This window comes from Streptomyces sp. NPDC057565 (assembly GCF_042801455.1).
GTDB lineage: Bacteria > Actinomycetota > Actinomycetes > Streptomycetales > Streptomycetaceae > Streptomyces > Streptomyces yanii.
Window position 1 is genome coordinate 61522 of the sequence record NZ_JBHVFU010000016.1, and the last position, 57671, is coordinate 119192.

Sequence of the window (57671 nt, forward strand, 5' to 3'; positions counted from 1 at the left end):
AACGGTGGTGCGGCCGACAACGGTGGTGCTGCTGACAACGGTGGCGGCAACGGCAACGGTGGCGCCGCTGACAACGGTGGTGCGGCCGACAACGGTGGTGGCAACGGCAACGGTGGTGCGGCTGACAACGGTGGTGCGGCCGACAACGGTGGTGCTGCTGACAACGGTGGCGGCAACGGCAACGGTGGCGCCGCTGACAACGGTGGTGCGGCCGACAACGGCGGTGCCGCTGACAACGGTGGTGCGGCCGACAACGGTGGTGCGGCCGACAACGGCGGCGGCAACGGCAACAGCGGCGGCAACGGCAACGGTGGCTCCGGCGGCGACGATTCCACCGGTGGCGACGTCGGCACCTGCACCGTCGACCTCGACGGCGCCGAGTGTGCGGACAACACCGACACCGACTCGGTCGGCAACCAGCCGGTCGAGCAGGGCAAGGGCAAGGACGAGCTCGCCGAGACCGGTGCGGCCGAGACCACGTTCCTGCTGGTCGGCGCCGCGACGATGATCGCCGGTGGCATCGGCTTCCGGATCCTGCCGCGTCTGGTGAACGGTCGTACGGTCGCCTAAGGCCTGTGGCCGCCAGGTAAGCCTACGTACACAGAAGGGCCCGGGACATGGCGTCCCGGGCCCTTCCACGTGCTCTCACTCCCGTCGCACGGGCGGCTACGGACAGCTACACGGTCTGGTGTGCCAGCAGCGCCAGCGCGCCCACCAGCACCACCAGCAGGGCGACCAGCATCGCCGGGCTCAGCCCCGCGAACGGTCCCTGACCCTGCTGCTGCAGCCGTGCGCGGCTGGCCCGGCATACGGGGCATCGGCCCTCGTTGACAGGCGCCGCGCAGTTTGCGCACACCAGTCGGTCATAGGTCATGCGCTTTCCTCCTCCCGCGCGGCGGAGCCGCATACGCCTTCTCTCCGCACAACGCTCATGGAAACGCATCCGTTCCCCCTCCACTGTGCCAGGTCGCGCGGAATTCGGCGCGGCCCGCCGGAGAACACCCGGTCCGTTCCGGTTCCGGTCGCGCTCCCACCCGGTTCCGTTCCGCCATAAATCACCCATCACGGGACGCGCGCCTGCACGGCTGAGCCCGGTTCGCGTATGGTCACGCACACCTACCCCCGGCCGACCGTGGTGCATCCGTGATCCGATTCGACAACGTCTCCAAGACCTACCCGAAGCAGAGCCGTCCCGCTCTACGGGATGTGTCTCTCGATATCGAGAAGGGTGAGTTCGTCTTCCTGGTGGGCTCTTCCGGCTCCGGCAAGTCCACCTTCATGCGACTCATCCTCCGTGAGGAGCGCGCCAGTCAGGGCATGGTTCACGTCCTCGGCAAGGACCTCGCGCGCATGTCCAACTGGAAGGTGCCGCACATGCGCCGCCAGCTGGGCACCGTCTTCCAGGACTTCCGCCTGCTCCCCAACAAGACCGTCGCGGAGAACGTGGCGTTCGCCCAGGAAGTCATCGGCAAGCCGCGCGGCGAGATCCGCAAGGCGGTTCCCCAGGTCCTCGACCTCGTCGGGCTCGGCGGCAAGGAGGACCGGATGCCCGGTGAGCTCTCCGGTGGTGAGCAGCAGCGCGTGGCGATCGCGCGGGCGTTCGTGAACCGTCCCATGCTGCTGATCGCGGACGAGCCGACCGGCAACCTCGACCCGCAGACCTCCGTGGGCATCATGAAGCTCCTGGACCGGATCAACCGGACCGGGACCACCGTCATCATGGCGACCCACGACCAGAACATCGTCGACCAGATGCGCAAGCGCGTCATCGAGCTGGAGCAGGGCCGTCTTGTACGCGACCAGGCCCGCGGCGTCTACGGCTATCAGCACTGAGCGGTCCCGGCCGAGCCGGAACCGCTGAGCAACGAGTACTGAAAGGACGCCATGCGCGCCCAGTTCGTCCTGTCGGAGATCGGCGTCGGTCTCCGTCGCAACCTCACGATGACCTTCGCCGTCGTCGTCTCCGTCGCCCTCTCGCTCGCCCTGTTCGGCGGCGCGCTGCTGATGCGTGAACAGGTCAGCACGATGAAGGACTACTGGTACGACAAGGTCAATGTCTCGATCTTCCTCTGCAGCAAGAGCGACGCGGAGTCGGTGCCGAAGTGCGCCAAGGGTGCCGTCACCAAGGAGCAGAAGGAACAGATCGAGGGCGACCTCAAGAAGATGGAGGCCGTCCAGACGGTCACCTACGAGTCGGCCGACCAGGCGTACAAGCACTACCAGGACCAGTTCGGCGATTCGCCGATGGCCGGCAACATCACGCCGGACCAGATGCAGGAGTCGTTCCGGGTCAAGCTCCACGACCCGAAGAAGTACAAGGTCGTCGCCACCGCCTTCGCCGGACGTGACGGGGTGCAGTCCGTCCAGGACCAGAGAGGGATCCTGGACAACCTCTTCGGCCTGATGAACGGCATGAATGTGGCCGCGCTCTTCGTGATGGCGCTGATGCTGGTCATTGCGCTGATGCTGATCGTGAACACCGTCCGGGTCTCGGCGTTCAGCCGGCGCCGCGAGACGGGCATCATGCGGCTCGTCGGCGCCTCCGGCTTCTACATCCAGATGCCGTTCATCATGGAGGCCGCGTTCGCCGGTCTCATCGGCGGCGTCCTCGCCTGCGTCATGCTGCTGGCCGGGCGGTACTTCCTGATCGACGGCGGACTGGCGCTCCAGTCGAAGCTCAACCTGATCGACTTCATCGGCTGGGACGCGGTCTTCACCAAGCTGCCCCTGGTCCTCGCGATCGGTCTGCTGATGCCGGCCGTGGCCGCGCTCTTCGCGCTCCGCAAGTACCTCAAGGTGTGACATGCGCCCCGTGGGGCGTGCGGCCAACCGGCCGTGCGCCCTCGGGGCGTTGGCCTAGACTCATCGCCATGTCGGGCCCTACGCATCGTCGCCGGCCCCGCGGCTTCGGCCGCGGGGCGGCCCTGACATTGGTCTTCGCGAGCGTCCTCGCCACGGCGGCGGCCACCGGGTCGCTGCCGAAGGGTGACGAGAGGGCTGCGGCGATAAAGGCCCGTTCCGTCGCCTCCACCGTCGACCGCGACGAGATCGCCGCCGCAGCGGCCGAGGCGGTGGCCGACGGCAAGTCGAGCACGGAGGCGGCCGAGAAGGTCGTCAGCCGCAGCGGGGACCGCTGGGGTGCGGTGTACGACGAGCGGGAGTACGAGGAGTTCGAGCAGGCCCTCGACGGCTCCTACACGGGCGTCGGTCTGGCCGCGAAGCGCTCCGCCGCCGGACTGGTCGCGGTGGCCCGGGTCCAGCCCGGCGGCCCCGCCTACCTGGCCGGCATCGAGCCCGGTGATCTGCTCCTTACGGTCGACGGCCGCCGGATCGACCGGCGCCCCGTCTCCGAGGTGGTCGCCCTGCTGCGCGGGGACCGTACGAGCGCCGGCGTGGGCACCACCGTCGTGTTGACGGTCCGGCGCGGCGTCACCGGCCCGGCCAGGACACTGACGCTGACCCGGGCCCGGCTCACCACCGAGGCCGTCACGGTCCGCAGGATCGGGGCGAAGCAGCTCGGATCGGACCGCTCCGATTCCTCCGGAGCTGTGCTGATCAAGGTCGACTCGTTCCCCAAGGGCTCGGGGGCCAGGATCCGCGACGCGGTCCGGGACGCACCGGCGGGCGCCGGGGTGCTGCTCGATCTCCGGGGCAACTCCGGAGGGCTGGTCACCGAGGCGGCGGTCGCCGCCTCCGGATTCCTCGACGGCGGACTGGTCGCCACGTATGACGTGCACGGCGCGCAGCGCGCCCTCTACGCCACGCGGGGCGGTGACACGGTCCGCCCGGTCGTCGTCCTCGTCGACGGCGGCACCATGAGTGCGGCCGAGCTGCTGACCGGAGCCCTCCAGGACCGGGGCCGCGCCGTCACCGTCGGTTCGCGCACCTTCGGCAAGGGGTCCGTGCAGATGCCCAGCAAGCTCCCGGGCGGCTCGGTGGCCGAGCTGACCGTCGGCCACTACCGCACGCCGGCGGGCCGCAGCGTCGACGGCCGCGGCATCACTCCGGACCTCGTGGTCTCCTCGCGGGCCCTCCAGAGGGCAGAGACAGTATTGAGTGGCCTCGGGGGCGGGTCGTAGTGCGAAAATGGCTGCACTATGGCTAAGGAAAAGGACACAGGGCGCAAGCTCATCGCGCAGAACAAGAAGGCGCGGCACGACTATCACATCCTCGACACCTACGAGTGCGGCCTCGTACTGATGGGCACCGAGGTCAAGTCGCTGCGGCTGGGCCGGGCCTCGCTGGTGGACGGCTTCGTCCAGATCGACCGGAACGAGGCGTGGCTGCACAACGTGCACGTCCCCGAGTATGTGCAGGGGACCTGGACCAACCACTCCGCCAAGCGCAAGCGCAAGCTGCTGATGCACCGGGCCGAGATCGACAAGCTGGAGTCGAAGTCGCAGGAGACGGGGCACACCATCGTGCCGCTCGCGCTGTACTTCAAGGACGGCCGGGTCAAGGTCGAGATCGCGCTCGCCAAGGGCAAGAAGGAGTTCGACAAGCGGCAGACGCTGCGCGAGAAGCAGGACCTGCGCGAGACGAACCGTGCGATCTCGGCAGCCCGGCGGCGGCAGCGGAGCGCCTGAGCGGGGCCCGCCGGGAATAGGCTGGCATCGTCGCACGTTGGTCACGTACGATGGCACTGCACTCCACAGCGGGTGCGCGCATTTGAAAAAACAACATGGGGATGATCGGTTTCGACAGCGGATGTCGAAGCAGGGGAAGCGTGTCGAGGAAGCGGCAATGATCTCGTAAACCATATGTCGCAACCAATAATCGCCAACACCAAGCGCGATTCCTTCGCCCTCGCTGCCTAAGTAGCGACTTGCGAAGTGTCAGCCCGGGGGTGATCCCGACCCGGATCCTGGCATCATCAAGGGATCTAAACTTCTAGGCCCGGTCACGGGGCCTGGAAGGAAATCAAACAGTGGCTGAGCCCGTCGGAGACTTGTTCGCGTGATTTCCGGGGCTGAGAAAAGCGCAGCGAACTGCACACGGAGAAGCCCTGGTTCTGCACCGTTGGACGCGGGTTCGATTCCCGCCATCTCCACAATTCCCATGTGAACGAGGACCCCGTTGCCCACCGGCAGCGGGGTCCTCGTTCTGTGTGCGGGTTCGGCGTCCTCGCGCCGGTGCGGGGTCACGCGCCGTTGCCGCGCACACGGATCCCGGCCGCCGCCACCGCGAGCGCCAGCCCCGCCGCGCACCCCGGCACCACGTACGCCGTGACCGTCCCGGCGTGCTCCACCATCCAGCCGCCGGTCGCCGAACCGGCCGCTATTCCGCCCAGCAGCGCGGTGACGGAGAGCGTCATGCCCTCGTTCAACTGGCCCTCGGGGGTCAGCCGTTGCACCAGCGTCATCCCGGTGACCATCGTCGGCGCCGTCGCCGCGCCGGCCAGCAGCAGACTGCCGGCCAGCACGAGCAGCGAATCGGTCGACGAGGCGGCGAGCAGCGGCAGGGACATCAGCGCCGCCATCCCCGCCAGGCACCACAGGAGCCGCCGCCGGATGTCCACGGCCGGGCGCAGCGACCCGTACAGCAGTCCCGCCACGCATGAGCCGCCTGCCTGGAGTGCCAGGATCGCGCCCCCGGCGTGCGCGATCGTGACGACCTCCATGGCGCCGAAGACCGCGCCGGTGGCGAGGAAGACGGCGAGCAGTACGGGCATGCCCCGGCTGCGCAGCGGGGAGCCCGCCCGTGTGACGGGCGCCACCGGGGGTTCGGTGGCGCGCTGAGCGGCGAAGATCAGCACGCCCGTCATCAGCAGCACCGCACCGATGAGCGTTCCGGCCTCCGGGAAGAGCGCTGCGCACAGGAACGCGGCGAGGGCGGGGCCGAGCATGAAGCACAGCTCGTCCGCGGCCTGTTCGAAGGAGTTCGCGGTGTGCAGGGCGGCCGGGTCGCCGCGGTGCAGATGGGCCCACCGGGCACGGGACATGCCGCCGGTGTTGGGAGTGGTGGCAGTTGCGGCGTAGGCGGCGAAGAGCGTCCAGTCCGGGGCGTCGTAGTGCACACACAGCAGCAGCGCGAGCGAGCCGAAAACGGCGATCGCGGTGGCGGGCACGGCGATCCGGGCCTGGCCGTACCGGTCGACGAGCCGGGCCGTCCAGGGTGCGACCACGGCGGTCGCGGCGAGCCCGGTCGCGGTGACCGCCCCGGCCAGGGCGTACGAACCGCGCGACCCGGCGATCATGATGACCGCGCTGACGCTGAACATGCCCATCGGCAGCCGGGCGATCAGATTGCCCACCGTGAAGGCGCGGGCGCCGGGGGTGGCGAGCAGCCGGCGGTACGGGTTGGTGGAGGTGCGGCGGACGGGAGCGCCGGTCCGCGGGGCGATCACCAGCATGTCTCCGGAGACTGCATGCAGGGGTGCGGTGGGAGTGTCGTACGGCATGGCTCAACCCTCGCGGTGGCCGGCCCGTGCGGTCCAACACCTGCTCCGCGCTCATTCACGCACCTGTGTTGTAAATTCGGGCCCGTGACCTCCTCCGATATCGATCCGCGGTTGCTGCGCGCCTTCGTCGCCGTCGCCGAGGAGTTGCACTTCACCCGTGCCGCCGCCCGGCTCTACCTGGCCCAGCAGGCGCTCAGCCGGGACATCCGTCGGCTGGAGCGCGAGCTCGGTGCCGAGCTGTTCGTACGGAGCACCCGCCAGGTCTCCCTCTCACCCGACGGCGAACGGCTGCTGCCGCACGCCCGCCGGGTGATCGCCGCCCACGACGATCTCCGCGCCGCCTGGGCGGTGCAGACGCGCCCGCTGCTGGTCGACGTCAGCGTCCCGATCGGGACGGGTCACCGGCTGCTCGGGCTGGCCCGCGACGAGGCGCCGGGAGTGGAGTTCGTGGCGCGCTATCTGAGCGGGCTGACGGGGGCGGCGGCGGAGATCCTGGCCGGGCGGCTCGATGTCTCCTTCGGCCGGGTCGCGGGGCTGGATCCGGCAGTACGGGCGGGGCTGTCGCATCAGCCGGTCTGCTTCGAACGGCTGACCGTCCTGCTGCGCGACGACCATCCGCTGGCCTCGCTCGACCGGGTCCCGATGGGTGCGCTGACGGGGGAGCGGCTGTACGCGGCGGCGGGCAACCCGGCCACGGCGGAGTGGACCGACCTCGCGGAGCGGCTCTTCGCGGGGCGGGGGATCGAACTGGTGGCCCCCTTCCCGGAGATCGTGGGGGAGGAGGAGTTCGTCCGGGTGGTGCGGAAGCAGGGCTGGTCGGTGCTGGCGAGCACCGAGTTCATCGAGGTGCCGGGGATGGTCGTACGGCCGTTGGTCGACCCCGTACCGCTGTCACCGGTGTCGCTGGTGTGGCGCAAGGGGCTGAAACACCCGGGGGTGGACGCGCTGCGGCGGGTCGCGGCGGGAGTGACGGCGGCGGAACGCGGGCTGGAGGTACCCGCCGGGAGCTGGCTTCCCGAGGGTGATCTGGCGCTGATGTCGCAGGCGTGAAGGGGTGGCCGGAGACGGCTCAGCGGGCCGGGCGGCCCGGACGGCCGCCGGAGAGCGCGAGGCCGGCCAGTCCGGCGACGAGCACCACGAACGGGACCGCGGACACCACCGATCCCGCCTCCGTGATGCGCTCACGCAGCGAGGGGACCTGGGCCAGGGCGAAGAGGCCGATGCCGACCATGCCGATCCCCCAGGCCCGGGGGCGTGCCACGCAACCGGAAAGCCACGGGGGGAGCCATCCGAGGGCAGCCGCGGCGCAGCCGGACAAGGTGGCCGCGAGGCCGACTGCGATGAGGGCGACCGCCATGCCGTTCTCGATTCTTGTGAGGTGCACACACGATAGGAACATTCGTCCGGGAGAAGGGGCCGATTGGCTGATTGTTGGCCAACGATCCATCAACTCCGGACCGGACAAATGTGGATCAGACGTGCGGTTACGGTCCTGCCACCCGGCCGCAGGTCGTGTGAAACCGGTGTATCCGGCAGCTTGAGTATCACTCGTTCAGGGCTATTTTCGTCAGCTTTGTGCGTTAGATTCATTCTCCGGGTGCAAGGTGCTGAGGGGCGCGCGGACTGGGTGGGGGCCCGGTCTGCCGGTACGAGACCAGCTCAAACGCGTGCACCCGTCTGTCCGAGTGGGGGATGTGCCTACACCTGTGGAAAATTGGCGTGAAGGTGCCCGGTCCGGGCACACGCACGAGTGGAACGACGTCACTGTCCAGCTCGACGGTCTCGGACGTCAGCTCTCCGAGCTCCCGGCCGAACCGGGAGCCCCCGAGGGCTCCGACGGGCCGGTCTTCGTCGATGAGAGCGGCCGGCGCAGCAAGACGTTCAGGCGTCTGGGCTGGGTCCTTGCCGCGGTCTGCGCCTGTTACGCGGTGACGCTGGTCGTCGCCCTGCTCGGCGGTAATTCCACTGCGCCGTGGCTGCCGCTCTCCGGCCAGAAACAGCACAAGAAGGCGAACGAGGTCCGGACGCCACCCACTCCGTCGGGCAGCGCGGACACGGTCGTGCCGGTGGGGGCGGCACCGGGAGCCACGGCGGCGCATCCGGCGGCCGACATCCGCGCGAAGCCTTCGGGCAGCGCCGGATCCGGTGCCCCGTCCGCGTCCGCCTCCGGCAAGGCCCCGTCGAAGCCCACCGCCGGCGCCACCCACACGGGTGACACCACCGGCGGCGGCACGAAGCCCACCCCGGCGACGTCGGCCTCCGAGCCGCCCGCAGCCACCACGACGCCGCCCGTCGATCCCGGTCCCACGCAGACGCCCACCCGGCCCGTCGAGTCCCCGGATCCGCCCGCGCAAGAGCAAGAAGGCACTCACTAAATGACCACCCCCGCCTCGCGGGGCAGGCACAACCGACAGAAGCGGAACCGGCGGCGCAGGCTTCCCATGCGCTATCTGCTGCCGTCCGTGTTACTCGTTGCCCTGCTCGCCATGCTGATGCTGCGCGGTTACGTGCACAGCGAAATCCTCGCCGACCACCGTATTCAGGCCCCTGCGGCGACGGACCGCGTGCCCGACAAGATCCTCGACGGCGGTCCGGTCATCGACGCCCGGAGCACCGCCGGGCCCGCCAAGTCGCTGAGCGTCCCCGATCACCGGATCGTGCTGACCTTCGACGACGGCCCCGACCCGGTGTGGACCCCGCGGGTCCTCGACGAGCTGAAGAAGTACGACGCGCACGGCGTCTTCTTCGTCACCGGAACCATGGCATCGCGCTACCCCGGACTCGTCCGCCGCATGGTCGAGGAGGGGCACGAGGTCGGGCTGCACACCTTCAACCACCCCGATCTCTCCTACCAGTCCCACTCACGTATCGACTGGGAGCTGTCCCAGAACCAGCTGGTGCTGGCGGGTGCGGCAGGTATCCGTACGTCCCTGTTCCGGCCGCCGTACTCGTCGTTCGCCGACGCGATGGACGACAAGTCCTGGCCGGTCACCCAGTACGTCGGCACGCGCGGCTATCTCACCGTCGTCAACAACACCGACAGCGAGGACTGGAAGCGCCCCGGCGTCCCCGCGATCATCGAACGGGCCACGCCCAAGGGCGGCAAGGGCGCCGTCATCCTGATGCACGACTCCGGCGGCGACCGGTCCCAGACCGTGGCCGCGCTCGGCGAGTTCCTCCCGCGGATGCAGCAGCAGGGCTACACGTTCACCAACCTCACCACCGCTCTCGGCGCCCCCAGCGCGCACACCCCCGTGACCGGGTTCGCGCTGTGGAGGGGCAAGGCGTTCGTGTACGCCGTCGGCCTCTCGGAGAACCTCACCGACGTGCTGGTGGCCGGACTCGCCGTCATCGGGGTGCTCGTCCTCGCCCGCTTCGGCCTGATGCTGCTGCTGTCCTTCCTGCACGCCCGGAAGGTCCGAGGGCGGGACTTCGGCCGGGGACCCGCTTTCACCCGCCCCGTCTCGGTGCTGGTGCCCGCGTACAACGAACGCGAGTGCATCGCCAACACCGTGCGCTCCCTGGTGGCGAGCGACCACCCCATCGAGATCATCGTCATCGACGACGGCTGCACGGACGGCACGGCGGACATCGTCGATGCGCTGCGGCTGCCGAACGTCCGCGTCATCCGTCAGCGCAACGCCGGAAAGTCCGCCGCCCTCAACAACGGCATCGCACACGCCCGTCACGACATCGTCGTGATGATGGACGCCGACACGGTCTTCGAACCCGCCACCGTCCGCGAACTCGTCCAGCCGTTCGCCGACCCGAAGGTGGGCGCCGTCGCCGGGAACGCCAAGGTCGGCAACCGCGACTCGTTGATCGGCGCCTGGCAGCACATCGAGTACGTGATGGGCTTCAACCTCGACCGCCGGATGTACGACATGCTGCGCTGCATGCCGACCATCCCCGGCGCGGTCGGCGCCTTCCGCCGTGACGCGCTGGACCGGATCGGCGGCATGAGCGAGGACACCCTCGCCGAGGACACCGACGTCACGATGGCGCTGCACCGCGACGGCTGGCAGGTGGTCTACGCGGAAGACGCCCGCGCCTGGACCGAGGCGCCGGAGACCGTGCAGCAGCTGTGGTCGCAGCGGTACCGGTGGTCGTACGGCACCATGCAGGCGATCTGGAAGCACCGCCGTGCCGTCATCGAACGCGGACCGTCCGGCCGCTTCGGGCGCGTCGGCCTGCCGTTCGTCGCCCTGTTCATGGTCGTCGCCCCGCTGCTCGCGCCCCTCATCGACGTCTTCCTGCTGTACGGGTTGGTCTTCGGCCCCACCCAGAAGACCGTCGTCGCCTGGCTCGGCGTCCTCACGGTGCAGGCCGTCTGCGCCGCGTACGCCTTCCGGCTCGACCGGGAACGCATCTCGCATCTGATCTCGCTGCCCCTCCAGCAGATCCTCTACCGGCAGCTCATGTATGTGGTGCTGCTCCAGTCCTGGATCACCGCACTCACCGGCGGCCGGCTGCGCTGGCAGAAGCTGCGCCGCACGGGAGTGGTGGAGGCACCCGGCGCGGTGGTGAGGCAGGGCAGGCGTGCCAACGATCGGAGGCCCGTCGCATGACGAGCAGCTACACCCCGGCGGTCCCCCCGCCCCATCCGGTCCCGGCACCTGTGCCGGGACAGTCCGCCGCACCGTCGTCGGAGACCGCCGCCCCGCCGGCCCCGAAGAGGCCGGGCCGCGACCGCTATCTCGACCTGCTGCGCGCCGTCGCCCTCGTCCGTGTCGTCGTCTTCCACATCTTCGGCTGGGCCTGGCTGACGGTCGTGTTCCCCTCCATGGGCGTCATGTTCGCCCTCGCGGGTTCGCTGATGGCACGCTCGCTGGACCGCCCCGCCCCGGCTGTCGTCCGCGCCCGGCTCCGTCGTCTGCTGCCCCCGATGTGGGCGTTCGCCGCGGTCGTCGTCCCGGTCATGTTCGCCCTCGGCTGGAAGCCCCTGAAGGAGGAGGGCATCTGGTGGTTCATCAAGCTGGGCTGCTATCTCCTTCCGGTCGGCGCCCCGCCGTATCCCTGGGAGAGCGGATCGAAGAGCGGCTTCCTGGAGGTGTCCTGGGCGGACCAGGCCGTCGGCCCGCTCTGGTACATCCGGGCCTACCTCTGGTTCGTGCTCGCCTCGCCGCTGCTGCTGAAGGCCTTCCGCAGGATGCCCTGGCCGACTCTGCTCGCCCCGCTCGGCCTCACCGCCGTGTTCGGTACCGGACTGGTCACCGTCCCCGGGGAGACCGGCGAGGGGCTCGTCGACTTCGCGGTGTTCGGCTCCTGCTGGATTCTCGGCTTCGCCCATCACGACGGGCTGCTGAAGAAGGTCCCGCGCTATCTGGCGGTCTCGCTCGCCGCCTTCGTGATGGCGTTCGGACTGTGGTGGGCCTCGGCGCATCTGACGGAGGAGGGCTGGAATCTCGACGAGATCCCGCTGGCCCAGGCGACCTGGTCGCTCGGCTTCTGCGTGATCCTGCTCCAGTACGCACCGTCCTGGCAGCAATTCCCCGGCAGGCTGGCCCGCCTGGACAGCGTGATCACCCTCGCCAACAACCGCGCGGTGACGATCTACCTCTGGCACAACGTGCTGATCATGGCGACCTCGCCGCTCATCGACCAGTTGTGGACCGTCCCCTGGGTCGGTGACCACCTCGGTACGTACATCAGCTCCTCGTACGCGGAACTGATGCTGGTCCTGGTCTGGCCGCTGCTGGCGCTGATGATCCTCGCGGTCGGCTGGGTCGAGGACGTCGCGGCGAGGCGCAGCCCCCGGCTGTGGCCGACAGGTGCGTCCAGGAGGCCGAGGAACGCACCGGCCCCGCGGTGACCGTCCCCGTCCTCACCGGGCCGCCGCCGGTCCGGTGAGAGCAAGGTTGCCCACCGGTCACCTCGCGGCACCGCACCGAAACGCACGCTCCCTAGCGTCGAGTCGGACGACCCGACACCCGTGGAACGTGGACCGTGGAGGCGTGATGGCCGGCAGGTGGATCGAGCAGTGGGAGCCGGAGGACGAGATCTTCTGGCAGGAGAAGGGCGAGCGGATCGCCCGCCGGAATCTGTGGTTCTCCGTGCTCTCCGAGCACATCGGGTTCTCGATCTGGAGCCTGTGGTCGGTGATGGTCCTGTTCATGGGGCCGGAGTACGGGGTCGACCCGGCCGGGAAGTTCTTCCTGATCTCGACGGCGACCCTGGTCGGGGCCGTGGTCCGGGTGCCGTACACGTTCGCCGTCGCCAGGTTCGGGGGGCGGAACTGGACGGTGTTCAGCGCCCTGACCCTTCTGGTGCCGACCGTCGCCGCGTTCGTCGCGATGAAGCCCGGGACCTCGTACACCACCTTCCTCCTGGTGGCCGCGCTCGCCGGTATCGGCGGCGGGAACTTCGCCTCCTCCATGACGAACATCAACGCGTTCTTCCCGCTCCGCAAGAAGGGCTGGGCGCTCGGGCTCAACGCGGGCGGCGGCAACATCGGCGTCCCCGTCGTGCAGCTCGTCGGGCTGCTGGTGATCGGCACGGCCGGCGCCACCCACCCGCGGATCGTGCTCGCCGTGTACGTCCCGCTGATCGTCGTCGCCGCCCTGTGCGCCGCGTCCTTCATGGACAACCTGACCCCCGTGCAGAACGACACCGGGGCGGCCAAGGACGCCGTCCGCGACCCGCACACCTGGATCATGTCGATGCTCTACATCGGCACCTTCGGCTCCTTCATCGGCTACAGCTTCGCCTTCGGACTCGTCCTGCAGACCCAGTTCGGCCGGACCCCGCTGCAGGCCGCTTCGCTCACCTTCATCGGGCCGCTCCTCGGCTCGCTGATCCGGCCCGCGGGAGGGTGGCTCGCCGACCGGTACGGCGGCGCCCGGATCACTCTGTGGAACTTCGCCGCGATGGCCGCCGCGACCGGCGTCGTCGTGTACGCCTCCGGCATCGCGTCGCTCACCGTGTTCCTCGTCGGGTTCATCGCCCTGTTCGTCCTCACCGGGCTGGGCAACGGATCGACATACAAGATGATCCCCGGCATCTTCCACGCCAAGGCGATCGCCCAGGGTCTGCGCGGCGAGGAGGCCGCCGCCTACGGGCGACGGCTCTCCGGAGCGGCCATGGGGCTCATCGGGGCGGTCGGCGCGCTCGGCGGGCTCGCCATCAACCTCGCGTTCCGGCAGTCCTTCCAGACCGCGGGCACAGGTACGGCGGCGTTCTGGTCCTTCCTCGTCTTCTACGGGCTGTGCTTCACGGTCACGTGGGCGGTATACCTTCGCCGCACCGCCGCAGTCCCCGCGACGCCGCAGCTCAGCTACGCGGAGGTGTGATCGTGACCGTTCGGCGTCGTGTGACGTAACGGGCGGGAAATATGGGGGAACCGAGCCTGTCACGCATCGTTGGCAGGCTCGGTTCTCCGCATCATGGAGCAGCAGCGGGACGAGAGCCGGGTAGACCACATGCGCGACGACGAACAGCACGGGCCCCTCGCGGGGTTCACGGTCGGGGTGACCGCCGCACGGCGGGCGGAGGAACTGGGCACCCTGTTGGAGCGGCGGGGAGCCACCGTCCTGCACGCGCCCGCCCTGCGGATCGTGCCGCTCGCCGACGACAGCGAACTCCTCGCCGCCACCCAGGAACTCATCGACCAGGTCCCCGACGTCGTCGTCGCCACCACGGCGATCGGCTTCCGGGGCTGGATCGAGGCCGCCGACGGCTGGGGCATCGGCGATCGGCTGCTGGACCGGCTGCGCGGCGTCGAACTGCTGGCCCGCGGACCGAAGGTCAAGGGCGCCGTCCGGGCCGTCGGGCTCACCGAGGCCTGGTCGCCCGGGTCCGAGTCCATGGCCGAAGTCCTGGACAGGCTCCTCGACGAGGGCGTCGAGGGCCGCCGCATCGCCCTGCAACTGCACGGCGAACCGCTGCCCGGCTTTGTCGAGTCGCTCCGGGCGGGCGGCGCCGAAGTCGTCGGCGTACCCGTCTACCGCTGGATGGAACCCGAGGATCTCACCCCGCTCGACCGGCTGCTCGACGTCACCGCCGCCCGCGGCCTGGACGCTCTCACGTTCACCAGCGCCCCCGCCGCCGCCTCGTTCCTGAGCCGGGCCGAGAAGCGCGGGCTGCTTCCGGAGATCCTGAGCGCCCTGCAGGGCGACGTCGTCTCGGCCTGCGTGGGCCCGGTCACCGCACTTCCGCTGCAGGCCCGCGGCATCGAAACCATCCAGCCCGAACGCTTCCGGCTGGGCCCGCTCGTCCAGCTGCTCTGCCGTGAACTGCCGGGTGGAGCACGCACGTTGCCGATCGCCGGCCACCGGGTCGAGATCCGCGGTCACGCCGTCCTCGTCGACGACGAACTGCGCCCGGTGCCGCCCGCCGGAATGGCCCTGCTGCACACCCTGGCCCGCAGGCCCGGCTGGGTGGTGGCCCGCGCGGACCTGCTGCGCGCCCTGCCCGGCAGCGGTACGGACGAGCACGCCGTGGAGACGGCGATGGCCCGGCTGCGTACGGCACTCGGCGTGCCGCGGCTGATCCAGACGGTCGTCAAGCGCGGCTACCGGCTGGCGCTGGACCCGGCGGCGGACGCCAAGTACGCGGACTCCTGAGGACGCCGACGGGCCGCCAGGAACGAGGCGCGCAGGAGCAGGGCGAGCGCGCCGGTGCACGGGACGGCCCGTACGGCGTGCCAGGCGATCCACGCGTCCTCGAACCGTTCCCGCACGGCGGCGGGACCGGCGATACGCGCCGGACTCCCCGCGTCCGCGAGGGCGTTGTCGAGGGGTACGGCGCTTCTCTGAGCAGGAAGGCAACGGCGTACACCGCGAGCGCGGCGAGGATGCACCGGCGCGGGCCGGGCGAGCGGGCCGGAATCGCGCCGGGCTACCGTGCGGGGATGATCCATGACAGCCACCGGCTCGACGCGGAGGTACGACTCCGTCCTGCCGCCCTGGGCGACGCCGCCTCGCTCGCCGATTCACTGAGCCGCAGCCGTACGTACATGCAGCCCTGGGAACCCGTACGGCCCGACACCTTCTACACCGAGCAGGGTCAGCGGGAGCGCCTGGCCGCGAGACTGGCGGACCGTGAGGCGGGCCGGGTGATGCCCTGGGTGATCGCCGATGCAGAGGACCGTGCGATCGGCGGTTTCACGCTCTCCAACATCGTGCTCGGGCCGTTCTGCAGCGCCGTGCTCGGCTACTGGGTCGATGTCGCGTACGCCGGACGCGGTCTGGCCACCGCTGCCGTGCGGCGGATCTGCACCGTGGCCAGGGACGAGCTGCGGCTCCACCGGGTGGAGGCCGGGACCGTGCTCGACAATGTGGCATCCCAGCGGGTGCTCACCAAGTGCGGCTTCGAGGCGTTCGGTACGGCTCCGCGCTATCTGCACATCAACGGCGAGTGGCGGGACCACCGGCTGTTCCAGCGAATCCTGCACGACGGCCCGCCGGCAGGCTGAGTTTGTCGGCCCCGCGCGCCCCGGCCCCGCGCGCCCCGGCCCGGCGTGCCCCGGCCCGGCGTGCCCCGGCCTAGGCCGCGTGCCGGACGTGCAGATGCCCGTCGAGCGGCCACGGCGCGCGGGCCGGGAGGATCTCCGCGAAGGCGTATCCGCACTTGACCGCGACCCGGCACGAGGCCTTGTTGTCCTCCTGGTGGATCAGTTCGAGCCGTCGAAGGCCGTCCTCGGCGAAGGCGGTGAACGACCAGCCGGTGAGTGCTTCGACCGCCTGCGGGGCGATCCCGCGCCCGCGCGCCCACACAGCCGTCCAGTAGCCGACCTCGGCCGAACCGGATCCGGGGTGCGGGTACTTCAACACCACATTGCCGACCAGTTCGTCGCCCCGCTCCGTGTCGACGACGGCGAAGCTGAACCGGGTGCCGGTCTTTCGGCCCTCGGCCTGCACCCGCAGCCAGCGTTCCGCGTCCGCCTCGTCCGTCACGAAATGCCCCAGCCGGTTGCGCATCGTCGGGTCGCGGTACGCCTCGACCAGCGCCGGCACGTCGTCCTGGCGCCAGGGCCGCAGCAGCAGGGGTCCGGCCGAGAAGGCGGCCGCGCGGAGATCGTTGCTCATGGCCTCACCGTACGCGGGGAGTTCGGCGGCGGCCCGAGTGGCGGGAGGGGTTACGGGCCGGGCCGCCGAGGGGCACTCTGGTGGTGGCTCCCACCGGCGACCCCGAGGCGGTGACATGCGCATGGCGGCGGTCAGAGGCTCGTGCGACTGGCGGTTCGACTCCGGGAGGCTCTGCCTGGACCTGGTGGCGACGGGGATCGGAACCTCCGGCGCCTGTGAACTGCTCGACGGGACCGACCGGCTCGCCGACTGGCTGGTGGCCGCCGGACTCGTACCGAAGGGCACATGTCTCGACGCCCTCGACGAGACCTGGCTGCTGAATTTCCGCCTGCTGCGGACGGGCGTCGACCGGCTGCTGACCGCCGAGCTCGGCGGCCGCGGCGCCGACGGCGTGCTGGAGCGGGTCAACGAACTCGCCGCCGCGCCGCCGCCGGGACTGCGGGCCGTGCGCGCCGGGAACGGCGCACTGGTGCGGACACTCAGTGCCGAGCCCGAGTGCGGCGCGCTGCTGGCCGCCGTCGCCCGCGACGTCGTGGAACTCCTGACGGACCCGGAGGCCCGGGCCGGGCTCCGCCGCTGCGAGGGCGACAACTGCCGACGGCTCTACCTCGACACGTCACGGGGGAGGCGCCGTCGCTGGTGCTCCAGCGAGGTGTGCGGGAACCGGGAGCGGGTGGCCCGGCACCGACGGCGGGTGGCGGCGCTCGCGGCCCCGGCGGATGTGTCCGCGTGAACCGTCGTGCACGGGTACGTCGTGTCCACGCAATAAATGTCGAACGGCTTTGAATGGATCGCGGCCCGCCTCCGTATTCGATGGCCAAGGAGCAGCTCTACAGGGTCTCGACCGGGAGGTTCGGGTGCGCAAGGATGCGGCCGTGGCCGATGACCGTCCGCACAGGGCTCGACATCGCAGTGGACCGCCCGCGTCACCCTCCGCCGTTCCGGACGAGGAGCTGATGCGGGCGCTCTACCGCGAACACGCCGGACCGTTGCTCGCGTACGTGCTCCGTCTCGTCGCCGGCGACCGTCAGCGTGCCGAGGACGTGGTGCAGGAAACGCTCATCCGTGCCTGGAAGAACGCCGGTCAGCTCAACCGGGCGACCGGCTCTGTCCGCCCCTGGCTGGTGACGGTCGCCCGGCGCATCGTCATCGACGGCCACCGCAGCCGGCAGGCCCGGCCGCACGAGGTCGATCCGTCGCCGCTGGAGGTCATTCCCGCGGAGGACGAGATTGACAAGGCGTTGTGGCTGATGACTCTCTCGGATGCGCTCGACGATTTGACCCCTGCCCATCGGGAAGCATTGGTCGAGACCTACTTCAAGGGACGTACGGTCAATGAGGCCGCCGAGGTGCTCGGCATACCCAGCGGCACGGTGCGGTCCCGGGTCTTCTACGCACTGCGCTCGATGAAGCTCGCACTCGAAGAGAGGGGGATCACGGCATGAGCGACCACGAGTGGGAGCCTTTCGGGCCCCGGCCGACCGGTCCCTCCAGCCCCACCGGCCCCACGGGTCCGCGTGGCCGCCCTGTGTTCCCCGGCGGTCCGGGCAGCTTCGGCGGTCCCGATGACTTCGGCGGTCTCGGCGGACGTGGCGGTTCCGGTTCTGGACCGGCGATGGAAGGGCCGGAGCACGACGCCGCCGGTGCGTACGTCCTGGGCATCCTGGACGACGCCGAAGCGTCCGCCTTCGAAGCGCATCTGGCCGACTGCGCGCTCTGCGCCGCCCATCTCGACGAGTTCGCCGGGATGGAACCCATGCTCGCGATGCTCGCCGAGGCCCCCGCCACCGTGCCGGGTGCCCGCCCCGTCCCGTACGTCCCGGAGCCGCCCGCACCCCGGCTGCTCGACCGGCTGATCGACGAGGTCGCGGCCAAACGGGCCCGGCGCAAGCGACGTGGCCTGTATCTGGCGGCGGCGGCAGCGGCGCTGATCATCGGCGGTCCGGTCGTCGCGGTCATGGCCACCGGCGGCGACAGCGGCACGACCCAGGCGGCGGACCCGCACCCCACCAGTCCCGCCGAGGACGCGTTCTTCCAGCACATGCAGGAGAAGGTGCAGGCGACCGACCCCACCACCAAGGTCGCCGCCACCGTCGGCATGGAGAAGAAGGCGTGGGGCACGCACGCGGTGCTGGAGCTCAAGAACGTCAGGGGCCCGGAGAAGTGCAGCCTGATCGCTGTGTCCAAGAGCGGCGAGGAGGAGGTCGTCACCTCCTGGTCCGTTCCGAAATGGGGCTACGGCATCGACGACACCACGCACCCGTCCGCGAAGTACCCGCTCTACGTCCACGGCGGCGCGGCGATGGACCGCGCCGACATCGACCATTTCGAGGTGCGGACCTTCGACGGCAAGCGGCTGGTGGACATCGGCGCGTAGGGGTGACAGTAGGGAATCGGGCCGTGGACGCACCCCCCCCATGGGGGTCCGACGCGCAATCGATACCTGCGACGTGCATGATCCGGGCCCGCTGCAGATGCGCGGCGGGCCCCCTTCGCATAGGGTTGACGGCTGCCCAATGCACGTAAGAAGGGGGCCTCGGTGGCCGCGCAGGATGCCGCTGTCGATTCGTTGCGGGACCGGGAAATCGGTGTCGAGCAGGAACATCTCGACCGTGTTTATCACCGCCTCGAGGAGAAGATCCACGAGGCGGAATTCCTCATGAACGATGCCGTCAAGCGCGGCCAGGTCGGGACCCCGGGCGCGCTCGCCGAGCGCGACGCCCAGGTGTTCCGGGCCGGGATCCACCTCAACCGGCTGAACAGCGAGTTCGAGGACTTCCTCTTCGGGAGGATCGATCTGCTGCTCGGCAAGGACGGTGAGCGCGGCCCGGACGGCGCGTACACCTCCGTCGAACCGGCCGACGACGCCGTACGCGACGACAGCACCGCCGACATCGCGGAGACGCTCCACATCGGCCGGATCGGGGTCCTCGACTCGGACTACGCACCGCTGGTCATCGACTGGCGGGCACCGGCCGCCGCGCCGTTCTACCGGTCGACGCCGAAGGATCCGGGCCGGGTGGTACGCCGCCGGGTCATCCGGTCCAAGGGGCGCAAGGTCCTCGGGGTCGAGGACGACCTGATGCGCCCGGAGCTGACCGCGTACAAGGACGGCGACAAGCTGCCCGTGATCGGCGACGGCGCGCTGATGGCGGCGCTCGGCCAGGCCCGCAGCCACACCATGCGGGACATCGTCTCCTCCATCCAGGCCGAGCAGGACCTGGTGATCCGGGCGCCCGCCGCCTCCGTCACCGAGGTCTCCGGCGGCCCCGGCACCGGCAAGACCGCCGTGGCCCTGCACCGCGCCGCGTACCTCCTCTACCAGGACCGGCGGCGGTACGCGGGCGGCATCCTCGTCGTCTCGCCGACCCCTCTCCTCGTCGCGTACACCGAAGGGGTGCTGCCCTCGCTGGGAGAGGAGGGGCAGGTCGCGATCCGTGCGGTCGGCTCGCTCTCCGACGAGGCGGCGGGTGTCGAGGGTGCCACCACATACGACGAACCGGCCGTCGCGCGGATCAAGGGCTCCTCCCGGATGCTCCAGGTGCTGCGCAAGGCGGCCCGCGGGGCGCTGGAACAGCCGCGGACCCCGGGCGCGCCGCGGAACGAGCAGGACGGCCAGCTGTCGTTCGGCGAACCCGACGAGTCCGGGGACGAGGCTGCCGCGCCCCTCACCACCCCCACCCGGCTGCGCGTCGTCGCCTTCGGCGCCCGCGTGGAGCTGAACGCCGACGAGCTGCACCGCATCCGGCAGTCCGTCCTCGGCGGCACCGCCCCGGTCAACCTGCTGCGCCCGCGTGCCCGCAGGCTGCTCCTGGACGCCCTGTGGAACAAGTCCTCCGGCCGGGGTCGCTACACCGACCCGGAACTCGCCGCGGAACTGCGCACCTCCTTCGACGAGGACGTCTCCACCGAGACACCGTTCCTGGAGTTCCTGAACGCCTGGTGGCCCGAGCTCACCCCGCGCGGGGTGCTCGCCGCGATGGCCGACGAGAAGCGGCTCGGCCGGTGGGCGCGCCGGGTCCTCAACCAGGGCGAGGTGCGCCGCCTCGCCCGCTCGCTGAAGCGGCTGGACAGCACCGGCCAGGGCCCCCTGTCCGTGCACGACGTGGCGATCCTCGACGAGCTGCACACGCTGCTCGGCACCCCGCACCGGCCGAAGAAGAAGCGCGAGTTCGATCCGCTGGACCAGCTCTCCGGTCTGGAGGAGCTGATGCCGCAGCGCGAGGAGACCCAGCGCGAGCGGGCCGAGCGCCTCGCGGCGGAGCGCACGGAGTACACACACGTCATCGTCGACGAGGCGCAGGACCTGACGCCCATGCAGTGGCGTATGGTCGGCCGCCGCGGACGGACGGCCACCTGGACGATCGTCGGCGACCCGGCGCAGTCCTCCTGGTCGGATCCGGACGAGGCGGCGGAGGCCCGCGACGAGGCGCTCGGCAAGCGCCCGCGCCGCCACTTCACGCTCACCGTCAACTACCGCAACCCGGCGGAGATCGCGGAGCTCGCGTCGAAGGTGCTGGCGCTCGCGATGCCCGGCATGGAGTCCCCGGCCGCGGTCCGTTCGACGGGCGTGCAGCCCCGTTTCGTGGCCCTGCGCGACGGCGATCCGGCCGGGACCGTACGGGAGGAGGCGCGGCGGCTCCTCGGCAAGGTGGACGGCACGGTCGGTGTCGTCGTCGCGATGAACCGGCGCGCGCAGGCCAGGAAGTGGCTGGCGGAGCTCGGCGATCGGGTGGTGGCGCTGGGCAGCCTGGAGGCGAAGGGCCTGGAGTACGACGCCACGGTGGTCGTCTCGCCCGCCGAGATCGCGGACGAGTCACCGGCCGGTCTGCGGGTGCTGTACGTGGCGCTGACCCGGGCGACGCAGCAGCTGACCGTGGTGTCGGGGGAGCGGGACCTGCCCGACGAGGACGGTGTGCCGGACCTGCTGAGGGACTGAGCCGGAGGCCGGCGGGGGCGGGCGGGGACCGGCGGGGAGAAGTCAACCCGCGACGGGGGAATCACTTCTCCGGGGTCTTTGTTAGCCTGGTGTCGGCACCGGCTCGATCCAAGCCCCCGGGCCCAACCTTCGTCGCTACGAGCGACCACTTGCCGCGAGGCGAGCATGGCGGGTCGGTGCCGCATAACCGAAAAGACAGACCCGCGTCACCTTCCGGTGGCGCGGGTCTGTTCTTGTTTGTGGCCCTGACGTGTCCGTCGCTCCGGTTGGGGGTTCCGCTCAACCCTGCTATCTCGTATGGTGGAAACTACTTTCCGAAACGCGGCAGTCATTACCGGCTACCCGGCAGTAGGTGCGAATATCGGGAAGCGCGTCCGAGGCGAACACCCCGGCCGCGTGGCAATGAAGCTAGGGAAAGCGAAGGACTCGGCCATGGCAACGGCGCCCAGCGTCTCGTACTCGATGACGGTCAGGCTGGAGGTGCCCGCGAGCGGCACAGCAGTCTCCCAGCTCACCACAGCCGTGGAGTCCTCCGGCGGTTCGGTCACCGGCCTCGACGTGACCGCATCCGGTCACGAAAAGCTCCGGATCGACGTCACCATCGCGGCCTCCTCCACCTCGCACGCGGACGAGATCGTCGAAGGTCTGCGCGACATCGAGGGTGTCGTGCTGGGCAAGGTCTCCGACCGTACGTTCCTGATGCACCTCGGCGGCAAGATCGAGATGGCGTCCAAGCACCCCATCCGCAACCGTGACGACCTCTCGATGATCTACACCCCGGGTGTGGCGCGGGTCTGCATGGCGATCGCCGAGAACCCCGAGGACGCCCGCCGCCTGACGATCAAGCGGAACACGGTTGCGGTCGTGACGGACGGCTCCGCCGTGCTCGGCCTCGGCAACATCGGCCCGATGGCCGCCATGCCGGTCATGGAGGGCAAGGCGGCCCTCTTCAAGCGCTTCGCCGACATCGACGCCTGGCCGATCTGCCTGGACACCCAGGACACCGACGCCATCGTCGAGATCGTCAAGGCCATCGCCCCCGGCTTCGCGGGCATCAACCTGGAGGACATCTCCGCGCCCCGCTGCTTCGAGATCGAGGCCCGGCTGCGCGAGGCCCTCGACATCCCCGTCTTCCACGACGACCAGCACGGCACCGCGATCGTCGTCCTGGCCTCGCTGACCAACGCACTGCGCGTGGTGGGCAAGGGAATTGGGGACGTACGGGTCGTCATGTCCGGCGCCGGAGCGGCCGGCACGGCCATCCTGAAGCTGCTCATCGCCGCGGGCGTCAAGCACGCCGTCGTCGCCGACATCCACGGTGTGGTGCACGACGGCCGCGAGGACCTGGTCTCCGCCGACGCCGATTCGCCGCTGCGCTGGATCGCCGAGAACACCAACCCCGAGTCGATGACCGGCACCCTCAAGCAGGCGGTCGCGGGCGCCGACGTCTTCATCGGCGTCTCCGCCCCGAACGTGCTGGACGGCGACGACGTCGCGGCGATGGCGGACGGCGCCATCGTGTTCGCGCTCGCGAACCCGGACCCCGAGGTGGACCCGGCAATCGCCCGCCAGACCGCAGCAGTTGTCGCCACCGGCCGCTCCGACTTCCCGAACCAGATCAACAACGTGCTGGTCTTCCCGGGCGTCTTCCGCGGTCTGCTGGACGCTCAGTCCCGCACGGTCAACACGGAGATGATGCTCGCCGCGGCCCGCGCCCTCGCCGACGTCGTCGCCGAGGACGAGTTGAACGCCAACTACATCATCCCGTCGGTCTTCAACGAGAGGGTCGCGGGAGCGGTTGCCGGAGCCGTCCGGAACGCCGCGAAGGGTGCCGGGGGCGCTGTGACGGGCCCCACGTCGGCCTGACCCACGGCGCGTCGCGGGTCGCGGCACCCCAAACGCCCCTTTAGGGTGGGCGGGCAGCGAGCCCCGCAGAAGTCCGCACCCGCTGCGGACCGCTTCAGGGAGTCGACGGAACGTCACCACGACGAGGCAGTGGCGCTTTTCGTGTGACTCCGAAGGGTGCCGGATTGGCTTTCCCGCCGCAGGTGGGGGCAGGATGCTTCCCCAAGGACTACGTCCAGGGGAGACCCCACAAGGCGCGAGGTCTAATGACAGACCCGGTTTCGGGGACTGTCCGAGGGCCCTGGCAGCATCGGCTTCGATCTCACGCCTCACAGGCAAGAAGAACACGGGAGTAACAACATGAACCGCAGTGAGCTGGTGGCCGCCCTGGCCGACCGCGCCGAGGTGACCCGCAAGGACGCCGACGCCGTGCTGGCCGCGCTCGCCGAGACCGTCGGTGAGATCGTCGCCAAGGGCGACGAGAAGGTCACCATCCCCGGCTTCCTGACCTTCGAGCGCACCCACCGTGCCGCTCGCACCGCTCGTAACCCGCAGACCGGCGACCCGATCAACATCCCGGCCGGCTACAGCGTGAAGGTCTCCGCGGGCTCGAAGCTCAAGGAAGCCGCCAAGGGCAAGTAGGACCCATAGGCGCGGCGGAGGGCGGTCACCCCGACCAGGGTGACCGCCCTCCGTCGTACCGCCCGCAGAAGCGGCCCTGAGCCCTCGGAGGAGCTCACAGGCGGCCGCCGGACCCGTCCGGTGATGGAAAACGGGGGCCCGGGGGCAGTGCCCCCGAACCCCCGGTCCGGCCCTCGGCCGTCAGACCAGCGAGCCGCCCGGCAGCTCGACCTTCGCTCCGAGCTTCTCCAGCTTCTCCATGAAGTTCTCGTAGCCACGGTTGATCAGATCGATCCCGTGCACCCGCGACGTCCCCTGTGCCGCCAGCGCGGCGATCAGGTACGAGAAACCGCCACGCAGGTCAGGAATGACCAGATCCGCGCCCTGCAGCTTCGTCGGGCCGGAGACGACCGCCGAGTGCAGGAAGTTCCGCTGGCCGAAGCGGCAGTCGGAGCCGCCCAGGCACTCGCGGTAGAGCTGGATGTGCGCGCCCATCTGGTTGAGCGCGGAGGTGAACCCGAGCCGGGACTCGTACACCGTCTCGTGGACGATGGACAGCCCCGCGGCCTGTGTCAGCGCCACGACGAGCGGCTGCTGCCAGTCGGTCTGGAAGCCGGGGTGCACGTCCGTCTCCAGGGCAATGGCGTTCAGTGCGCCGCCCGGGTGCCAGAAGCGGATGCCCTCGTCGTCGATCTCGAAGGCGCCGCCGACCCGGCGGAAGGTGTTGAGGAACGTCATCATCGAGCGCTGCTGTGCGCCCCGGACGTAGATGTTGCCCTCGGTCGCCAGCGCCGCGGACGCCCAGGAGGCCGCCTCCAGGCGGTCCGGGATCGCCCGGTGCGTGTACCCGTCGAGCCGGTCGACGCCCGTGATCCGGATCGTCCGGTCGGTGTCCATGGAGATGATCGCGCCCATCTTCTGCAGTACGCAGATGAGGTCCTCGATCTCCGGCTCCACGGCCGCGTTGGACAGCTCGGTGACACCCTCGGCGAGCACCGCCGTCAGCAGCACCTGCTCGGTGGAGCCCACCGACGGGTACGGCAGCCGGATCTTCGTGCCGCGCAGCCGCTGCGGGGCCTCCAGGTACTGGCCGTCGGCCCGCTTCTCGATCGTCGCGCCGAACTGCCGCAGCACGTCGAAGTGGAAGTCGATCGGCCGTCCGCCGATGTCGCAGCCGCCGAGACCCGGAATGAAGGCGTGGCCCAGCCGGTGCAGCAGCGGGCCGCAGAACAGGATCGGGATGCGCGACGAGCCCGCGTGGGCATCGATGTCGGCGACGTTGGCGCTCTCGACATGGGTGGGGTCCAGGATCAGCTCGCCCGGCTCGTCACCGGGTCGGACCGTCACACCGTGCAACTGCAGCAGCCCCCGCACGACCCGCACATCGCGGATGTCGGGCACATTGCGCAGCCGACTGGGCCCGCTGCCGAGCAGCGCGGCGACCATTGCCTTCGGCACCAGGTTCTTGGCGCCTCGGACGCGGATCTCGCCCTCCAACGGGGTTCCGCCGTGGACAAGCAGGACATCGTCTGTGCCGGTCATGAATCTCGCGTTCCGGAGTGGTCGGGCAGGGGGCCAACCGAAAGGGTAATGGCCTTCCACCCCCGTTCCATAAGGCGGCGGGGGGTGTACGAACGTCATGAATCAGCCACAACACGCTCTGCTCGCCACGCCTCGCGGAGGGTCACCGCGCCTGCGCGCCTCCCGGGCCGTGCGCTCACCACGCATCCGTGCGCCCTGAGCTGCGCTCGGGCTCGCTCGTCGGCCCGGCGCGTCACTTGGTCCCCATGGAGGGCGAAGATGCGGGATCATTTCTGCCATGACCGAGGTGTCCTCGCTCACAGGGCGACTGCTCGTGGCCACACCCGCCCTCGCGGACCCGAATTTCGACCGCGCGGTGGTGCTGCTCCTCGACCACGACGAGGAGGGCTCACTCGGCGTCGTCCTGAACCGCCCCACCCCGGTCGGCGTCGGTGACATCCTCGAGTCCTGGGCCGGCCTGACCGGCGAACCGGACGTCGTCTTCCAGGGCGGTCCGGTCTCCCTCGACTCGGCGCTCGGAGTCGCGGTGATCCCCGGCGACGAGGGGCCGCTCGGCTGGCGCAGGGTGTACGGGGCGATCGGCCTGGTGGACCTGGAGGCACCACCGGAACTGCTGGCCGCGGCGCTCGGCTCGCTGCGGATCTTCGCGGGGTATGCGGGCTGGGGCCCCGGGCAGCTGGAGACGGAGCTGACCGAGGGTGCCTGGTACGTGGTGGAGTCGGAGCCCGGAGACGTCTCCTCGCCGCGTCCGGAACATCTGTGGCGGGCGGTCCTGCGCCGTCAGCGCAGCGAACTCGCCATGATTGCAACCTACCCGGACGACCCTTCGCTCAACTGAACCGCGGGGCTTTCAGTACCCTGGCTGTTATGAGCACTCTTGAGCCCGAGCGCGGGGCAGGTACGGGGACCCTCGTAGAGCCGACGCCGCAGGTGTCGAGCGGCGACGGCGACCACGAGCGCTACGCCCATTACGTCCAGAAGGACAAGATCATGGCGAGTGCCCTGGAGGGCACCCCCGTGGTCGCACTGTGCGGAAAGGTCTGGGTGCCGGGGCGCGACCCCAAGAAGTATCCGGTCTGTCCCATGTGCAAGGAGATCTACGAGTCCATGGGCGCCGGTGGCGACAAGGACAAGGGCAAGGGCGGCAAGGACAAGAAGTAGCCCGTCCGCAGACCGTTCGCCAGAACCCCCGGAGTGCGCTGATGCGCGCCCCGGGGGTTCTGCGTGCAGCCGTCGTCCCGGGTGCGTGGCGCGGGCTGTACCGGCGCCCACGCGCGGCACGGTTGAGCCGACGGGCCCGGTCGAGGTGTCGTCAAGGCGGTGACGGGAGTTGGCGAGGCGGCGTTCGGTGGCTTTGGCCCGGATCGCGCCCCGTCGGCGATCCCAGGTACTGATCCACATGCTGATCCACCGGAGGTGACGACCGCTCCGCATGCCGTGGCTGGAGCGCAGCTTGCCCCGGGCCTGCGTTGGGGTCACCCACCTGCAGTACGACATCCCGCCACCACCCGACGAACTCCGCAACACCCAGGATCCCCGGACCGGTCGATCCACTGCGGCATACCCTCGACGGCGATGGCCATCCCCTTGCTGGTCTTCCTCGTACTCGTACAGCGACGCCCGGTCCCGGAACCGGGCGGAGCGGTTAAGGACTGACGTCATGGACATCGAGGGTCTGATTCCGGCGCCGCTGCGCGCCACGAACGCCACGGCCGGCTTCGTTCTCGATCAGGACACTGTTGTCGTTGCGCAACCGGGCACGGAGCGCATCGCACGCCACCTGTGCGGCACCCTCGCCGCCGCGACCGGGCTGCCGCTGGCGCAGGCCAAGGCCGACGACGGGAACGCGATCCGCCTGCGGACCGACCCCGAGGTGGCCGCGGAGCTGGGTCCCGAGGGGTACCGGCTGTCCGTGGACGGCGACGGCGTCACCGTGCTGGGCGGCGGCGCGGCCGGAGTCCACTGGGGTACGCAGACCCTGCGCCAACTCCTGGGCCCCGACGCCTACCGGCGGGCCCCCATGGACCCGGAGCGTCAGTGGCGCGTCCCGGGCTGCACCGTCGAGGACCGCCCCCGGTTCTCCTGGCGCGGCCTGATGCTCGATGTCTCACGGCACTTCCTGCCCAAGGACGACATCCTGCGCTACCTCGACCTCCTCGCCGCCCACAAGCTGAACGTCTTCCACTTCCACCTCACCGACGACCAGGGCTGGCGGGTGGAGATCAAGCGCTTCCCGAAGCTCACCGAGATCGGTTCCTGGCGCACCCGTACCAAGCACGGACACCGGGCGTCGGAGCTGTGGGACGAGACCCCGTACGGCGGTCACTACACGCAGGACGACATCCGCGAGATCGTCGCGTACGCCGCCGAGCGGCATATCCGTGTCGTCCCCGAGATCGACATCCCGGGCCACTCGCAGGCTGCCATCAGCGCCTACCCGGAACTGGGCAACACCGACGTCATCGACACCGCCGCCCTCTCCGTCTGGGACACCTGGGGCGTCACTCCGAACGTGCTCGCCCCCACCGACCACACCCTCCGCTTCTACGAGGGCGTCTTCGAGGAGATCCTCGATCTCTTCCCGGCCGCCACCTCGCCGTTCATCCACGTCGGCGGCGACGAATGTCCCAAGGACCAGTGGAAGGCGTCCCCGGCCGCCCAGGCCCGGATCAAGGAACTCGGCCTGGCCGACGAGGAGGAGCTGCAGTCCTGGTTCATCAGGCACTTCGACAGCTGGCTCACCGCGCGCGGCCGCCGCCTCATCGGCTGGGACGAGATCCTCGAAGGCGGCCTCGCGGACGGCGCGGCGGTGTCGTCGTGGCGCGGGTACGCGGGTGGCATCGCCGCCGCCGAGGCCGGGCACGACGTCGTGATGTGCCCGGAGCAGCAGGTCTATCTGGACCACCGTCAGCACGGAGGCCCCGACGAGCCGATGCCCATCGGGTACGTACGCACCCTGGAGGACGTCTACCGCTTCGAACCCGTACCGCCGGGCCTGACCGACGAGGCGACCCGTCACATCCTGGGCACCCAGGCCAACGTGTGGACCGAGGTCATACAGAACCGGTCCCGCGTCGACTACCAGGCCTTTCCGCGGCTCGCGGCGTTCGCGGAGGTCGCCTGGTCGGCGCTGCCCGCCTCCGCCGACCGGGACTTCGCCGACTTCGAGCGCCGGATGACCGCGCACTACGCCCGACTTGACGCGCTCGGCGTCGATTACCGCCCGCCGGGCGGCCCGTTGCCGTGGCAGAAGCGCCCCGGCGTCCTCGGACGTCCGATCGAGGGGGCGCCCCCGAACGTGTGATCCCGCTCGCGGACCGGGCCGGGCCACCGCGGTTCCTGGGACCGTGGTGGCCGGAAGCGCTCTTGCCGACCCTGCCGGAACCGCGCTTCCCCGGAAGGGAATATGTCGTACAAGGCTTACCGAAGAGTGGCAATTCACACCCTGTGCATAAGGGGCGCGAAAAGGGAGCATCCCCCAGGTCAGGGGCGAATGCGCCCTTCGCGGACCCTCGCGTCGGTCCGATCGGAAGATGTGCCAGAGTTGCCACGTCCGGGCTTTGAGCACGTACCGTACGGCGAAACAAGCGGGACGCCGGGACACCGGGAAGGGGCAGCTGGGTTGACCACTCACGCACCGCAGGCGACGCAGACGGTGACTCTGCCCGCCTCGCTCGACGAGGCCGTGGCGGCACTCGGCGCCATGCCCGCCGCCGTTCCCGTGGCCGGCGGCACGGACCTGATGTCGGCCGTCAACAAGGGGCTGCTGCGCCCCTCCGGACTCGTCGGCCTCGGCCGCATCAGCGAGCTCCGCGGCTGGCACTACCAGGACGGTCACGCCCTGCTCGGCGCCGGACTCACCCACGCACGCATGGGCCGGCCCGACTTCGCCGCACTGATCCCCGCCCTGGCCGCGGCCGCGCGCGCCGCGGGCCCGCCCCAGATCCGTAACGCCGGGACGCTCGGCGGCAACATCGCCAGCGCGGCCCCGACCGGCGACGCCCTTCCCGTGCTCGCAGCCCTGGAGGCGGAGCTCGTCATCGCGGGTCCCGACGGCGCCCGCCGCGAGATCCCCGTCTCGCACCTGCTGGCCGGCCGGGAGATGCTCGAACCCGCGGAGCTGATCGGCTTCGTCCGCGTACCGCTGCTGCACGCCCCCCAGGTCTTCTTCAAGGCGACCGGCCGCACCGGCCCCGGCCGCGCCACCGCTTCCGTCGCGATCGTCCTCGACCCGGCCCGGCGCGGGGTGCGCTGCGCGGTCGGCGCCATCGCGCCGATGCCGTTGCGTCCGCTGGAGGCCGAGCACTGGATCGCCTCGCTGATCGACTGGGACGGCGAACGGGGCCTGGCGCCCGACGCGCTGGCCGCCTTCGGTGAGTACGTCGCCGCCGCCTGCATCCCGGACCAGCCGCCGCTCGCCGACGGGGAAGAGGCACCACCGCTGCCCCCCGCCGTACTGCATCTGCGGCGCACGGTCGCCGCACTCGCCCGACGCGCGCTGGGAAGGGCACTGTCGTGAGCAACAGCAACGCCGACAACAGGAACAACGAGGGCCCCGCCGACGAGCACGGCGGCTGGCAGCCGACCGCGCAGGGCGGCGAGTACGACGCCGAGGCGACCGCCTTCGTCCAGCTGCCCCCGGAGGACCTGGCGAACATCCCGCTGGCCGCTCCCGGCCAGGGCTATGTACCGCCGATGATCGTGCCGCTGACCCCCGCGGCCGGGCTCGACCCGGCGGCGACGGGCAGTTGGGTCGTGCAGACGCAGAGCACGCAGGACCAGGAGACGGAGCAGCAGGCGACGGGCGCGGTGCACTGGCCGGACCCGAACGAACAGCAGCACCAACAGCTTCCGGAGTACCCGCAGCACGAGGAGTACCCGCAGCAGGGCGAGACGTCGGCCTCGACCGGCCAGTGGAACTTCGCCGAGGCGACGGCCGCCGAAGCCTCAGGCCACACCGGCCAGTGGACGATCCCGGTTGCCGATGGCGACCTGCCGGAGGAGTCCGGCGAGTTCGCGGCCTCGGCGCTGGCGTCCCAGTGGTACGCGGAAGGGACGCCACCGGCCACGCTGCCGGGTGGCGCGCCCGCGCCGTGGGCGACGCAGCCGGAGGCTCCCGAGGTTTCCGGGACGGCCGCGGAGGGCACGGCGGACACCCCGGCGTCGGGCACGGACCTCACGCAGGTCCCGGCCCAGGACGCCACCGCGTCGGAAACGGCCGAGGCGCTGACGGAGCCCGTGGCCGACACCACGGCCACTCCCGAGCAGGCCCTCCCCACCGACCCCCCTCACGACACCACCTTCGACGCTCCCCTCGACACCCCCAGCGAGCACCCGTCCGCCTCCTACGTCCTGCATGTGAACGGCGCCGACCGCCCCGTCACGGACGCCTGGATCGGCGAGTCCCTGCTCTATGTGCTCCGTGAGCGACTCGGCCTCGCCGGAGCCAAGGACGGCTGCTCGCAGGGCGAGTGCGGTGCCTGCAACGTCCAGGTCGACGGCCGCCTCGTCGCTTCCTGCCTGGTCCCCGCGGCCACCGCGGAGGGCAGCGAGGTCCGTACGGTCGAGGGCCTGGCCGTCGACGGCGAGCCGTCCGACGTGCAGCGTGCCCTGGCCGACTGCGGCGCCGTCCAGTGCGGCTTCTGCATCCCCGGCATGGCCATGACCATCCACGACCTGCTGGAGGGCAACCACGCCCCCAGCGAACTGGAGACCCGCCAGGCGCTCTGCGGCAACCTCTGCCGCTGCTCCGGCTACCGCGGCGTCCTGGACGCCGTGAACAACGTCATAGCGGGCCGCGAGGCGAGCGCCGAGGCGGTCACGGAGCCCGGCGCCGCCACCGCGGATGCGCATTCCACCGAGCCCCGCATCCCGCACCAGGCGGCGCCCGGTGCCGGTAGTGTCCAGCCCCATCTGCAGGACGGAGGCATGGCGTGAGCAACGACGCAGCCACCGCCACCCACACGGCGCTCACCATTCCGCCGGTGGACGGCCCCGGCGCCGAGCCGCCCGGGTTCGGCATCGGCGCCTCACTGCCGCCCGCCGACGCCCGTGCCAAGACCGAGGGCACGTTCCCGTACGCGGCCGACCTCTGGGCCGAGGGACTGCTCTGGGCGGCCGTGCTCCGTTCCCCGCACCCGCACGCCCGCATCCTGTCCATCGACACCACGGGCGCCGCGGAGATGCCCGGCGTACGTGCGGTCGTCACCCACGAGGACGTCCCCGGCGACGGGGCGTACGGACGCGGGGTCGTCGACCGTCCCGTCTTCGCCTCCGAACTGGTCCGCCACCACGGCGAACCGATCGCCGCGGTCGCCGCCGACCACCCCGACACGGCCCGCCTCGCCGCAGCGGCGATCGTCGTCGAGTACGACGTCCTCGAACCGGTCACCGACCCGGAGAAGGCGTTCGCCGCGGAGCCCCTGCACCCCGACGGCAACCTCATCCGCCACATCCCGCTGCGCTACGGCGACCCGGACATCACGGGCGACGTCATCGTCGAGGGCCTGTACCGCATAGGCCGCCAGGACCCCGCCCCGATCGGCGCCGAGGCCGGCCTCGCCGTGCCGCGCCCCGACGGCGGTGTGGAGATCTACACCGCCTCCACCGACCCGCACACCGACCGCGACCTCGCCGCCGCCTGCTTCGGTCTCGAACCGGACCGGGTGAAGATCGTCGTCACCGGCGTTCCCGGCGCGACCGGCGACCGCGAGGACCCGGGCTTCCAGCTCCCGCTCGGCCTGCTCGCCCTGCGTACCGGCTGCCCGGTCAAACTGGCCGCCACCCGCGAGGAGTCCTTCCTCGGCCACGCCCACCGCCACCCGACGCTGCTCCGCTACCGCCACCACGCGGACGCAGAAGGCAGGCTGGTCAAGGTCGAGGCGCAGATCCTCCTCGACGCGGGCGCGTACGCCGACGCCTCGTCCGAGTCCCTGGCCGCCGCGGTCGCGTTCGCCTGCGGTCCGTACGTCGTCCCGCACGCCTTCATCGAGGGCTGGGCGGTCCGTACCAACAACCCGCCGTCCGGCCATGTGCGCGGCGAGGGCGCCATGCAGGTCTGCGCGGCGTACGAGGGCCAGATGGACAAGCTGGCCGCCAAACTCGGCATCGACCCGGCCGAACTCCGCCTCCGCAACTCGCTCTCCACCGGCGACATTCTCCCGACCGGCCAGACAGTGACGTGCCCCGCCCCCGTGGCCGAACTGCTTCGTGCGGTACGGGACGTCCCGCTCCCCGCGCTCCCCAAGGACTCCCCGGAGGACGACTGGCTGCTCCCCGGTGGCCCGGAGGGCGCAGGCGAACCCGGTGCCGTACGCCGCGGCGTCGGCTACGCACTCGGCATGGTCCACATGCTCGGAGCCGAAGGTGCGGACGAGGTCTCCACCGCCACGGTCCGGGTCCACAACGGTGTCGCCACGGTCATCTGCGCCGCGGTCGAAACCGGCCAGGGCTTCAGCACCCTGGCCCGCCAGGTCGTCCAGGAGACCCTGGGCATCGAAGAGGTCCACGTGGCCGCGGTCGACACCGACCAGCCCCCGGCGGGCCCGTCCACACACGGCCGCCACACCTGGGTCTCCGCCGGAGCGGTGGAACGCGCCGCCAAGATGGTCCGCACCCAGCTCCTTCAGCCCCTGGCCCACAAATTCGGCATGTCCACCGAGCTGCTCCAGATCACGGACGGCAAGATCACCTCGTACGACGGGGTGCTGTCCACGACGGTCACGGAGGCGATGGACGGCAAGGAACTCTGGGCCACCGCCCAGTGCCGCCCCCACCCGACCGAGCCGCTCGACGAGTCCGGCCAGGGCGACGCGTTCGTCGGTCTCGCCTTCTGCGCGATCCGCGCGGTTGTGGACGTCGACATCGAACTCGGGTGGATCCGTGTGGTCGAGATGGCTGTGGCCCAGGACGTGGGCCGGGTCCTCAACCCGTCCCAACTGGCGACCCGTATCGAAGCAGGCATCACCCAGGGCATCGGCGCGGCCCTGTCGGAGAACCTCCGTACGACCCGCGGTGTGATCCGCCACCCCGACCTCACGGGTTACGCCCTGCCTACCTCGCTTGACGCCCCCGACATTCGCATTGTCAAACTTGTCGAAGAACGAGACGTAGTGGCCCCCTTCGGCGCCAAGCCGGCCTCGGCGGTCCCGGTGGTCACGTCCCCGGCAGCGGTGGCCGCGGCAGTCCGTGCGGCAACGGGCCGTCCGATAAACCGCCTCCCGATCAGGCCGCAGGCGGCGGTGGCAACCACCAACTCCTAGGCGTAGAACCGACGGCGTGAACTCGGTTGCATGTGCAACGACGGGATGAACGGTGCCGGTGGTGCTGACTACAGTGGTGCGCACGCTGTAATCAGCCGCATACGGGGGAGTGTTCAGTGCTGCCGAGCGACCCTGGGGGATCGACGGACGCGCCAGGAGTGTCGTTCGGGTCGGTTTTCGACTTCGCGCAGAACGCGGTCGGTGAACTGGTCACCGAGCTCTCGTCGTTCACCGAGTTCCGCGACCGGATCGATGAGCTCCTGAAGGACCTCAAGGGCTCGCCGGCCGATGCCAGGAAGCTCGGCGAGGACCGGATGTCGCGCGCCCAGTTCGGCGGCGAGAAGGGCCGGTGGGCCGAGGCGGACGCCCTGCACCACACGTACGAGACGGTGATCACGGAGCTGGAGCAGCTGTCCGGACTGCTGTCGGACTCCATAGAGGGAATGGGCATCGCGGTCCTCGCGTCGCACAAGGGTTACGAGCACGTCGACCTGGACGTCCGCGAACGCATGCTCGCGATCAAGAGCAGCATGCAGGAACACTATGGCGGCGAGTACGCCCCAGGAATGGCTGCTGCGAAGCAGAACGACGAATGTCCGACGGCTGAGAAGCCCGCGCCCGACGAGAGCGCCGGGACCGCCTGATGGCGACGTCGATGATCGACAGGGCATGGGGACAGGGAGAGCGACGGTATGGGTCAGACGGGGAGCGGCTCGGGTACGTCGTTCGAGAACATGTCCCACGAGCGGATGCTGGAGTGGCTGGACCAGGCGAACAGCGGAGCGGTGCAGGGGGCGGCGGACAAGTTGCGCCATGCGTCGGAGGAGATCCGCAAGATCGCGGAGGACCTGAAGATCCGTCCGCAATGGGTCGAGTGGAAGGGCACAGGAGCTGATGCCTTCCGCACCTGGAGCGCAGACCTGGCCAACGCGACGCTGCGCCTGGGCGCCTACAGCGAAGGTGCGTCGAAATGGCTGGCCGAGGCATCCGGAGCCATCGCCTTGGCTCAGGCATCGATCCCCCGCACGGGGCCGGGCGACCAGGCCGCCCTGGACGCGGCCAGGGCGGTAAGCAAGGACTCGGGCGCTTCGGCAGCGGACAAGGAGGCTGCGGCGGCGTTGTTGTCGACGAAGGAGAGGGACCGGCAGGAGGCGGCTGCGCAGATGCGGAGGCTGGCGCAGACGTACTCGTTCTCGTCTTCGCAGATGGACGCGTTGGAGAAGCCGGTCTTTCCGCCGCCGCCACAGGCGATCTCGCCGGAGGACACCAGGTCAGTCGGCAGACATTCAGAGGACGTGCTGCCTGGTGCCAGCCCAGGCGGAAGCAGCGGACAGGTATCCGGCAGTGGCGCACCAGCTTCAGAAGCTCACATCAGCGGTGCCGGGTTGGGGAGCAGCCCCTCGGCAGAACGCATCGCAAGCCCCGTAACAACCAGCCCGGCTGGCATGGGGATTGACGGTCTGGCAACCCTGCCGGACGCTCCAGGACAGTCCATCGTTGGCCCCTCGGGTCCGTCGACGGCGGCAAAGTCGGAGGGGGGTGCCACGCAGCCAGGAAGCACGCTTACTCATGCGGTTGGTCGAGGTTGGGCCGTCCCCTCGAGTCAGATCGGTGATGGACGAGGCGGTGGGATGCGTACGCCGTCCCTGCGAAGTCCGACGGGGCCAGCACCCGGTTCCATCCCACAACTGCCTCGCGAAAGTGGAATCACTGGGGGCAAACCTGTTCCGCAGGCCCCGGGGCGTCCGACGGGGAGTTTGCCTCGCAGCACAGTCGTCGGTGGAGAAGGTGTGCACGGACGTGCGCCCCTGGGGCATGGCGGGGGATTGCCCGGGACCAGTGGCCAAGGTGGCATTACCGGGGGCCGCCGCTTGGCCGGGGAGACCGGCGGCATCGTCGGCGGTCGGCCCCAGCAGCCGGGGCGTTCCAGTGGGCGTCCGTTCACACTGGGAGGCTCCGGTTTGGTTCGCGGAGCAGGCGTGACCGGAAGAACCGGGACTGCTACCCCGGGCTCACGGTCTGAAGCGGCGCGGCGGGATGAGAGTGGTGGGCGGCCGGATTACCTCACCGAGGATGAAGAAACCTGGCAGCAAGGCAGCCGACGAGTAGTGCCCCCACTTATCGACTGATACACAAAGAACGGCAAGAGGGAAGCAGATGCCTACCAGCAGTATCCGCGTTGGTCGTAGCTGGGCCGCCCTATCGGTGATCATAGGGATACTGTCGGCAGCTTTTGCGACAACGCCTGCATATGCCGATTCCGCTCGGTCGCTTCAGTGGTACCTCGATGTAATGAAAGCCGGGGGGATGTGGGAGACCAGCACGGGGGAAAACGTCATTGTTGCAGTGATCGACTCCGGTGTCGATTCTTCGAACCCCGACCTTGTTGGGCAAGTGCTCAAAGGGAAGGATATGTCACCCGACTCTCCGGGGGATGAGCGCACGGACTACGAGGGTCACGGAACGGGGATGGCCGGACTGATTGCCGGAACAGGCAAGTCCGGTGGCGGGAACGGCGCTTTCGGCCTAGCTCCTGGAGCCAAGATCCTTCCAATCAGGATGAGAGACGATGCTGGACGCGTCAATGGCGCCACCGGTGATGCGAACTTTAATCGGGACTTGCCCATTGCTATTCGCTATGCAGCGGATCACGGGGCAAAGGTCATCAATATCTCCTTGGCGTACGGCACGGGTTCGCAACAGGTTTCAGATTCGGTGAAATATGTCCTTGAGAAGGGGGCGCTTATCTTTGCCGGAGTTGGGAATGGTGGCGATGAAGGCAACCGGGTCCAGTACCCGGCCGGCACTCCTGGAATTGTCGGCGTGGGAGCTGTCGATAAGAGCCTCCACAAGGCTGAGTGGTCTCAGTACGGACCGCAGGTAGATCTTTCGGCGCCCGGTGTCGACATGGTTCACGCCTGCGGTGGAAAGACCGGGCTCTGCAAGACCAGCGGAACCAGCGACGCGACCGCCCTCGCCTCCGCCTCCGCCGCCCTGATCTGGTCCAAGCACCCGGACTGGACGAACAATCAGGTTCTGCGCGTCATGCTCAATACCGCCGGTGGTCCGACCAGTGGTGCCAAGCGCTCCGACTACATCGGATACGGCATTGTCCGCCCGCGGATCGCCCTGAAGACTCCCGGCAACCCCGGCCCCGCCGACGTATACCCGCTCCCCGACCTCGCGGCCGCTGAGTCCCCCGCTCCCTCCGCCAAGCCCTCCAAGGCAACGCGGGGTTCGGAGGACAACGACAAGCCAGCCGCTGTGGCACCGGCTGACGACAAGAGCAACACCGGTCTCTGGATCGGACTCGGCGCAGCCGCCCTCATCGGTGCAGCGGTTGCCGTCCCGGCCGTACGCTCCCGCCGCCGCAAGTCGGTCACGGGTGCAACCCCGCACCCGTACCAGCAAGCCCAGCCTCAGCATCAGCCCGCACCGCCGGCCTTCGGCCCCCCTCCCACCGCTCCTCGCGGCTCCAACTCGCCCCACGAGGGCCATTCGTACGGTGAAGGGCCGACCGGCTGAGCCCATGCTCGAGCGAAGGCGATGAGGCCTGGCATCAGTCGTCGTCGTGCTCGCTCCCGAGCCGCGGGCCGTTGCCGAGCGGGAGGCGGGGCGGGGCAAGAGCGGTTACGGGGCCGGGTTCACGGCGGAGAACGCTGTCAGGACACCGTGGCCCGCGCCCCGGACCCGGGAAAGCCGCCCGCCCCGGAACTTCCCCGGGGCGGGCGGCTTCGTCTGCGAGGCCGTGACCGGATTCGAACCGGTGTAACTCGAGTTGCAGTCGAGCCCCTGAACCACTCGGGCACACGGCCGTGTGCTGGTGCTTCGTGCTGATGTGTCGACCGTAGGGGCCACGGGAGACGGGCTCAAGGGTGCGGGCCGCGCTGCAATGCGACTGCCATACCGCGTTCATGCTCGGCGCCCGGTCCTACGACCAAGGGACGAGTGCGCGACCGCCTCACGACAGGGCCGAAAGCGGATCTTGACCCTTACTCTTGGGTCCATGACCGCCCTCGAACCGCGTGACGCCGATGTCTCGCCCCGTGCTGTGGACGCTCCCGTCGTCGCCGAGTCCGAAGGGGTGCTGGGCCGGACCTATCGGGCGCTCAGCATCGGCATTGTCTCCGTCGTCTTCCTGATCGCCTTCGAGGCGACCGCCGTCGGGACCGCGATGCCGGTCGCCGCCCGCGAGCTGCACGGCATTCCGCTCTACGCGTTCGCGTTCTCCGCGTACTTCACCACCAGCCTCTTCGCCATGGTGCTCTCCGGGCAGTGGGCGGACCGGCGCGGGCCGCTGACGCCGCTCGCCACCGGGATCGGTGCCTTCGGCGCCGGTCTGCTGCTGTCGGGGACGGCGGCCGGCATGTGGATGTTCATCGCCGGGCGGGCCGTGCAGGGGCTCGGCGGCGGACTGGTGATCGTGGCGTTGTACGTGGTGGTCAGCCGGGCCTATCCGGAGCGGATCCGACCCGCGATCATGGCCGCTTTCGCCGCGAGTTGGGTCGTCCCGTCCGTCGTCGGGCCGCTCGCCTCCGGCAGCGTGACCGAGCATCTGGGCTGGCGCTGGGTCTTCGTCGGGATTCCGGTTCTGGTGGTCTTCCCGCTGGCCCTCGCGCTGCCCGCGATCCGACGCATGGCGTCCGGGCCTGCTGATCCGTCGGCGCCCGTCGAACCGTACGACCGCCGGCGCATCGTTCTGGCGCTCGCCATTTCGGTGGGGGCCGGTCTGCTGCAGTACGCGGGGCAGGAGCGGAACTGGTTTGCGCTGATTCCGGCCGCCGCGGGTGTCGCTCTGCTCGTTCCCGCCGTACGGGGGCTCCTGCCCGTCGGCACCGGGCGCGCGGCGCGCGGGCTGCCGTCGGTGGTGCTGCTGCGCGGGATCGCCGCCGGGTCGTTCATCGCAGCCGAGTCCTTCGTGCCGCTGATGCTGGTGACGCAGCGCGGGCAGTCCCCGACGATGGCCGGGCTGTCGCTCGCCGCCGGGGGCGGGACCTGGGCGCTCGGCTCGTACGTCCAGGCCCGGCCGCGCCTGGAGCCGTACCGGGAGCGGCTGATGGTGGGCGGCATGGTGCTGGTCGTCGCGGCGATCGCGGGCGCACCGTCGGTGCTGATCGCGGGGGTTCCAGTGTGGACGGTGGCGGTCGCCTGGGCCGTCGGGTGCTTCGGCATGGGCATGGTGATCGCTTCGACGAGCGTGCTGCTGCTGAAGCTGTCGCCGCCGGAGGAGGCGGGGGCCAACTCCGCAGCGCTCCAGATCTCCGACGGGCTCTCGAATGTGCTGCTGCTGGCGGCCGGGGGTGCGGCCTTCGCCGCGCTCGGCGGCGGCGCCGTGGGGGCGGTGCACGACTCGGTGGAGGCGGGCGCTGCGGGGGCGCATCCGGGGGCGTTCGCGGTGGTGTTCCTGCCGATGGCGGGGGTGGCACTGGTGGGGGCGTGGGTCGCCGGCCGGGTGCGGGAAAAGGCGTAGTACCGCGTGGTGCCACGCGTGCCGGCTTTTTCGGCCAGGACGCTTCTGCGGGACGTCCGGCAGAAGGCCGCGGCACCGATGGAGTCCCTGGCAGGCAACCACACGCCGGTGGTCGGGTGCAGAAGCGCCCAGGTCGTGTGCCGGACGATGCGCCTGTCAGCGCCGCCCTCGATGCCGACGAGGCCGAGACGTTCGTGCCGGACGTGTGCCGGGGCGCCCTCGGCATGCCCAGCCCCGCCGCGAAACTGCCCCGATTCGCCGCGTGGCCACACCCTGTGAAGAGGGTCTCAACGGGGACGAACCACGGCTCGTTCGTACGGGGTTCCGCTCGTGCCCCCGGTAAGGTGGCCCGGTTGTCGTATCGCGTACGAGCCCTTCCCGGCCCGTACGGGCAGCGCCCCACGTACCCGAGAGCCCCGAACCGGAGACCGTGACTACTACCGCCTCCCACCACCTCTCACCCGCCTATCCCGGCCGCGCTCCCTGGGGCACGGCCGGCAAGCTGCGAGCCTGGCAGCAGGGCGCCATGGAGAAGTACATCCAGGAGCAGCCGCGTGACTTCCTCGCGGTCGCCACGCCCGGCGCAGGGAAGACCACCTTCGCGCTGACCCTCGCGTCGTGGCTGCTGCACCACCACGTCGTGCAGCAGATCACCGTCGTCGCGCCGACCGAGCACCTGAAGAAGCAGTGGGCGGAGGCGGCCGCCCGGATAGGGATCAAGCTCGACCCCGAGTACAGCGCCGGACCTCTGAGCAAGGAGTACCACGGGGTCGCGGTCACGTACGCCGGTGTCGGTGTCCGCCCGATGCTGCACCGCAACCGGTGCGAGCAGCGCAAGACTCTCGTGATCCTGGACGAGATCCACCACGCCGGTGACTCGAAGTCCTGGGGCGAGGCGTGCCAGGAGGCCTTCGACCCGGCAACCCGGCGGCTCGCGCTGACCGGTACGCCGTTCCGGTCCGACACCAACCCGATTCCGTTCGTCGTGTACGAGGAGGGGAACGACGGGATCAGGCGTTCCTCGGCCGACTACACCTACGGCTACGGGAACGCGCTCGCCGACGGCGTCGTCCGCCCCGTGATCTTCCTCAGCTACAGCGGCAACATGCGATGGCGCACCAAGGCCGGTGACGAGATCGCCGCCCGGCTCGGCGAGCCGATGACCAAGGACGCCATCGGGCAGGCCTGGCGGACCGCGCTGTCGCCCACCGGCGACTGGATCCCGAACGTCCTCGCGGCCGCCGACAAGCGGCTGACCGAAGTGCGCAAGGGCATTCCGGACGCGGGCGGGCTCGTGATCGCCACCGACCAGGAGTCCGCGCGCGAGTACGCCAAGATCCTGAAGAAGGTCACCGGCGAGAAGGCGACCGTGGTCCTCTCCGACGAGAAGGCCGCATCGAAGAAGATCGACAAGTTCAGCGAGGACGACTCGCGGTGGATGGTCGCGGTCCGGATGGTGTCGGAGGGCGTCGACGTGCCGCGTCTCGCGGTCGGTGTGTACGCCACCACCATCTCGACCCCGCTCTTCTTCGCCCAGGCCGTCGGACGCTTCGTGCGGTCGCGTCGGCGCGGCGAGACCGCTTCCGTCTTCCTACCGACCATTCCGATGCTCCTCGACTTCGCGAACGAGATGGAGGTCGAGCGGGACCACGTCCTCGACAAGCCCAAGAAGGGCAGTGACGAGGAGAACCCGTTCTCCGAGGAGGACAAGCTCCTCGCCGACGCGGAACGCCTGGAGGACGAGGAGACCGAGGACCAGCTGCCGTTCGAGGCGCTGGAGTCCGACGCGGTCTTCGACCGGGTGCTGTACGACGGCGCCGAGTTCGGCATGCAGGCGCACCCGGGCAGCGAGGAGGAGCAGGACTACCTGGGGATTCCCGGGCTGCTCGAACCCGACCAGGTGCAGTTGCTGCTGCAGAAGCGGCAGACCCGGCAGATCGCGCACAGCAGGCAGAAGCCGGCCGGGGAGGCCGATCTGCTGGAGAAGCCGGCGGAGGCCCGGCCGGTGGTCACGCACAAGCAGCTGCTGGGGCTGCGCAAGCAGCTCAACACGATGGTGTCGGCGTACACGCACCAGAGCGGCAAGCCGCACGGGGTGATCCACACCGAGCTGCGGCGGGTTTGTGGAGGGCCGCCGAGCGCGGAGGCGACGGCGGGGCAGATCCAGCAGCGGATCAAGAAGGTGCAGGAGTGGGCCACCCGGATGAGGTGAGTCCGCTCGTGTCGGATGCCGGCCCGGTACGGGGACAGAGATCCTCGTGCCGGGCCGGTGTCGTCCGTGCGGCCGTCACCGTCGTGGGGCCGAGGGCCGGCGGCTCGCAGACCTCCGACCCGGTGAGGACCGAGGTCGTCGGGCTCGACGGCGCGGGCTGACAGGCCTCACCGTCGACGGCGCGGACACCGTCGCGATCCGGGTCAAGGAGGCCTCGTCGACCGCGGGCCGCGACCGCCGCATTCACCGTCCAGGACGCCGCGTCCGCCCTGGACATCACCGTCCGGGACCCGGCCACGAAGGCGCTACGGGCCTGCGAGGTTCTGATCGACGGAAAAATTATGCGGCATTCGTTCACCGTGAGTTAACGATGGTTCACTTCTGTGCACGGAGCGTCGCAATGGAGTCGGTCGACCTGAACGCGCGTAGATGTTCCGGATCCCGTCGGCGCCGCGCTGACCGGGGCTTATGCTCCTGCGGCACAGCCACTGCTCCACGTGCGCCCGGATTCTGGACGAGGTCTTCCGCTGAGCGGACTGGCTCGCTACTGTCCCCAAAAAAGTGAACGCCCCGTGGCAGCGCCGCCGCGGAGCGCAGCCGGTGCCTTGGCCGCCGGCGGCCTCTCCGTGCGTCGCCGCTGGGACCGGCGACGCAACCTCCGTGAGGGTGCCGCCACTCACCGAAGAGGAGAGGGCGTCGTGACCGCGGAGACCTCCCAGACGCTCGACCGGGGACTACGCGTCCTCAAGCTGCTCGCCGACACCGACCACGGGCTGACCGTCACCGAGTTGTCCAACAAACTCGGCGTCAACCGCACCGTCGTCTACCGTCTGCTGGCCACACTGGAACAACACGCCCTGGTACGCCGTGATCTGGGTGGCCGGGCCAGGGTGGGACTCGGCGTGCTGCGCCTGGGCCGCCAGGTGCATCCGCTGGTACGGGAGGCTGCGCTGCCCGCGCTGCGGTCCCTGGCCGAGGACATCGGAGCCACCGCCCACCTGACGCTGGTCGACGGCAGCGATGCGCTGGCGGTTGCCGTCGTCGAACCGACCTGGACCGACTATCACGTGGCCTACCGGGCCGGCTTCCGTCATCCGCTCGACAAGGGCGCCGCGGGCCGGGCGATCCTGGCCGCACGGGCGAAGCCGGTGTCCGAGACCGCGTTCACGCTCACACACGGCGAGCTGGAAGCGGGCGCGAGCGGCGCGGCGGCTGCCCTGATGGGGGTCACGGGCGTGGAGGGCAGCGTGGGCGTGGTGATGCTGGCGGACGCCGTACCGGAACGGGTCGGACCGCGAGTCGTCGACGCGGCGCGCGAGGTCGCGGACGCGTTGCGGTAGTACCGGGGTCGTCCGGCGGCCGCTTTGTCCTCCGCCGCCGGACGGGCCGGATCGTGCTCGGACGGGCTGGGTCCGTGCTCCGGGCGGGCCTGTCGAACCCGTCCGGAGCCCGAGTGCGAGCCGGTCGGGCCTGCGCACCACCGGCCGGGGGACGGGCCGGCCCCTCCCCGGACCGGCCGGGCGGATGAACCCGGCCAGGTTAGATTGGGCGCGTGCTCACTCGTCTCTCGCGCCCCCGCGCCCTCGCCCTGTGCGCCCTGCCCGTCGTCGCCCTCTTCGGCGTCGCCGCCTTCGCGCCGCTGCCGTTCACCGTGGCGCAGCCGGGCACGACCGCGAACGTACTCGGGGACGTCCACGGCACGCCCGTGATCAGGATCAAGGGCGCGCCGACCCGCCCCACCAGCGGCCAGCTGCGGATGACGACCATCATCGCGACCGGGCCGACCGCCGACGTCGGGATCGGCGACGTGATCGACGGCTGGTTCCGGACCGACCGGGCGGTCCTGCCCCGCGAATCGGTCTACCCGACCGGCGGCTCCGAGAAGGAGATCGAGAAGCACAACCTCGAGGACATGAAGAAGTCGCAGAACTCAGCCGTGGACGCGGCCCTGCGGTACCTCGGCAAGGCGCCCGGATCGGTGGACGTGACCCTGCACCTCGCCGATGTGGGCGGGCCCAGTGCCGGTCTCTTCTTCGCTCTCGGCATCGTCGACAAGCTCGACGGCAACGGCTCCGGCGGTGATCTCACCGGTGGCCGCACCGTTGCCGGCACAGGCACGATCGAGGCGGACGGTACGGTCGGCGCGGTCGGCGGCGTATCGCTGAAGACCCAGGCCGCCCGGCGTGACGGTGCCACTGTCTTCCTCGTACCGAAGGCCGAGTGCAAGGCGGCGGGCGCCGAACTCCCCAAGGGGCTCAAGCTGATCCCGGTCACCACACTGAAGAGCGCGGTGTCCTCGCTCACGGCCCTCGACAAGGGGGCCAAGGTTCCGAGCTGCTGACACAGGGCGAGCCGCACACGCCCCGGGGCCTCTCGTCCGGATCATGCCGGACGGGCGGCGCCGGCCTTCGCCTCCGCACGCTCCTGCGCGGACGGCCGGTCGTCCATCGTGCGCCACACCGGGAAGATCATCGGGCTCACCGTCGCGAGCGTGTAGACCGCGCCCAGCGCCAGGAGCGCACCGTCCGCCCCGATGCTCTCCACCAGCAGCCCCGCCAGCAGCCCGCCCACCGGCATCGCCAGCTCGCAGCCCGCGGTGAGCGCCCCGGACACCCGGCTGCGCAGCTGCTGCGGTACGCGTTCGTACGTCATCGTCGTCAGGATCGGGTTCAGGACCCCGCCCGCGAGGCCACCCAGCAGCATCGTCACCGCGAGCGGCAGCGTCGTGTCCGTCAGCGCGGCAACCACGAACCTCGGTCCGCCGCACAGCACCACGCACACCGTGAACACCGCACGCCGCGAGAACCGGTGTCCCACCGCCCCGTACACCAGCGCGCCCGTCAGCCCGCCCGCCCCGAACAGTGCGGTGAGCAGGCCGAGTTGGGGTGCGCCGCCCAGTTCGCGCTCGGCGTGCACCGGGAGCAGTACGGCGTTCCAGCCCTGATCGGTGCCGTTCATGAAGAGCACCATCACCACGACGGCCAAGAGCAGCCGGTTGGAGAACAAGTAGGCGTATCCCTCGCGCAGTTCGTGGCTGTACGTGCGCAGTGAGGCCGGTGCCGCCGCTTTCCGCGGCTCGGCCGCCCGTACTCCTCGTACGCCTGCCGCGATGAGCAGTGCGGACGCACCGAAGGTCGCCGCGTCCAGCAGCAGTACGGTCTCCGCGCCGACGAGCGCGATCAGCACCCCGGCCAGTGCCGCGCCGGTCATCCTGGCGCCGCGCGAGGTGGCGTCGAAGAGGCTGGCGGCGCGGGTGACCGTGGTCCCGGCATGTTCGGCGAGGTCCGGCAGCAGGACGTAGCGCGCGGTGTTGCCGGGGGTGTGGACGAGCCCGTTCAGTGCCATCAGGGCGCAGAGCATCCAGAATTCGAGCGCCCCGGCGTAGTGGAGCAACGGAATGGCGGCGATGGCGAGTGTGCAGACGGTGTCGGAGGCGACGGAGATCCGCCGCCGTCCGATCCGGTCGATGACGGGCCCGCCGACGACCGCGGAGATGATGATCGGCAGTGTGGCACAGAAGGCGACGACGCCGGCCCGGCCGGCGCTGCCCGTGGTCTGCAGGACGAACCACGGGACCCCGATCAGGGTGAGCGAAGTGCCCGCGGTGGATATGCAGTTGGCCGCGAGAAGTGCGGCGAGCGGCTTGCGGTTCCCCCCGTCCATTGGCTAAACCGCGCGGGGGGAGGGCGCGGAGAGGGCACGCCGGTCCGACAGGACGCGCAGGCCCAGCTCGACCAGTCCCCAGCCCAGCTGTGCCCGCAGGGTCCGGTGCGGTGCCCGCGGTGCCCGGGCCGTGAGCGACATGCGGAACTCGTCGGCCTGCCGACGCAGTTCGGCGCCGTGAAGGTGCTGCAGCATCAGGTGCGTGTCGGGGTGCATGGTGGTTTCCTCTCAGTCGGTGGGGCGCGGGAACACGTGCAGATGGGTGCGGACGACGGCCGAACCTTCGGTGCCTTCGGGGACCCGGTCCCGGTAGCTGTCGATCAGGTCGTGGATCTTCTCGGCCAGCTCCAGTGAGAGCTCCGGGGTGAGTCGCACCTTGAAGTCGCTGACGTCGAAGCCGCGCAGCCACTCCTCGGGCCATTCGTGCATGGTGCCGAGCCAGGTGTTGAGCTCCTGGGTGTGCGTGGTGGCGATCTCGTGCAGGACGACTCCGATGGCGCCGCGCACCTCCGGGTCGGGGTCGCGGAGGTAATCCGCACTGCGGTCGAATGCGGTGCCCTTGTGCACGGCCCGCCACCATCGTTCGCGTCCCTTGCCGAGCGTCGGGTCGTCCTCGACGAAGCCGTGCGCGGCCAGTTGTCGCAGGTGGTAGCTGGTGGCGCCGCTGGACTCGCCGAGCCGGTCGCCGAGCTTCGACGCGGTCGCGGGGCCGAACTCCCGGAGGGCGTTCAGGAGTCGGAGCCGGAGGGGGTGTGCCAGCACGCGCAGGGTGCGGACGTCGACACGGAGGATGCTTGGGTCGAGCGGCTTCTCGCCGTCGGCTTCGTTCGCTGCCATGCCTCGACTGTAGACTTGCAAAGGCTCCTTTGCAACGCTTCTTTGCAACATCTTCTTTGTAACTCCGGGAGGCCTCGGCCCCGGCTGTCCGCTACCCCTTCTTGATGAACCCCTCCGCGATCAGCCAGTCCTTCGCCACCTCGTGCGGGTCCTCCCCGTCCACATCCACCTTCGCGTTCAGCTGCTGCGCGACCTCGGTCGTCAGCCGCCTGCTGACCGGGTTCAACAGATCGGCGATCTCCGGGTACTTGTCGAAGGTCGCGGTGTGGACGACGGGCGCGGCGTTGTAGTTGGGGAAGAAGTGCTTGTCGTCCACGAGGACGTCGAGGTTCATCGCCTTGATCCGGCCGTCCGTGGTGAACACCTCGCCCAACAGGCAGGAGTTGGACTTCGAGACCTGGGTGTAGATGATCCCGGCGTCCATCTTCCTGATGTTGGAGGCCGGGATCGACATCCCGTAGGCCTTCTCCATCCCCGGCAGTCCGTCGTCGCGCGAGGCGAACTCGTTCTCCACGCAGATCGTCACCGCCGCCGGGTCCATCTTCGCCAGCGCGGCGACGTCGGAGAGCGTCCGCAGGTGGTACTCCGCGTTGTTCTTCTTGCTGATGGCCAGCGCGTAGGTGTTGTTGAGGGTGGACTGCGGCAGCCAGGTCACCCCGTTCTTCCGGTCCTCGTCCCGGACCGCCTCCCACTGCATCAGCGGGTTGGCGATCGGCTTCGCATGGCCGAGGTACGTGATCCAGGCGGTGCCCGTGTACTCGTACATCGCGTCGGCGCCGCCCTTGATGATGGCCTCGCGCGCGCTGATCGAACCCGGCAGGTTCGTCCGGTCGAGGACCTCGGCACCGGCGGCCTTGAACACCAGGCCGATCATCTGGCCGAGGACGATGTTCTCGCTGAAGTTCTTCGAGGTGACGGTCAGCGAGGCACCGTCCAGTGGCTGCCCCCGGCCGACCGAGCCCGGCACCACGTCGTCGACCATCGGCGAACCGCTCTTCAGCCCGCACCCCGCGAGTGTCACCCAGAGCAGCGCCAGGGTCCCGAGGACACCGGCCGCCCTGAGCCTCCGTGCCGCTCCCTTCCCCGTGCTCACGCCCCCACCTCCAGCCCGCGCGGCGTCAACGCCACCTCGACCAGGGAGGCCAGCCAGTCCACCAGCAGCGCCAGCACCACCGTCAGCACGGAACCGAGCACCAGTACCGGCATCCGCTGCGTCTGGATGCCCGACGTGATCAGGTCCCCCAGCCCGCCGCCCCCGACGAACGTCGCCAGCGTCGCCGTGCCGACATTGAGGACCAGCGCCGTCCGTACCCCCGCCAGGATCAGCGGTACGGCGAGCGGCAGTTCGACCTTCGTCAGCGTGCCCATCGCCGACATGCCGATGCCGCGCGAGGCCTCGACCAGATTCGGCTCGATCGCCCTGAGACCGGCCACGGTGTTGGAGAACACCGGCAGCACGGCGTAGATCACCATGCCGATGATCGCGGTCGACGGGCCGATGCCCAGCCAGATCACCAGCAGTGCCAGCAGGCCGATCGCCGGGGTCGCCTGGCCGACGTTGGCGAGGGCCGTGACCAGCGGGGCGCCCCGGCGCAGCCTGCGCCGGGTCAGCGCGATCCCGAGCGGAACGGCGATGATCAGCACCCAGAAGGTGGAGATCGCGGTCAGCTTGACGTGCTGCCACCAGCGCAGCTGCACATTGCCGCCGGTCAGCGAGTTCTTCGCGATCGAGTCGAGGTGGACGTTGGTGATCCACAGATAGGTGAGGGCGAGGACGACCGCCAGGGCGGCCGGCATCAGCACCAGCTTGCGCCAGGTGATCCGGCGCCGCGGCGCGGCGGGCGGCGGCGCGGGTTCCTCCTCCTCGTCGCGGAAGACGTCCTGGACGTCGTGCTCGCCCGGCAGCGCGGACGGCGACGGGCGTTCCCCGGGACCCGGCGGCACCGACCGGTGGGGATTCATGTCAGGGGGGTTCATGTGCCCGCACCGCCCTCCAGCTCCTGCTCGGTCTGATGGGCGCGCAGCTCCTCCAGATCGTGCTGGTGCTCGATGGCGGTGAGCCGGTCGGCCTCCAGGAGCTCATGAACGGAGTTCATCAGGGTCTCCATGTCGACGACCCCGATGAACTCGCCGCGCCGTCCCGTCGCCGCGACCCGTCCTCCGCTGTCGAGCAGTACGGCCTCCAGCGCGTCGTGCAGTGTGGCGTCCAGGGTCACCGTGTCGTGGACCAGTTGGCCGGCGCGCGCCAGCGAGCCGCGGGCCCGCATCAGGTCGCCGCGCCTCAGCCACTTGTACGGGCGGTTCCTGCGGTCCAGCATCAGGAGCTCGTTGTGCGGGCCGCTGCGCAGCTTGTTGAAGATCGACTGGAGCGGGTCGTCGACCGTCACCGTGGGGAACTCGGCGATCCCCACATCCCGTACCCGGGTCAGATTGAGCCGCTTCAGCGCCGCGCCCGCGCCGACGAATCCGGAGACGAAATCGTCCGCCGGGTTGGTGAGGATCGCCTCAGGGGTGTCGAACTGCGCGATGTGCGATCGCTCCCGCAGCACGGCGATCCGGTCGCCCAGCTTGATCGCCTCGTCGAAGTCGTGGGTGACGAACACGATCGTCTTGTGCAGCTCGTGCTGCAGCCGGATCAGCTCGTCCTGGAGGTGGTCGCGGGTGATCGGGTCGACGGCGCCGAACGGCTCGTCCATCAGCAGCACCGGCGGGTCGGCAGCCAGCGCCCGCGCCACGCCCACCCGCTGCTGCTGACCGCCGGACAGCTGCCGCGGATAGCGCCCGTGGAACTCCCTCGGGTCGAGACCGACCAGATCGAGCATCTCCTCGACCCGGTCCTTCACCTTCGACTTCGACCAGCCGACCATCTTCGGTACGAGGGCGATGTTCTCGGCGACCGTCATGTGCGGGAACAGCCCGGACGACTGGATCGCGTACCCGACCTTGCGGCGCAGCTTCACCGGGTCGATGTCGGTGACATCCTCGTCGTTGATCCTGATCCGGCCGGACGTCGGCTCGATCAGCCGGTTGATCATCTTCAGGGTGGTGGACTTCCCGCAGCCGGACGGCCCGACGAAGATCACCGTCTCACCGGCCTTGATGTCCATCGAGACGTTGTCCACGGCCGGGCTCGGATTGCCCGGGTAGCGCTTGGTCAGGTCCTCCAGCTGGATGGTGGCACCGGAGGCGGCGGCGGGTGTCCCGGCCGCCCCGGCGTCGGTCTCAGGCACGGATCCCCCTGGGAATGGTCAGCCGCCCGAGCAGGACGTACGCGGCGTCGAAGAGCAGAGCGAGGATGACGATGCCGAGCGTGCCTGCGAGAACCTGATTGAGCGCGTTGGCGCTGCCCAGTGAGGCGATGCCGCGGAAGATCTCGTTGCCGAGTCCAGGCCCGGAGGCGTACGCGGCAATGGCGGCGATCCCCATCAGCATCTGCGTGGAGACGCGGATGCCGGTGAGGATCGGCGGCCAGGCGAGCGGCAGCTCGACCCTGCAGAGCCGCGCGATCCGTGACATCCCGATGCCCTTCGCCGCGTCGACGAGGGACGGATCGACGCCGCGCAGCCCGACGATGGAGTTGCGGACGACCGGCAGGAGCCCGTACATCGTGAGAGTGATCACGGTGGGCGGGACGCCGAGCCCGACCAGCGGGATCAGCAGACCGATCGCGGCGAGGGACGGGATGGTGAGGATGGTGGCCGTGGTGGTGATGGCCAGCGAACCGCCCCAGCTGCTGCGATAGGTGACGATCCCGATCAGGATGCCGAGCGCGGTGGCGATGACCATGCACTGGAACACGGCGCTGACGTGCTGGTACGCGTCGGTGAGCAGCTGCTGGTGCCGATTGCCCAGATACTCCCAGAAGCTCACGCGTCACTCCTCGGCTCAGTCGCTGTCCTCCGCGGCCTGCTCGACGAGCGGGATGATGCGCAGAGGCACCGGGTTCTCCATGACGATCGCCGTGGAGGCCCGGACAATGCCATCAAAACCGACAACCCGGTCGATCACCCGCTGAAGGTCGGCGTTGGACCGGGCGACGAGCCGGCACAGCATGTCGCCGTGCCCGGTGGTGGTGTGCAGCTCCAGAACTTCCGGGACGCCGCCCAAATGGGCCCGCACATCGGCTCCTTGGCCCTGCTTGATCTCCAGGGTGGCGAAGGCGGTGACGGGGTAGCCGAGGGCCGCCGGATCGACATCGGGGCCGAATCCGCGGATGACTCCATTCGACTGAAGCCGGTCGAGGCGCGCCTGTGCGGTGCCGCGGGCCACCCCGAGGCGGCGTGACGCTTCCAGCACCCCGATCCGGGGCTCGCGCGCAAGCAGCACGATGAGCCGCCCGTCCAGATGATCGATCGCCATACGGGTCCCCCCCATGGTCACCATGTACAGATAGTCCGCCCATCCAAGCAAACCTGTGTACAGAATGCTCGACAAAAACGCGAACTATTGCGCATCTTGCGATGCGGGGAGAGCCTTCCCTCATGACTGAGACGCTGTACAACACCCCTGACACCGTTCGGCAGGCCGACCCCTTCCCGGTCAAGGGAATGGACGCGGTCGTCTTCGCCGTGGGCAATGCCAAGCAGGCCGCGCACTACTACTCGACCGCCTTCGGCATGAAGCTCGTCGCCTACTCCGGACCGGAGAACGGCAGCCGCGAGACCGCCAGTTACGTGCTGACCAACGGTTCGGCACGCTTTGTCCTCACCTCCGTCATCAAGGCATCCACCGACCACGGCCGCTTCCTGGCCGACCATGTGGCCGAGCACGGCGACGGCGTGGTCGACCTGGCCATCGAGGTCCCGGACGCACGGGCGGCGTACGCGTACGCCGTCGAGCACGGCGCCCTGGGCCTCACCGAGCCGCACGAGGTCAAGGACGAGCACGGCACGGTGGTGCTCGCCGCGATCGCCACGTACGGCCAGACCCGCCACACCCTCGTCGAGCGTTCCGGCTACGACGGCCCGTACCTCCCCGGCTTCGTGGCCGTGGCCCCGATCGTCGAACCGCCCGCCAAGCGCACCTTCCAGGCCATCGACCACTGCGTCGGCAATGTGGAACTGGGCCGGATGAACGAGTGGGTCGGCTTCTACAACAAGGTCATGGGCTTCACCAACATGAAGGAGTTCGTGGGCGACGACATCGCCACCGAGTACTCCGCCCTCATGTCGAAGGTCGTCGCCGACGGCACCCTGAAGGTGAAGTTCCCGATCAACGAACCGGCGATCGCGAAGAAGAAGTCGCAGATCGACGAGTACCTGGAGTTCTACGGCGGCGCGGGCGTCCAGCACATCGCCCTCGCCACCAACGACATCGTCGCGTCGGTCCGCGCGATGCGCGCGGCCGGCGTCCAGTTCCTGGACACCCCCGACTCGTACTACGACACCCTCGGCGAATGGGCGGGCGAGACCCGCGTGCCGGTCGAGACGCTGCGCGAGCTGAAGATCCTCGTCGACCGCGACGAGGACGGATACCTGCTGCAGATCTTCACCAAGCCGGTCCAGGACCGCCCGACGGTCTTCTTCGAGATGATCGAACGCCACGGCTCGATGGGCTTCGGCAAGGGCAACTTCAAGGCCCTGTTCGAGGCGATCGAGCGCGAGCAGGAGAAGCGCGGCAACCTCTGAGCCCAGGCGGCTCCTCCACGGAGGCGGGGTTTCCGGCGGATCCGGAGGCCCCGCCTCTTGCGCCCCGTCGCGGCTCCTGGCCGCCGGCCTCGGGCCGGGGAGGCCGTGGATCCGGCTGCGGGACGATCCCGGCAACGCCGCCAGGACGCCCGGGATCCGGACCGTCCGGCGATCGGACCGGCGCCGAACCCACGCGAAGAACCGCCTCGCCCCCGTCAGCGGCTGCCCGACGCAGACGATTCCGGGGGCGCGGGATTGTCCGTGGTCCCCGTCGTTCCGGCCGGTACCGCCGTCGCGGCGCCCTGCTGCGCGGGCGGGGCCTCGGACGGTTCCTGGGACTGCTGAGGGGGGTTCGGGGGAGGCGTCGGTTCGGGGGCCGGGGGCACCTCCTGCGGACCCAGCCGATCCAGGGCCTCCTGGGCCGATGGGGCGTCCAGAGGGCTGAAGCGGGGGTTCGTGCGCAGCGCCTCCTCCAGGTGGCGGCGGGCCGGGCCGTGGTTCCCGAGCCTTTGTTCGATCATGCCCAGGTGGTACGCGTACAGGGCCGTCCCACCACCCGTGTCCGCCGCCTGTTGCGCGTATGCCAGCGCACTCTGCGAGTCGCCCGATCGGTACAGCGCCCAGCCCAGCGCGTCCGCCACCGCCGTGCTGTGGTGCTGTCGGTCCCACTCCGCCCGCAGCAGCTCCACCGCCCGCGACGCGTCACCGTGGTCGGCCTCGAAGCGGCCGAGGAGGAGGGACTCGTCGACCCCGTGGCCGCTCTCCTGGGCCAGGGTTCTGCGGAGCTTCGTGTACTGGCCTCGGGAGTCGTCGTCGAGCCCCAGCGACTCGTACAACTCACCGAGTTCCAGCATGTATGCGGGGCTCGGGCGCCGGGACAGCGCCGCCCGGTAGTCGCGCTGCGCCTCGTCCGTACGGCCCAGGGCCGCCAGCGCCCGCGCCCGGCCCGCGAGCGACGGAGGGTGGGCGCGATCCGTCCGCAGGGCCGCGGTGTACTGCGCCACCGCCTCCTCGGACTCGCCCCGCTCCCAGGCCAGTTCGCCCAGCCGGAACAGGCAGTCCGTCTTCTCGGCGGGGGTGGTGGCCCGGTTCGCCGCATCCCGCGCGATCGCCAGGGCATCCTCGCGCCGGCCCTCGTTCCGGTACCACTGCGCCGTCCGCGAGAGCGCCGGTACGCCCGAGCGGAGCGCCGTGAACCTCTCCACCGCCCGGCCGGCCGCCGTGTACTGGCCGAGTCCGTTGTACGCGTCGATCAGGACCGGGTACGCCGTCCAGTCCTTCGGCTGCCGGGCCCGTACCGTCTCGCCCCACTTCTTCGCCGTGACGAAGTCGTGCCGCGCATTGGCGAGCGCCGCCAGCCCCACCCAGGCCGCGGTGTTCCCCCGGTCACCCGGCTGTACGTCCAGCGAGCGCCTCAGTGCCTGCTCGGCCCGCCCGTAGTAGGCCACGTCCGCGGAACGCCGCCCCCACTCCACGTACGCCGATCCGAGTACCGCCCAGGACCGCGCGTCGGACGGATGCGTGCCCACCCAGCTCCGCCGGTCCCCGATCAGCGCCGTCAGGTCGGCGAGGGAGGCGGGGGCGCCCGCGTTCGTCGCCGCCAGTGCGCGCATGACCGGTCCCGGCGCAGGCGGCGGCGCGACCTTCTTCCCGTCGTCCGGTACGGACACGACCGCACCCGTGACCAGCACGGCAGCCGCCACCGCACCGACCGCGGCCCGACGCAGTGTCGTACGCAGCGAGACCGGCGGGAGATCGTCCGGCGCCGCGGGGTCCGGATCGGGCGGTGGTTCGGATCCGGGGAGCGACGACGTCTGCGGTGGGGAATCGTCCGGATCGGACGAAGGGGGCGCGTGATCCGACTGGCGGGACTCCGGAGGCTGCTGCGGCATGACATCCATGCCGATCACTCTGCGTCGGTATGAAGATCACACCGTGTTGTGCGAACGCTGCCGCAGACGGGTTCACACCATTGGCCCCGGGTGTCACGCTTGGATCATGGACGATCTTCTCGAACGACTGCGCGCGGGCCTTCCTGCCGAGGCCCTGATCACCGATCCGGATGTCACGGCCTCGTACGCCCACGACATGGCGAGCTTCTGCGACGCGGGCGCCCCGGCCGTGGTGGTGCTGCCGCGCACGGTCGAGCAGGTCCAGCACGTCATGCGCACGGCGACCGCCCTGCGTGTGCCGGTCGTCCCGCAGGGCGCCCGTACCGGCCTGTCGGGCGCGGCCAACGCCTCCGACGGCTGCATCGTGCTGTCCCTGGTGAAGATGGACCGGATCCTGGAGATCAACCCGGTCGACCGGATCGCCGTCGTCGAACCGGGCGTCATCAACGCCGTGCTGTCCCGCGCGGTCAACGAACACGGCCTGTACTACCCGCCGGACCCGTCCAGCTGGGAAATGTGCACCATCGGCGGCAACATCGGCACCGCGTCCGGCGGGCTGTGCTGCGTGAAGTACGGCGTCACCGCCGAGTACGTACTCGGCCTCGAGGTCGTCCTCGCCGACGGGCGCCTCCTGACGACCGGCCGCCGGACCGCGAAGGGCGTCGCCGGATACGACCTCACCCGGCTCTTCGTCGGCTCCGAGGGCAGCCTCGGCATCGTCGTCCGCGCCGTGCTCGCCCTGAAGCCGCAGCCGCCGCAGCAGCTCGTCCTCGCCGCCGAGTTCCCGTCCGCGACAGCCGCCTGCGACGCCGTCTGCCGGATCATGGAGCGCGGCCACACTCCGTCACTCCTCGAACTGATGGACCGTACGACGGTCCGCGCCGTCAACACGATGTCCCACATGGGTCTCCCCGACTCCACCGAAGCGCTGCTCCTCGCCGCCTTCGACACCCCCGACCCCACCGCCGACCTCGCCGCCGTCGCCGAACTCTGCACCACCGCCGGTGCCACCGAAGTGGTCCCCGCGGCCGACGCCGCCGAATCCGAACTCCTCCTCCAGGCCCGACGGATGTCGCTGACCGCCCTGGAGGCCGTCAAGTCGGCCACGATGATCGACGACGTGTGCGTACCGCGCTCCAGGCTCGGCGCCATGATCGAGGGGACGGCGGCCATCGCGCAGAAGTACGACCTCACCATCGGCGTCTGCGCCCACGCGGGCGACGGCAACACCCACCCCGTCGTCTGCTTCGACCACACCGACGCCGACGAGTCGCGCCGGGCCCGTGAATCCTTCGACGAGATCATGGCGCTGGGCCTCGAACTCGGCGGCACCATCACCGGCGAACACGGCGTCGGCGTCCTGAAGAAGGAATGGCTGGCCCGCGAACTCGGCGAGGTGAGCGTCGAGATGCACCGGGGCATCAAGGCGGCGTTCGACCCGCTGGGGCTGCTCAACCCCGGCAAGGTCTTCTGACACCGCCGGTGGACCGCGCATCAGACCTCGTGGTCCGTCGACTCGTCCGGCGGCCACGGGTCGCTCAGCCACAGGTCGTCGGCCGGCAACGGCGCGAGCAGATCGGCCAGAGCGGCGTCGATGCCGAGCCGCTCGGTCTCGGTGCCGGGCGGCACCAGCCGCAGCGTCCGCTCCACCCACGCGGCCACGGTGGAGGACGGCGCCTCCAGCAGCGCATCGCCGTCGGGCGAACTCAGCGCCATGCAGAGGACGGTGCGCCGCTCGATCCTGTCCGGCCAGATCCGCACGTCCCCGTGCCCGCAGGGCCGGAACACGCCCTCGACCAGCAGATCGCGGGCGAACGTCCAGTGCACGGGGAAGCTGGAGTCGATGTGAAAGGTGATGTGTACGGCGTACGGATCCTCCGTGCGGTACATCAGCCGGGCCGGGACGGGGATGCTCCGCTCCGGCGACAGGACCAGCTCGAGTTCCAGCTCGTGTTTCACGACGGTGTGCATAAGTGCGTCCTTTCGGTGCCTGTGGACCGGTCCGCTGACCGGCCCGCACATGGAGAGAGCGCCCTCCCCGCCCCCTATGACGCGACTTCCGGGAAAAACTTCACCGTGACCGGAAAGTGCATCAAACGCCGGGACCGGCCCGGGGGTACGCGGCTGTCTGATAGATGTGGTCCGTTGACTTGAGGCTTCGAAGAGATACGGGACCACGGTGATGAGCGCCCCAACCCCGGCACCCGGTGACGACAGGCCCCGCGAGGGGTATTACCCCGACCCGTCCATTCCCGGATATGTCCGGTACTGGAACGGCACTTCGTGGGTTCCCGGTACGAGCCGTCCTGCGCCCCAGCAGGGCGAATCGATGGCCGCGACGCCCTCCGAGGGGGCAACGCCCGAACCGCGGCCGCAGCCTTCGGCACCGATGTCCGCCCAGGCGTCCGGTCCGACCTACGCGCCGGTGGACGAAACCGGTCCGGTCTTCCTCGACGAGGAGCCGTACGACAGCGACCGCCCCGAACCCTCCTCCGCCTGGCAGGCCGACGCCTCCCGGCAGACCGGCTTCGGCGGGGAACGCGACCGGCGGGTGTCCTGGGGCGGCACAGACGGTACGGGGCAGCCGGAGGGGGCCGGAGCAGCGGGTCAGGTCCCTGCGGACCGGGCCCCGGGAAGCGAGGCTCCCGCCGACCGGGCCCCCGCGGACCCGCGCCTGCCCGCGGCGCCGCAGGACCCGACGGGTGGTGCGCTGCCGGGCATGCGGGGCGGCAACAGCCAGGTCCCCGAGCGAACGGTCGCGATCCGGGCCGACCGACCGGTCGAGCCCGGCGGCGGCAGCGGTGAGGCGGGGCGTCCGCCCGCCGACGGTACGGTCACGACCCGCCCCGTGGGACAGGGGGGCCGGTCGCCCCGTCCCCGCAACGCGGAACAGGAACCGACCGACGGGACCATGGCGATCCGCGCGGTTCCCCCCGGCGCCGGCGCACCGCAGCCCTCCGCAGCGGCACCTGCTCCGGCTCCCGCGCCCGCTCGGGCCGCCGTCCCGGCGCCGGCGCCCGCGCCCGCTCCGGCCAATCCGCTCACCCCGGGCCCCGGCGGCGGAGCCGCCTCCTGGGCGCAGCAGGCCCACCAGCTCGCCGCGCCCCAGCAGGCCGCCCACCCGCAGCCCCAGCTCCCGCAACAGCAGCAATTCCCGCCCCAGCAGTCGCAGCGCGCCGTGCAATCCCAGCAGCGTGTCGGTGCGCAGCCGGCTCAGCCGGACGGCCCGGTCGTGCCCTGGAAGCCCCCGGTCGACGACCACTTCCAGCGGCTCGCACAGGCGCAGGCGGCCGCCCGCCCCGCCGGGCTCGGCAAGCGGTTCGCCGCCCGGCTCGTCGACACGGTCGTGCTGGGCGCGCTCGTCGGCGCGATCGGGTTCCCGCTCGTCTCGCGGGCGATGGACCACATCGGCGACAAGATCGACGCGGCGAAGCTGTCCGGCCAGACGGTCACCGTCTGGCTGGTGGACTCCACCACGGCCGGGCTGTTCGGCGGGGTGCTCGGTGCGTTCCTGGTGCTCGGCGTGCTGTTGGAGGCCCTGCCGACCGCGAAGTGGGGCCGTACGCTCGGCAAGAAGCTCTGCGGGCTGGAGGTACGGGACATCGAGGCCCACGGGGCGCCCTCCTTCGGTGCCGCGCTCCGCCGCTGGCTGGTCTACGGTGTGCTCGGTCTTCTGGTCATCGGTGTGGTCAATGTCCTGTGGTGTCTGTTCGACCGCCCGTGGCGTCAGTGCTGGCACGACAAGGCGGCACACACCTTCGTGGCGGGCTGACGACGAGCACGACGCCGCGCGGGCGACCCGCGCGGCTGACGGCCCGTCGGATGAGGGGCGACCGCTCCGTGCCTCGTTCCCCCGAACGCACCTGAGCCGTTGCGGGCGCCCGTGGGCCGGGGTGCACTGCCCCCATGAGCAACGATCAGCCGACGTCCGGCCAGCCTCCCGAGGACGACCCGTTCCTCAAGAAGCCACGGGAGCCTCAGCCGCCGTCGTCAGGTTCGCCCTACGACAGCGCTCCGCCGCCTCCTCCGCCGCCGTACGAGCCCGGTGCCTACGGCGGCGGCCCGTACGGCGGCACGGACCCGCTCGCGGGCATGCCGCCGCTCGGCGAGCCCGGCAAGCGGATCCTGGCCCGGCTGATCGACTTCCTGATCATCTCGATCCCGCTGTATCTGATCTCGCTGCCGTTCGGCGGCGCGGTCGAGGTGTCGTCGAACAACAACAACCGCAACAACGACAGCGTCAGTAACGTTTTCAACCAGACCTACAGCGGCCATCAGCTGCTCTGGTCGCTGATCGGGCTCGTGGCCTACGTGGCGTACGACACGTACTTCACACA

At 70.3% G+C, this 57671-nt stretch carries 52 protein-coding genes, 1 tRNA gene and 1 other RNA gene (1 of these 54 running past the window's edge); 36 read left to right on the top strand and 18 right to left on the bottom strand.

Translation table 11 applies throughout. The features are described 5' to 3' along the window. A partial coding sequence (locus ACFU8W_RS26070; protein ID WP_384041668.1) for an LPXTG cell wall anchor domain-containing protein occupies nt 1-570 on the top strand: 570 nt, incomplete at its 5' end. A 106-nt stretch (nt 571-676) separates the two neighbouring features. Here the strand turns inward: ACFU8W_RS26070 and ACFU8W_RS26075 are convergent. Further along, the gene (locus tag ACFU8W_RS26075) at nt 677-874 is read right to left on the bottom strand and encodes a hypothetical protein (RefSeq protein ID WP_384041671.1); all 198 of its coding nucleotides are present in this window, start codon (nt 872-874) and stop codon (nt 677-679) included. 269 nt (nt 875-1143) lie between these two features. Here ACFU8W_RS26075 and ftsE point away from each other — a divergent pair, with 269 nt between their 5' ends. The 5 genes from ftsE (at nt 1144) to ssrA (ending at nt 5053) form a co-directional block, all read left to right on the top strand. Continuing rightward, nucleotides 1144-1833 carry a cell division ATP-binding protein FtsE gene (ftsE, locus tag ACFU8W_RS26080; protein WP_024489199.1) on the top strand — a complete coding sequence of 230 codons (690 nt, stop codon included), beginning with the start codon at nt 1144-1146 and terminating at the stop codon, nt 1831-1833. Between the two features lie 51 nt (nt 1834-1884). Next, a complete protein-coding gene (ftsX, locus tag ACFU8W_RS26085) occupies nt 1885-2802 on the top strand; it encodes a permease-like cell division protein FtsX (protein ID WP_384041673.1) in 918 nt (305 codons plus the stop codon). A 68-nt stretch (nt 2803-2870) separates the two neighbouring features. Beyond that, a complete protein-coding gene (locus ACFU8W_RS26090) occupies nt 2871-4079 on the top strand; it encodes a S41 family peptidase (protein WP_384041676.1) in 1209 nt (402 codons plus the stop codon). An 18-nt stretch (nt 4080-4097) separates the two neighbouring features. Continuing rightward, nucleotides 4098-4586, top strand: coding sequence for an SsrA-binding protein SmpB (gene smpB, locus ACFU8W_RS26095; protein WP_345517832.1), 489 nt, complete (start codon nt 4098-4100; stop codon nt 4584-4586). A 97-nt stretch (nt 4587-4683) separates the two neighbouring features. Next, nucleotides 4684-5053: a transfer-messenger RNA gene (gene ssrA, locus ACFU8W_RS26100) on the top strand. A gap of 87 nt (nt 5054-5140) precedes the next feature. On the opposite strand, the gene ACFU8W_RS26105 is transcribed toward ssrA, so the two are convergent. Then, on the bottom strand, nt 5141-6400 hold the full coding sequence (locus ACFU8W_RS26105) for an MFS transporter (protein WP_384041679.1): 1260 nt from the start codon (nt 6398-6400) through the stop codon (nt 5141-5143). Between the two features lie 84 nt (nt 6401-6484). Here ACFU8W_RS26105 and ACFU8W_RS26110 point away from each other — a divergent pair, with 84 nt between their 5' ends. After that, entirely contained in the window at nt 6485-7450 is a 966-nt protein-coding gene (locus ACFU8W_RS26110) for a LysR family transcriptional regulator (protein WP_384041682.1), read from the top strand. Nucleotides 7451-7469: 19 nt separating this feature from the next. On the opposite strand, the gene ACFU8W_RS26115 is transcribed toward ACFU8W_RS26110, so the two are convergent. Further along, on the bottom strand, nt 7470-7784 hold the full coding sequence (locus tag ACFU8W_RS26115; RefSeq protein ID WP_384041685.1) for a hypothetical protein: 315 nt from the start codon (nt 7782-7784) through the stop codon (nt 7470-7472). 322 nt (nt 7785-8106) lie between these two features. On the opposite strand from ACFU8W_RS26115, the gene ACFU8W_RS26120 reads away from it, so the two are divergent. From ACFU8W_RS26120 to ACFU8W_RS26140, 5 genes are all read left to right on the top strand, one after another. Then, nucleotides 8107-8775 carry a hypothetical protein gene (locus ACFU8W_RS26120; RefSeq protein ID WP_384041688.1) on the top strand — a complete coding sequence of 223 codons (669 nt, stop codon included), beginning with the start codon at nt 8107-8109 and terminating at the stop codon, nt 8773-8775. 66 nt (nt 8776-8841) lie between these two features. Next, nucleotides 8842-10968, top strand: coding sequence for a bifunctional polysaccharide deacetylase/glycosyltransferase family 2 protein (locus ACFU8W_RS26125; RefSeq protein ID WP_384041878.1), 2127 nt, complete (start codon nt 8842-8844; stop codon nt 10966-10968). Next, entirely contained in the window at nt 10965-12212 is a 1248-nt protein-coding gene (locus ACFU8W_RS26130) for an acyltransferase (RefSeq protein ID WP_384041691.1), read from the top strand. The genes ACFU8W_RS26125 and ACFU8W_RS26130 overlap by 4 nt, the downstream gene beginning before the upstream one ends. Before the next feature lie 145 nt (nt 12213-12357). After that, complete coding sequence (locus tag ACFU8W_RS26135; RefSeq protein WP_384041694.1) at nt 12358-13689, top strand: nitrate/nitrite transporter; 1332 nt, start codon at nt 12358-12360, stop codon at nt 13687-13689. A gap of 93 nt (nt 13690-13782) precedes the next feature. Further along, on the top strand, nt 13783-14961 hold the full coding sequence (locus tag ACFU8W_RS26140) for a uroporphyrinogen-III synthase (protein ID WP_384041697.1): 1179 nt from the start codon (nt 13783-13785) through the stop codon (nt 14959-14961). On the opposite strand, the gene ACFU8W_RS26145 is transcribed toward ACFU8W_RS26140, so the two are convergent. Continuing rightward, on the bottom strand, nt 14910-15257 hold the full coding sequence (locus tag ACFU8W_RS26145; protein ID WP_384041700.1) for a hypothetical protein: 348 nt from the start codon (nt 15255-15257) through the stop codon (nt 14910-14912). The genes ACFU8W_RS26140 and ACFU8W_RS26145 overlap by 52 nt on opposite strands. Between ACFU8W_RS26145 and ACFU8W_RS26150 the strand changes: the two genes are divergently transcribed. Next, nucleotides 15249-15812, top strand: coding sequence for a GNAT family N-acetyltransferase (locus ACFU8W_RS26150; RefSeq protein ID WP_384041703.1), 564 nt, complete (start codon nt 15249-15251; stop codon nt 15810-15812). The genes ACFU8W_RS26145 and ACFU8W_RS26150 overlap by 9 nt on opposite strands. Nucleotides 15813-15882: 70 nt before the next feature. Here the strand turns inward: ACFU8W_RS26150 and ACFU8W_RS26155 are convergent, their stop codons facing one another. Continuing rightward, on the bottom strand, nt 15883-16425 hold the full coding sequence (locus ACFU8W_RS26155; RefSeq protein WP_345517840.1) for a GNAT family N-acetyltransferase: 543 nt from the start codon (nt 16423-16425) through the stop codon (nt 15883-15885). A 121-nt stretch (nt 16426-16546) separates the two neighbouring features. Between ACFU8W_RS26155 and ACFU8W_RS26160 the strand changes: the two genes are divergently transcribed. The 6 genes from ACFU8W_RS26160 (at nt 16547) to ACFU8W_RS26185 (ending at nt 23851) form a co-directional block, all read left to right on the top strand. Further along, a complete protein-coding gene (locus ACFU8W_RS26160; protein ID WP_384041707.1) occupies nt 16547-17158 on the top strand; it encodes a CGNR zinc finger domain-containing protein in 612 nt (203 codons plus the stop codon). Between the two features lie 124 nt (nt 17159-17282). Continuing rightward, a complete protein-coding gene (locus ACFU8W_RS26165; RefSeq protein WP_327246081.1) occupies nt 17283-17870 on the top strand; it encodes a sigma-70 family RNA polymerase sigma factor in 588 nt (195 codons plus the stop codon). After that, nucleotides 17867-18802 (top strand): zf-HC2 domain-containing protein, encoded by a 936-nt coding sequence (locus ACFU8W_RS26170; RefSeq protein ID WP_384041709.1) that lies wholly within the window; start codon nt 17867-17869, stop codon nt 18800-18802. Before ACFU8W_RS26165 ends, ACFU8W_RS26170 begins: the two co-directional genes overlap by 4 nt. 162 nt (nt 18803-18964) lie before the next feature. Continuing rightward, a complete protein-coding gene (locus ACFU8W_RS26175; RefSeq protein ID WP_345517843.1) occupies nt 18965-21364 on the top strand; it encodes a UvrD-helicase domain-containing protein in 2400 nt (799 codons plus the stop codon). 432 nt (nt 21365-21796) lie between these two features. Beyond that, complete coding sequence (locus ACFU8W_RS26180) at nt 21797-23230, top strand: NAD-dependent malic enzyme (RefSeq protein ID WP_384041711.1); 1434 nt, start codon at nt 21797-21799, stop codon at nt 23228-23230. A gap of 339 nt (nt 23231-23569) precedes the next feature. Next, on the top strand, nt 23570-23851 hold the full coding sequence (locus tag ACFU8W_RS26185; protein ID WP_003968811.1) for an HU family DNA-binding protein: 282 nt from the start codon (nt 23570-23572) through the stop codon (nt 23849-23851). A 180-nt stretch (nt 23852-24031) separates the two neighbouring features. Here the strand turns inward: ACFU8W_RS26185 and murA are convergent, their stop codons facing one another. Beyond that, entirely contained in the window at nt 24032-25372 is a 1341-nt protein-coding gene (gene murA / locus ACFU8W_RS26190; protein WP_136330022.1) for a UDP-N-acetylglucosamine 1-carboxyvinyltransferase, read from the bottom strand. Nucleotides 25373-25649: 277 nt separating this feature from the next. Here murA and ACFU8W_RS26195 point away from each other — a divergent pair, with 277 nt between their 5' ends. From ACFU8W_RS26195 to ACFU8W_RS26225, 7 genes are all read left to right on the top strand, one after another. Then, nucleotides 25650-26210 carry a YqgE/AlgH family protein gene (locus ACFU8W_RS26195; RefSeq protein ID WP_266985091.1) on the top strand — a complete coding sequence of 187 codons (561 nt, stop codon included), beginning with the start codon at nt 25650-25652 and terminating at the stop codon, nt 26208-26210. A 29-nt stretch (nt 26211-26239) separates the two neighbouring features. Beyond that, nucleotides 26240-26533, top strand: a complete 294-nt coding sequence (locus tag ACFU8W_RS26200) for a DUF3039 domain-containing protein (protein WP_063756076.1) — start codon at nt 26240-26242, stop codon at nt 26531-26533. Between the two features lie 499 nt (nt 26534-27032). After that, complete coding sequence (locus ACFU8W_RS26205; RefSeq protein ID WP_384041716.1) at nt 27033-28676, top strand: beta-N-acetylhexosaminidase; 1644 nt, start codon at nt 27033-27035, stop codon at nt 28674-28676. A 318-nt stretch (nt 28677-28994) separates the two neighbouring features. Then, on the top strand, nt 28995-29891 hold the full coding sequence (locus ACFU8W_RS26210) for an FAD binding domain-containing protein (protein ID WP_384041719.1): 897 nt from the start codon (nt 28995-28997) through the stop codon (nt 29889-29891). Then, the gene (locus ACFU8W_RS26215) at nt 29888-31309 is read left to right on the top strand and encodes a 2Fe-2S iron-sulfur cluster-binding protein (protein WP_384041722.1); all 1422 of its coding nucleotides are present in this window, start codon (nt 29888-29890) and stop codon (nt 31307-31309) included. Before ACFU8W_RS26210 ends, ACFU8W_RS26215 begins: the two co-directional genes overlap by 4 nt. Continuing rightward, nucleotides 31306-33633 (top strand): xanthine dehydrogenase family protein molybdopterin-binding subunit, encoded by a 2328-nt coding sequence (locus tag ACFU8W_RS26220; protein ID WP_384041725.1) that lies wholly within the window; start codon nt 31306-31308, stop codon nt 33631-33633. The genes ACFU8W_RS26215 and ACFU8W_RS26220 overlap by 4 nt, the downstream gene beginning before the upstream one ends. 158 nt (nt 33634-33791) lie before the next feature. After that, nucleotides 33792-34277 carry a hypothetical protein gene (locus ACFU8W_RS26225; RefSeq protein WP_384041728.1) on the top strand — a complete coding sequence of 162 codons (486 nt, stop codon included), beginning with the start codon at nt 33792-33794 and terminating at the stop codon, nt 34275-34277. Between the two features lie 362 nt (nt 34278-34639). Here the strand turns inward: ACFU8W_RS26225 and ACFU8W_RS26230 are convergent, their stop codons facing one another. After that, nucleotides 34640-34900: a hypothetical protein gene (locus ACFU8W_RS26230; RefSeq protein WP_384041731.1), complete on the bottom strand. Its 261-nt coding sequence runs from the start codon at nt 34898-34900 to the stop codon at nt 34640-34642. Nucleotides 34901-35790: 890 nt separating this feature from the next. Between ACFU8W_RS26230 and mycP the strand changes: the two genes are divergently transcribed. Beyond that, on the top strand, nt 35791-37158 hold the full coding sequence (gene mycP, locus ACFU8W_RS26235; RefSeq protein ID WP_384041734.1) for a type VII secretion-associated serine protease mycosin: 1368 nt from the start codon (nt 35791-35793) through the stop codon (nt 37156-37158). Nucleotides 37159-37376: 218 nt separating this feature from the next. On the opposite strand, the gene ACFU8W_RS26240 is transcribed toward mycP, so the two are convergent. Next, nucleotides 37377-37448, bottom strand: a tRNA-Cys gene (locus tag ACFU8W_RS26240). Nucleotides 37449-37639: 191 nt separating this feature from the next. Here ACFU8W_RS26240 and ACFU8W_RS26245 point away from each other — a divergent pair. The 5 genes from ACFU8W_RS26245 to ACFU8W_RS26265 all read left to right on the top strand — a co-directional run bounded on the left by ACFU8W_RS26245 (nt 37640) and on the right by ACFU8W_RS26265 (nt 43656). Then, the gene (locus ACFU8W_RS26245) at nt 37640-39103 is read left to right on the top strand and encodes an MFS transporter (RefSeq protein WP_384041737.1); all 1464 of its coding nucleotides are present in this window, start codon (nt 37640-37642) and stop codon (nt 39101-39103) included. A gap of 430 nt (nt 39104-39533) precedes the next feature. Then, nucleotides 39534-41315 (top strand): DEAD/DEAH box helicase, encoded by a 1782-nt coding sequence (locus ACFU8W_RS26250; protein ID WP_384041740.1) that lies wholly within the window; start codon nt 39534-39536, stop codon nt 41313-41315. Between the two features lie 8 nt (nt 41316-41323). Beyond that, nucleotides 41324-41476 (top strand): hypothetical protein, encoded by a 153-nt coding sequence (locus ACFU8W_RS26255; protein WP_384041743.1) that lies wholly within the window; start codon nt 41324-41326, stop codon nt 41474-41476. A 537-nt stretch (nt 41477-42013) separates the two neighbouring features. Continuing rightward, on the top strand, nt 42014-42655 hold the full coding sequence (locus ACFU8W_RS26260) for a helix-turn-helix domain-containing protein (RefSeq protein ID WP_345517851.1): 642 nt from the start codon (nt 42014-42016) through the stop codon (nt 42653-42655). A gap of 212 nt (nt 42656-42867) precedes the next feature. After that, nucleotides 42868-43656: a S16 family serine protease gene (locus tag ACFU8W_RS26265; RefSeq protein ID WP_384041746.1), complete on the top strand. Its 789-nt coding sequence runs from the start codon at nt 42868-42870 to the stop codon at nt 43654-43656. A gap of 41 nt (nt 43657-43697) precedes the next feature. Here ACFU8W_RS26265 and ACFU8W_RS26270 read toward each other — a convergent pair whose 3' ends face one another. The 8 genes from ACFU8W_RS26270 to ACFU8W_RS26305 form a co-directional block, all read right to left on the bottom strand. After that, nucleotides 43698-44978, bottom strand: coding sequence for an MFS transporter (locus tag ACFU8W_RS26270; RefSeq protein WP_384041749.1), 1281 nt, complete (start codon nt 44976-44978; stop codon nt 43698-43700). 3 nt (nt 44979-44981) lie between these two features. Further along, nucleotides 44982-45194, bottom strand: a complete 213-nt coding sequence (locus ACFU8W_RS26275; protein WP_384041753.1) for a hypothetical protein — start codon at nt 45192-45194, stop codon at nt 44982-44984. Nucleotides 45195-45206: 12 nt separating this feature from the next. Further along, complete coding sequence (locus ACFU8W_RS26280; protein WP_384041756.1) at nt 45207-45815, bottom strand: helix-turn-helix domain-containing protein; 609 nt, start codon at nt 45813-45815, stop codon at nt 45207-45209. 91 nt (nt 45816-45906) lie between these two features. Continuing rightward, complete coding sequence (locus ACFU8W_RS26285) at nt 45907-46851, bottom strand: glycine betaine ABC transporter substrate-binding protein (protein WP_384041881.1); 945 nt, start codon at nt 46849-46851, stop codon at nt 45907-45909. Nucleotides 46852-46904: 53 nt separating this feature from the next. Then, the gene (locus tag ACFU8W_RS26290) at nt 46905-47777 is read right to left on the bottom strand and encodes an ABC transporter permease (protein ID WP_345518469.1); all 873 of its coding nucleotides are present in this window, start codon (nt 47775-47777) and stop codon (nt 46905-46907) included. 11 nt (nt 47778-47788) lie between these two features. Further along, nucleotides 47789-49045 carry an ABC transporter ATP-binding protein gene (locus ACFU8W_RS26295; RefSeq protein ID WP_384041759.1) on the bottom strand — a complete coding sequence of 419 codons (1257 nt, stop codon included), beginning with the start codon at nt 49043-49045 and terminating at the stop codon, nt 47789-47791. After that, a complete protein-coding gene (locus ACFU8W_RS26300; RefSeq protein ID WP_345517857.1) occupies nt 49038-49685 on the bottom strand; it encodes an ABC transporter permease in 648 nt (215 codons plus the stop codon). The genes ACFU8W_RS26295 and ACFU8W_RS26300 overlap by 8 nt, the downstream gene beginning before the upstream one ends. Nucleotides 49686-49700: 15 nt before the next feature. Then, entirely contained in the window at nt 49701-50174 is a 474-nt protein-coding gene (locus tag ACFU8W_RS26305; RefSeq protein ID WP_345518471.1) for an Lrp/AsnC family transcriptional regulator, read from the bottom strand. A gap of 122 nt (nt 50175-50296) precedes the next feature. Here ACFU8W_RS26305 and hppD point away from each other — a divergent pair, with 122 nt between their 5' ends. Then, on the top strand, nt 50297-51442 hold the full coding sequence (gene hppD, locus ACFU8W_RS26310) for a 4-hydroxyphenylpyruvate dioxygenase (protein WP_266985131.1): 1146 nt from the start codon (nt 50297-50299) through the stop codon (nt 51440-51442). A gap of 215 nt (nt 51443-51657) precedes the next feature. On the opposite strand, the gene ACFU8W_RS26315 is transcribed toward hppD, so the two are convergent. Further along, nucleotides 51658-53343: a tetratricopeptide repeat protein gene (locus ACFU8W_RS26315; protein ID WP_384041763.1), complete on the bottom strand. Its 1686-nt coding sequence runs from the start codon at nt 53341-53343 to the stop codon at nt 51658-51660. A 97-nt stretch (nt 53344-53440) separates the two neighbouring features. Between ACFU8W_RS26315 and ACFU8W_RS26320 the strand changes: the two genes are divergently transcribed. Next, nucleotides 53441-54808: an FAD-linked oxidase C-terminal domain-containing protein gene (locus ACFU8W_RS26320; RefSeq protein ID WP_345517860.1), complete on the top strand. Its 1368-nt coding sequence runs from the start codon at nt 53441-53443 to the stop codon at nt 54806-54808. A 20-nt stretch (nt 54809-54828) separates the two neighbouring features. Here the strand turns inward: ACFU8W_RS26320 and ACFU8W_RS26325 are convergent, their stop codons facing one another. Continuing rightward, nucleotides 54829-55305, bottom strand: a complete 477-nt coding sequence (locus tag ACFU8W_RS26325; protein ID WP_384041766.1) for an SsgA family sporulation/cell division regulator — start codon at nt 55303-55305, stop codon at nt 54829-54831. 211 nt (nt 55306-55516) lie between these two features. On the opposite strand from ACFU8W_RS26325, the gene ACFU8W_RS26330 reads away from it, so the two are divergent. Next, the gene (locus ACFU8W_RS26330; RefSeq protein ID WP_384041769.1) at nt 55517-57106 is read left to right on the top strand and encodes an RDD family protein; all 1590 of its coding nucleotides are present in this window, start codon (nt 55517-55519) and stop codon (nt 57104-57106) included. A gap of 134 nt (nt 57107-57240) precedes the next feature. Beyond that, on the top strand, nt 57241-57671 hold the 5' portion of the coding sequence (locus ACFU8W_RS26335) for an RDD family protein (RefSeq protein WP_345517863.1). Its footprint extends 241 nt past the window's final position; only the first 431 of its 672 coding nucleotides appear in the window; it begins with the start codon at nt 57241-57243; its stop codon lies beyond the right edge, outside the window.

Coding starts and splice junctions, on each gene's coding strand:
- ACFU8W_RS26305 (WP_345518471.1), bottom strand. CDS start 50,174: ATGGCGATCGATCATCTGGACGGGCGGCTCATCGTGCTGCTTGCGCGC.
- ftsX (WP_384041673.1), top strand. CDS start 1,885: ATGCGCGCCCAGTTCGTCCTGTCGGAGATCGGCGTCGGTCTCCGTCGC.
- ACFU8W_RS26205 (WP_384041716.1), top strand. CDS start 27,033: ATGGACATCGAGGGTCTGATTCCGGCGCCGCTGCGCGCCACGAACGCC.
- smpB (WP_345517832.1), top strand. CDS start 4,098: ATGGCTAAGGAAAAGGACACAGGGCGCAAGCTCATCGCGCAGAACAAG.
- ACFU8W_RS26320 (WP_345517860.1), top strand. CDS start 53,441: ATGGACGATCTTCTCGAACGACTGCGCGCGGGCCTTCCTGCCGAGGCC.
- ACFU8W_RS26105 (WP_384041679.1), bottom strand. CDS start 6,400: ATGCCGTACGACACTCCCACCGCACCCCTGCATGCAGTCTCCGGAGAC.
- ACFU8W_RS26325 (WP_384041766.1), bottom strand. CDS start 55,305: ATGCACACCGTCGTGAAACACGAGCTGGAACTCGAGCTGGTCCTGTCG.
- ACFU8W_RS26125 (WP_384041878.1), top strand. CDS start 8,842: ATGCGCTATCTGCTGCCGTCCGTGTTACTCGTTGCCCTGCTCGCCATG.
- ACFU8W_RS26275 (WP_384041753.1), bottom strand. CDS start 45,194: ATGCACCCCGACACGCACCTGATGCTGCAGCACCTTCACGGCGCCGAA.
- ACFU8W_RS26150 (WP_384041703.1), top strand. CDS start 15,249: ATGATCCATGACAGCCACCGGCTCGACGCGGAGGTACGACTCCGTCCT.
- ACFU8W_RS26090 (WP_384041676.1), top strand. CDS start 2,871: ATGTCGGGCCCTACGCATCGTCGCCGGCCCCGCGGCTTCGGCCGCGGG.
- ACFU8W_RS26130 (WP_384041691.1), top strand. CDS start 10,965: ATGACGAGCAGCTACACCCCGGCGGTCCCCCCGCCCCATCCGGTCCCG.
- hppD (WP_266985131.1), top strand. CDS start 50,297: ATGACTGAGACGCTGTACAACACCCCTGACACCGTTCGGCAGGCCGAC.
- ACFU8W_RS26170 (WP_384041709.1), top strand. CDS start 17,867: ATGAGCGACCACGAGTGGGAGCCTTTCGGGCCCCGGCCGACCGGTCCC.
- ACFU8W_RS26315 (WP_384041763.1), bottom strand. CDS start 53,343: ATGGATGTCATGCCGCAGCAGCCTCCGGAGTCCCGCCAGTCGGATCAC.
- ACFU8W_RS26280 (WP_384041756.1), bottom strand. CDS start 45,815: ATGGCAGCGAACGAAGCCGACGGCGAGAAGCCGCTCGACCCAAGCATC.
- ACFU8W_RS26290 (WP_345518469.1), bottom strand. CDS start 47,777: ATGAATCCCCACCGGTCGGTGCCGCCGGGTCCCGGGGAACGCCCGTCG.
- ACFU8W_RS26195 (WP_266985091.1), top strand. CDS start 25,650: ATGACCGAGGTGTCCTCGCTCACAGGGCGACTGCTCGTGGCCACACCC.
- ACFU8W_RS26180 (WP_384041711.1), top strand. CDS start 21,797: ATGGCAACGGCGCCCAGCGTCTCGTACTCGATGACGGTCAGGCTGGAG.
- ACFU8W_RS26270 (WP_384041749.1), bottom strand. CDS start 44,978: ATGGACGGGGGGAACCGCAAGCCGCTCGCCGCACTTCTCGCGGCCAAC.
- ACFU8W_RS26075 (WP_384041671.1), bottom strand. CDS start 874: ATGACCTATGACCGACTGGTGTGCGCAAACTGCGCGGCGCCTGTCAAC.
- ACFU8W_RS26155 (WP_345517840.1), bottom strand. CDS start 16,425: ATGAGCAACGATCTCCGCGCGGCCGCCTTCTCGGCCGGACCCCTGCTG.
- ACFU8W_RS26245 (WP_384041737.1), top strand. CDS start 37,640: ATGACCGCCCTCGAACCGCGTGACGCCGATGTCTCGCCCCGTGCTGTG.
- ACFU8W_RS26135 (WP_384041694.1), top strand. CDS start 12,358: ATGGCCGGCAGGTGGATCGAGCAGTGGGAGCCGGAGGACGAGATCTTC.
- ACFU8W_RS26200 (WP_063756076.1), top strand. CDS start 26,240: ATGAGCACTCTTGAGCCCGAGCGCGGGGCAGGTACGGGGACCCTCGTA.
- murA (WP_136330022.1), bottom strand. CDS start 25,372: ATGACCGGCACAGACGATGTCCTGCTTGTCCACGGCGGAACCCCGTTG.
- ACFU8W_RS26160 (WP_384041707.1), top strand. CDS start 16,547: ATGGCGGCGGTCAGAGGCTCGTGCGACTGGCGGTTCGACTCCGGGAGG.
- ACFU8W_RS26330 (WP_384041769.1), top strand. CDS start 55,517: ATGAGCGCCCCAACCCCGGCACCCGGTGACGACAGGCCCCGCGAGGGG.
- ACFU8W_RS26185 (WP_003968811.1), top strand. CDS start 23,570: ATGAACCGCAGTGAGCTGGTGGCCGCCCTGGCCGACCGCGCCGAGGTG.
- ACFU8W_RS26145 (WP_384041700.1), bottom strand. CDS start 15,257: ATGGATCATCCCCGCACGGTAGCCCGGCGCGATTCCGGCCCGCTCGCC.
- mycP (WP_384041734.1), top strand. CDS start 35,791: ATGCCTACCAGCAGTATCCGCGTTGGTCGTAGCTGGGCCGCCCTATCG.
- ACFU8W_RS26140 (WP_384041697.1), top strand. CDS start 13,783: ATGGAGCAGCAGCGGGACGAGAGCCGGGTAGACCACATGCGCGACGAC.